This window comes from Micromonospora sp. SL1-18 (genome assembly GCF_047921505.1).
Taxonomy (GTDB): domain Bacteria; phylum Actinomycetota; class Actinomycetes; order Mycobacteriales; family Micromonosporaceae; genus Micromonospora.
This window is the reverse complement of the sequence record NZ_JBLROA010000046.1, coordinates 1-48,780: the sequence shown is the minus strand read 5'-3', so window position 1 is coordinate 48,780 and position 48,780 is coordinate 1. Positions and strand designations below refer to the sequence as shown.

Below are 48,780 nucleotides of genomic sequence, written 5' to 3'. Positions count from 1 at the left end.
ACCGCTCGACAACGACGGCCCCCAGGAGCAACCAGCCCACCAAGAGCGAGCACTCACCGACGACGGAAACGCAGCGCCAGTGCCGCGACACTCCCCCAGATCCCCCGCCGGAACAGCAGCACGACCAGCACGAAGATTCCGCCGGTGACCAGCCCGATCGCCTCGAACCCGGAAAACGACAGCAGGTCCTCCAGGCGGACCACCAGCGCCGCCCCGAGCACGCCGCCCCAGAGGGTGCCGATGCCGCCGAGCACCACCACAATGACCGCCTTGCCGGAAGTGGTCCAGTGCAGCACGTCGAGCGAGACGAACCGGTGGCCGACGGCGAAGAGGCCACCACCGAGCCCGGCGAGGAAGCCGGAGAGGACGAACGCGGTCAGCTTGTACCGGTGCACCGGGTAGCCGAGGGCGCGGGCCCGGGCCGGGTTGTCCCGGATGCCGACCAGCGCCCGGCCGAAGGGCGAGTGGACGATCCGCCAGGCGGCGAGCAGGCCGAGCAGCACGATCGGCAGGACCGTGTAGTAGAAGTAGTAGTCGTCGGAGAGGTCGACCTCGAAGAAGGAACGGGGCACGTCCTGGAGGCCGTTCTCGCCCCCGGTGATCGATCGTCGATCGTTGGCCACGTAGTAGACCATCTGCGCGAAGGCCAGGGTGACCATCGCGAAGTAGATGCCGGTGCGCTTGACCGCGAGGTAGCCGATCGGCAGGGCGAGCAGCGCCGCGGCCAGGGCTCCGGCAAGCACGGCGGCCGGGAACGGCAGCTTGGCGTGGACCGCCACCAGGCCGGTGACGTACGCGGAGGTGCCCCAGAAGGCGGCGTGCCCGAAGGACAGCAGTCCGGTGAAGCCGAGCAGCAGGTCCACTGAGACGGCGAGTAGCGCCCAGCACAGGATGTCCACCGCGACCGCCGGGTACAGCCCGTTGGGCAGCCAGAGCGCCACGACCAGGCCGATCGCGAGCAGCGCGTACCGGACCCAGCCGGGTGCCCGGGCGACGGTGAGCAGCCCGGACGGGGACGCCGGGCGGGCCGCCTCGGGGGGCGTGTCGACGGCGCTGCTCATGCGGGTGCCTCCTCGCGGCCGAACAGGCCGGCCGGGCGCCAGAGCAGCACCGCGGCCATCACCACGAAGACGACGGTCTGCGACACGATCAGGAAGTCCGACAGATAAGCCTCCGTCCAGGCCTGGATCAGGCCGATGCCGAACCCGGCGGCGACCGAGCCGAAGATCGAGCCAAGGCCGCCGATCACCACCACCGCGAAGACCACGATGATCAGGTCGGCCCCCATCAGCGGGTTCACCGCGCGCATCGGGGCGGCGAGCACCCCGGCCAGCCCGGCCAGAGCGATCCCGAAGCCGAAGACCGGGGTGACCCACTTTCCCACGTCGATGCCGAAGGCCCGGGTCAGCTCGGGTCGCTCGGTGGCCGCCCGGACCACCATGCCGACCCGGGTACGGCTCAACACCCACCACACCGCGAGGCAGAGCAGGACGGTGAAGCCGAGGATGAACACCCGGTAGGCGGGGAACTTGAAGAGCCCGAAGTCGACCGTCCCGCTCAGTTCGGCCGGTCTGGTGTACGGGCTGGACTGCACCCCGTACCGGGACTTGACCAGGTCCTGGAGGATCAGCGTCAGGCCGAAGGTGAGCAGGAAGTTGTAGAGCGGGTCGAGTCGGGTCAGCCGGTGGATCACCGTCCGCTCCAGGGCCATGCCGAGCAGCCCGAGCGCGACCGGTACGACCACCAGCGCCGCCCAGAACGGCACGCCCGCCTCGCTGAGCAGCACGTACGCCCCGAACGCGCCGAGCATGTAGAAGGCCCCGTGGGCGAAGTTCACCACCCGGAGCATGCCGAAGATGACCGCGAGCCCGAGGGCGAGCAGGGCGTAGAACGCCCCGCTCACCAGCCCGTTGAACGTGTTCTGCAGGAAGCCGGTCACAGCTTGCAGTCCGGCGACGGGGCGCGGAACGCCTCCGCGGCCGGGATGGTCTTGACGACCTTGACGTAGTCCCACGGCTCGGTCACCTCGGCCTGCGGCTTCACCTGGGCCAGGTACGCGTCGTGGAGCACCCGGTGGTCCTCGGCGCGGATCTTGCCGTTGCGCAGGAAGAGGTCGTTGACCTCCTTGCCCTCCAACTGCTTGACCACGGCGTCCGCGTCGTCGGTGCCGGCAGCCTGCACCGCCTCCAGGTACTGCATGGCGGCGGAGTAGTTGGCCGCGTGCGCGAAGGACGGCCGGGTACTGGTCTCCTTCTGGAACTTGTCGGCCCACTCCCGGTTCTGCTGGTCGAAGTTCCAGTACCAGGCGTCGGTGTAGGTGGTGCCGGCGAGCGCGTCCGGGGTGAGCGAGTGGATGTCGGTGATGAACATCAGGCCCACGGCCAGCCCGACGCCCTTGTCCCGCAGCTTGAACTCGTTGTACTGCTTGACCACGTTGACCAGTTCGGCGCCGGCCTGCATGGTGCCGAGCACCTGCGGCTTCGGGTTCAACGTCGGGGCCTTCAGCAGGAAGGACGAGTAGTCGCCGCTGGTGTTCGGGAACGGCGCGCCGTCCTTGCCGACCACCTGCCCGCCGGCGGCGGTGATGGCGGCGGAGAAGCTCTTCTCCATGTCCTGCCCGAAGGCGTAGTTCGGGTAGAGGATGTACCAGTTCTTGCCGACCTGCTCGGTGGTCACCGTGCCGGTGCCGTGGGCCAGCATGTACGTGTCGTACGCGTAATGGAACGTGTACCTGTTGCAGCTCTTGCCGGTCAGATCGGTGGTGGCCGCACCGATGTTGAAGTAGAGCTTCTTCTTCTCCTTGGCCACGTCGGCGACCTTCAACGCGGCCGAGGAGGTCGGCACGTCGAGGATGGCGTCGACGTCCTTGCGGTCGTACATCTCCTGAGCCTTGCTGTTGGCCACGTCCGGCTTGTTCTGGTGGTCGGCGGTCTCCACCGAGATGTTCTTGGTGACGGCCTTGTCGCCGTACTTGGCCTTGAAGTCGGCGACGGCCATCTCCACGGCCTTGACCGAGTTCTTTCCGGACAGCTCCGAGTAGGCGCCGGACTGGTCGTTGAGGACGCCCAGCACGATCTTGTCGCCGGTCAGCTTCTGGTCGCCACTGGACTGCGGACCACCGCCACCGCAGCCGGTGACCAGCGCCGCCACCGCCGCCGAGGCGGCAGCCACACCCACGCTCCTGCGCATCTCGATCCCTTCCGTACCGCGCGGTCCGCGCGGGTCAGCCGTCGTTTCAGATGCCGAGGTACGCCAGCAGCTCGCGCTCCCGCGAGCGCACCTCGGAGTTGTCCATCGCCTCCGCGATCCGTCCCTCGGCCAGCAGGTAGTGCCGGTCGGCGACACCGGTCGCGAAGTGCAGGTTCTGTTCGACCAGCAGCACGGTCACGCCGTGCTGCTTGGCCTCCCGCAGCAGATCGCCGACCTGCTGCACGAGCAGCGGCGACAGCCCTTCGGTGGGCTCGTCGCAGAGCAGCAGCCGGGCGCCCATCCGCAGCACCCGGGCCAGCGCGAGCATCTGCTGCTCGCCGCCGGAGAGCATGGTGGCCGCCGAGTCGCGCCGGGCGTAGAGGGCGGGGAACGCCTCGTACACCCGCTCCAGCGGCCACGGGTCGGGGCCGACCCGGGGCGGCAGGGTCAGATTCTCGGTGACGGTGAGGGTGGCGTACGCGCCGCGGTCGTCGGGAACCCAGCCGAGCCCGATCCGCGCCCGCCGGTACGCCGGCAGCCGGGTGAGGTCGGTGCCGTCCAGGGTGACCGTGCCGCGCCGGCCGGGGTGCAGTCCCATCACGCAGCGCAGCAGGGTGGACTTGCCGGCGCCGTTGCGACCGACCAGGGTGACCACCTCGCCGGCGGCCACGTCCAGGCTCACCTCCCGCAGCACCTGCGCCTCGCCGTACCAGGCGGAGAGGTTCTCAACGCGCAGCATCGGCGGCTCCCAGGTAGGCGGTGATGACCCGCTCGTCGGCGCGGACCTGCTCGTACGGCCCCTCGACCAGGACCTTGCCGGCCTGCAGGACGGTGACGGTGTCGGCGAGCCGGCCGACGACGCTCATGTTGTGCTCGACCATGACCACGGTCCGGCCCTGCCGGACCCGAGCGATCAGGTCCACGGTGCGGTCGACGTCCTCCAGCCCCATGCCGGCGGTGGGTTCGTCGAGCAGCAGCACCTTCGGGTCGAGGGCGAGGGCGATGGCCAGCTCCAGAGCCCGCTTGCGCCCGTACGCGAGGGCCTCGGCCGGCGCCTCGGCCAGCTCGGCGAGGCCGACCATGCCCAGCAGCTCGTCGGCCCGGTCGCGGTAGCGGTGCATCAGCTTCGCCGAGCGCCAGAACCGCCAGCCCAGCCCGCTGGGCGACTGGAGGGCCAGCGTCACGTGCTCCCGGGCGGAGAGCTGGGGGAAGAGGCTGGTGATCTGGAAGGAGCGGGCCACGCCGAGCCGGGCGACCCGCTCCGGGGGCAGCCCGGTCACGTCCCGCCCGGCCAGCTCGATCCGCCCGGCGGTCGGCGGCAGGAAGCCGGTGAGCAGGTTGAACAGGGTGGTCTTGCCGGCGCCGTTGGGCCCCACGAGGGCGTGCACGGTCTCCGGCGCCACGTCGAGGTCGACGCGGTCGACCGCCCGGAAGCCCCGGAAATCCCGGGTCAGTCCGCGGGCCGACAGGAGCGCTTGCCCGGCCATCGCCACCCCCTCCGTAGCTCCTCCAGTCGACGACCAGGGCGGTGACCGGGGTCACAAGGCCGCCGCGTGCAGGAAACCTACGGTGCATCGGCAGAGCCGAACCATGTCGATGCACCACACATTCCGGCCGGGTCGTACGGGCACGATCCCCATAGGACGGGGCCCGTCCGGCCCCGCTCGTCGGACGCGGAGGGAATTGGCGAGCGCCTACATGTGGTGCGCCACCGTCACCGGCTGACGGCGTACTCCGGCAGGGTCAGGCCGTCGGCCTTGCTGAAGAACAGCCGGGTGGCGAGCCCCCGCAGCGGACGGGAGGTCATCATCCGCATGGAGGCGTCGCGCAGCCGGATCGCCAGGCGGCTGGCCGGCAGGAAGCCGGAGATTCCACCCCCGGGCAGTTCCTGCCCCCGCGCCACGTGCGCCCGCAGCGCCTCGTCGTAGCGGCGGTACGCGACCGCGTGGTCGCCGTCGGCGGCGGCCAGTTCGCCGGCGAGCAGGTACGCCCCGATCAGGGCCAGGCTGGTGCCCTGCCCGGTCAGCGGGGACGGGCACCAGGCGGCGTCGCCCAGCAGGGCCACCCGCCCGGCGCTCCAGGCGTCCATCCGCACCTGCCCGTACCGGTCGAAGTAGAAGTCCGGGGCGTCGGGCATGGCGGCCAGCAACTCGGCCGCCCGCCAACCGACGTCGGCGAAGCGCTCGGCGAGCAGGCGCTGCTGGGCGGCCGGGTCCCGGCGGTCCACGTCCAGAGGCGACGAGGCGAAGCTGAAGAACGCGCTGGTCCCGCCGTGCCGGGTCGGGCGGGTGCCCACCACCCGGCCGCCCGGGGCGTTGTGCAGCTGGAACCAGCCGGTCCGGTCCGGGTACGGGGTGGTGAAGTACGCCAGGTACGCGCCGAGCGGCCGGACGTACGCCGACTCGGGGCCGAAGGCGAGGGCCCGGGTCCGGGAGTGCGAGCCGTCGGCTCCGACCACCAGGTCGACGGTGCGCGGGGCGGAGCGGGCGAAGGTGAGTCGTACCCCGTCGTCGGTCTGGGTCAGTGTCTCGATCGAGTCGTCGAAGACGTACTCCACGTCGGCGCGGGTCTCCTCGTAGAGCAGCCGGGCCAGGTCGCCGCGCTCGATCTCGAGGTCGGCGACGATGCCCTCGCCGTCGAACGCGTGCACCGGCAACCGGCAGCACACCGCGCCGCGCGCGTCGACGTACGCCATGCCCTGCTCGTGGACGCCCTCCGCGCGTACCCGGTCGGTCAGCCCCATCCGGTCGAGCACCTCGCGAGCGGTCCCCCGCACGTCGACCGCCTGCCCGCCGGGGCGCAGCCCGGGCGCCCGCTCCACCACGGTCACGGCGAAGCCGTACCGGCGCAGCCAGAAGGCCAGCGCGGGACCGGCTACGCCGGCGCCGGAGATGAGCACGGTCCTGTTGTCCATCGCAGCGCTCCCGAGATCATGCGTACACCGTCGATCCCGGCCGCTGCCGGGTGCTGCCCGGGACGGTAGGTCCACGGTGTTACGCCGGCGCGTAGCGACCTAGTACGCTGCCCCGGCGAGGGCTTTCCGGAGCGCCTCGTCCTAGTACACCGCCGGAGGTAGCGCGATGACCGGGTCGGAGGCGCCGTACCGGCGAATCGCCGGAGAGATCCGCCGCCGGATCGCCCTCGGGGAGCTACGCCCGGGCGACCCGGTGCCGTCGGCCCGGCAGCTCACCCGCGAGCACGGGGTGGCCATCGCCACCGCCACCAGGGTCCTCGCCCTGCTGCGTGACGAGGGGCTGGTGCTGACCCGGCCGGGGGCCGGCACCGTGGTCGCCCCGCCCGCGGCGGCGCCCGGGGCCCGCCGGAGCCCGGACGGGCCGGAGCTCAGCCGGGAGCGGCTGGTGCGTACCGCGATCGCCGTCGCCGACGCGGGCGGCCTGGCCGCGGTCTCGATGCGACAGCTCGCCGCCGACCTGGGCGTGGCCACCATGTCGCTGTACCGGCACGTGCGGGGCCGGGACGACCTGGTGCTGGCGATGGCCGACACGGCGCTGACCGAGGCGCCGCTGCCCGCCGCGCCGCCGGCCGGCTGGCGGGCCCGGCTCGAACTGCTCGCCCACGTCCAGTGGGCGGTCTACCGACGGCACCGCTGGCTGCCGCACGTCATCTCGATGTCCCGCCCGCAGCCGTTGCCGAACGGCATGGCGCACACCGAGTGGGCGCTGCGTGCCACGGCCGAGCTCGGCCTGGACACCCAGCTGCGCTGGTACGCCGCGGTGACGCTGATGGCGTACGTGCGGGGCATCGCCACCAACCTGGAGGCGCAGGCGCACGCCGAGCAGGACACCGGGCTCACCGACCACCAGTGGGTCGAGACCCACGAGGCGACGTTCCACCGGATGATGGCCGGCGGCCGGTACCCGACCCTGGCGGCGCTGGACGAGACGGTCGACCTGGACCTGGACAGCGTCTTCGAGTTCGGCCTGCACCGGCTGCTGGACGGTTTCGCCACGCTGATCGAGGGCACCCTCACCGCTGGATCGCCTTGACCTCGGTGAACTCCTCGATGCCGAACCGGCCCAGCTCCCGGCCGAGGCCGGACTGCCGATAGCCGCCGAACGGGGCGAGCGGGTTGAAGGCAGCGCCGTTGACGTCCACCTGGCCGGTACGCAGCCGGCGCGCGACGGCGAGGGCCTGCTCTTCGTCGGCGGACCAGACCGCGCCGGCCAGCCCGTACCGCGAGTTGTTGGCGATGGCGACCGCCTCGTCGGTGTCGTCGAACGGGATGACGGCGAGCACGGGGCCGAAGACCTCCTCCTGGGCGAGCGCGCTGTCCGGGTGCACGTCGGCGAAAACGGTGGGCGCGACGTAGTGCCCGCGCGGGGGCAGCGGTGCGGCCAGGCCGCCGGCGACCAGCCGTGCCTCGTCGGCGAGAGCCCGCTCGACGTGGCCGCGCACCCGCTCGGCCTGGGCGGCGGAGACCAGCGGGCCGAGCCGGGTCGCCGGATCGAACGGGTCGCCCAACCGGTACGCCCCGACGGCCGCGGCGACCAGGTCGAGCGCCTCGTCGTAGCGGCTGCGGTGGACCAGCATCCGGGTCCAGGCGGTGCAGGTCTGCCCGGAGTTGAGCAGCGCGTTGCCGACGCCGACCTTGACCGCGGTGGGCAGGTCCGCGTCGGCGAGGATCAGGTTGGCGGACTTGCCGCCGAGTTCCAGGGCGACCCGGGCGATCCGGTCGGCGGCGAGGCGGGCGATCCGGCGGCCGGTGGCGGTGGAGCCGGTGAACGAGAGCAGGTCGACGTCGGGGTGGCCGGCCAGTGCCTCGCCGACGACCGGCCCGCTGCCCGGCACCAGGTTGACCAGGCCCGGCGGCAGCCCGGCCTCGGTGACCGCGTCGAAGAGCAGGTACGCGGTGAGCGGGGTCAGCTCGCTGGGCTTGAGCACCACGGTGCAGCCGGCCGCCAGGGCCGGGGCCACCTTGGCGACGACCTGGTGCAGGGGGTAGTTCCACGGGGTGATCGCACCGACCACGCCGACGGGTTCGCGGACCACCAGCGAATTACCGACGGTCTCCTCGGCCGGCGGCCGGGCGGCGAGCTCGACCATGCCACGCAGCACGGTGAGCGGAAGGCCGGCCTGCACCCGGGTGGCGAGCTTGAGCGGGGCGCCCAACTCCAGGGCGACGGTGTGCGCGATCGCGTCGGCGCGGGCCGCGAGCGCGGCGTGCAGCCGGTCGAGGTGGGCGGCCCGTTCGGCGGGCGTGGTCGCCGCCCAGCCGGGGAAGGCGGCGCGGGCGGCGGCGACGGCCCGGTCGACGTCGGCCGGGGTGCCGGCCGGAACCTGCCCGACGATCTCCCCGGTGGCCGGGTTCTCGACCGGAATCGTCTCGCCGTCGGCGGGGTCGACCCACGCGCCGGCGACGTACAGGTGGCGGCGGACCAGGAGGGCGGGTGGCGCGGCGGCGAGACCCATGTCGTCGTCCTCTTCCGGGAAACCAGCGCGGCGAGTTCGGACGCTACTCCGGGCCGGCGGAGTTCATCCAGACCATGGGCGACGATGTCCTCCGTCCGGGCCGCCCCCTCAGCTCGTCAGCGCGTCCAGCGCCCGGTCGACATCCTCCTGGGTGGTGTAGAGGTGGAACGAGGCTCGGACCCGGCCGGCGCGTACCGCCGCGCGTACTCCGGCCCGGGCCAGCTTCTCCGCCGCGCCGGGCACCTCCACCGTCACGATCGCGCTGTCGCCGGGCGGCCGGCCCAGCCCGGCGAGGAACCGGTTGGCCAGCGCCACGTCGTGCTCGCGCACGGCGGGCAGCCCGACCTCGGCGAGCAGTTCCAGGGCGGGCGCCGCCCCGACGTAGCTGAACCACGCCGGGGAGACGTCGAAGCGCCGCGCGTCGTCGGCCAGCCGCAGCGGCTCGCCGTAGTACGAGGCGTGCGGGTCCTGGCCCGCGTACCAGCCGGCGGCGTCGGGGCGCAGTCGCTCGCGCAGCGCCGGGGCCAGGTAGGCGAAGGCCGCGCCGCGCGGCGCCATCAGCCACTTGTACGCTGACACCACCACCACGTCCGCCCGGCCGGCGGCGAAGGGCAGCCAGCCGCACGCCTGGGTGGCGTCCACTGCGACGAGGGCGCCGTGCGCCCGGGCCGCCGCGACGATCTCGTCGTACGGGGCGACCGTGCCGTCGGACGACTGCACCAGGCTGAACGCGACCAGGTCGGTGTCGGCGTCGATCGCGTCGACCAGCCCGGCGAGCGGGACGGTACGCACCCGCACTCCCCGCTCCCGCTGCACCAGCCAGGGGAACAGGTTCGAGGTGAACTCGATCTCCGGGACGACCACCGTGGCCCGCGAGGGCAGCCCGGCCGCGACCGGGGCGAGCAACTGCGACGCCGTGCTGCCGATCGCCACGTCCGCCGGGGCCACCCCGACCAGCCGGGCAAACCCGGCGCGGGCCCGCTCGGCGGCCTCGCCCCAGCCCTCCCAGGAGGTCCGTCCCACCCGCCAGTCGGCGAGGGCGTCCTGCAACGCCACCCAGCCCGGTTCCGGCGGCAGCCCGTAGCTGGCAGTGTTCAGCCAGCCGGGCTCCGGCTGCCACAGCTTCCGTGCCTGTTCGAGTTCCACGCCGCGACGCTACAGCGTGTCTCATAAGTCCGTTGGGTCATGAGACACCGCCCTTCTCGGGCGTCCCTGCCGTCACGGGTGTTCGTGGCGGCAGGGTTCCTCCGTCATCGGGGCTGGTTTCACCGGCGCGTGGGCGCTGGCCAGAGCCGTCCCCTCGGGAGGCGTTGGTGACCGGGCCTCGTACTTCGGGGTCCCGGGTCCGGGCATGGTGCTGCTCGACCCAGCCAGCGAGGTTGACCGCCGCGTTGACATCCCGATCCGCCTCATGCCCACACGTCTGGCAGCGGAAGATCCGCACCGAGAGAGGTAGGGCTGGGCCGACGGTGCGGCAGGCACTGCACATCTTGGTGGACGGATACCACCGAGGTGCCGCAGTGGCCTGCCCGCCGCGCCAGCGTTGTTTGTAGCCGATGATGCGGGCCAGGTCGGCCCAGCCAGCATCGGAAATCGCGGCGGCCAGACGCCGGTTACGCAGCAGGCCGGCGGTGTGCAGGGTTTCCAGAGCCAGCCGGTCGTGAGTCTTGACCAGCCAGTTGGCGACCTCGTGCAGAAAGTGGCGACGTATGTTGGCGACACGCAGGTGGGCGCGGCCCAGCCGGGCGACGGCCTCGGCCCGGTGACGTGAGCCTCTCTGTCGACGGCTGACCTGGCGGGACAGACGCCGTAGCCGGGGCAGGGCGGTCCGCAGCGGGCGCGGCACATCATCGACACGCGCCACCTCCCGGCCGGTGATGTCGGCGGCCACGACGAGAGCGGCAAGACCTCGATCGACACCTACCCAACCACCACTGCTGTCGGCGTCGGGGCGGGCCGGGTGCTGGCGGGCGGGGTGCAGGTCCGCCGCCTCCACGGTTAGGGTGACGGTCCATCGGCCCGCCCGGCAGGAGACGGTGGCATACCGGATGTGGGCACGGCCGGTGCGGATCATCCGCCGGAGTCGGCGGGTGTCCTCCCGCACTGCCAGGACCCCGACCACCGGCAGGCAGACACTACGAAGCCCTGCCATCGGGTCCCCGACCCGAATACTCGGCCGCCCGGCCTTGGTTCTGCAGCGGATCCGAAACGACGGCCGCTCCCCACAGCCCCACAGCATGCCTGCCACCTACGACACTTCCGAAACACGTCGTAGGCCGCCACCGGACGGGCGGACACGGCCAATCTCCGGATCGTGGTCGCCGCTACGGCACGCCCGGGCCGCCGGGCGCCTTGTCCCGGGCGGCTACCTTGATGATCGACTCAGCAAGCCTCGCCCTGAAGGACCTGAAGGAAAGGTGCCGCGCACATGCCGTCCGGCTTCACCCTCGCGATCGTCGCCGTCCTCGCCGCGGCCGTCGCCGCCGCCATCGCACTGTTGAGCCCGCGCCGCGGCCTACGGCGGCAGGGCATGCTGGCGGCGGCCGGTGCCCTGGTCGCCGCGCTCCTTCTCGCCGTCGGGTCGAGCGCCCACTCGGTACCGATCCGCTCGGTCGGCATCGTCACCAGCTTCGGCAAGCCGACCGGTGAGGTCACCGGCTCCGGCCTGAAGTGGGTCGCGCCGTGGCAGCGGGTCGGCGAGTGGGACGCCGGGCGGCAGAAGTACGACCACATCGGTAACAACAACTGCGTCCGGGTGCGTACCGGCACCCTCGCCGACGCGTGCGTCGAGGTGCTGGTCGAGTGGCAGGTCCGGCCCGAGAACGCCCCGCGGCAGTTCATGGACTACAAGGGCGACTTCGACAGCTTCCGCGGGCAGCGGGTCGGCGTCCAGCTCGACAGCGCCGTGAACGACGCCTTCTCCAGCTACAACCCGCTGGAGCGGATCGACGCGAAGACCGGCAGCCTGAACGTCGACCTCAAGCCGTTCTCGCAGAGCATCAAGACCAACGCCGAGGGCCGGCTGGCCGAGGACGTCGACATCCTGTCGGTCACCATCACCCGGGTCAACCACGACGAGAAGACCGAGGGCAACATCAAGGCGTTCCAGGACAAGCTCGCCCAGACCCGCAACCTCGAGCAGGATCGCCGCAACGCCGAGATCCAGAAGCAGATCACCGAGACCAACGCCAAGGTGGACAAGGTGACCCGCTGCCTGGAGATCGCCGAGAAGAACGACAGCTCGCCGGGCCTCTGCATCAACCCGGGCATCGTCATGGGCACGACCAAGTGAGATCCGCGCTCGCCGGCTGATCGGCGTCCCTGTGCACCGTCAGGTGGTTCGGCCGGTTCTGAGCCCACAACCGGCTCAGGCGGGAGCGGGCGACAGCGCCCGTTCCCGCTCGGTCGGAGCGCCGCCCTGCTGGCCGTCTCCGCCCTCTCCGGGGTCACCTCGACCGAGCGGCGCGACGTACGGCTAGGCCGCCGCCGGCGCCAGCAGCCTGCGTACGGCGGCGGTGATGATCGCGATCAACGCGGCGCTGATGACGTTCACCGCGACGGCGACGAGAACCTGGCTCATCTTCTTCTCCTCGGATTGCCTCTTCCGAACGCGCGCACCGGGCGGCACGCCGTCGGGGAAGCGTAGGGAACCGAGATGACGAGCAGGTTTACTCAGAGTGATGTTCCCTGGTCAGGCAGGGCGCCTGGCGGTGGGTCAGCTCACGTTGGCCGGGCCGAGGACACTCTTCAGGTCGCCCATCAGCGCGGTGGTGGCGGCCACCCGGAACGGGCCGAGCCGCAGCGTGGTGACCTTGCCGCCGTTGAGCAGCTTGACGTGCACCTCGGTGTCGCCGGGATGCAGCACCAGGGTCTCCTTGAGCTTCTCCACCAGTGGCGGCGTGCAGCGGTGCACCGGGATGGTCAGGGTGATCGGCTTGTTCGCCGGGTTGCTGCTGATGTCCGGCATGGACATGTCCATCGCCATGATCCGCGGCGTGTCGTCGCGACGGTCCACCCGCCCCTTGACCACCACGATCGCGTCCTCGGCGATGTACTGGCCGATCACCTCGTACGTGTTGGGGAAGAACAGGGTCTCGACGCCACCGGCGAGGTCCTCCAGCGCGGCCGAGGCCCAGGCCCGGCCCTGCTTGGTGACCCGGCGCTGGACGCCGGAGAGGATGCCGGCCAGGGTGACCACCGCGCCGTCGGGCACGGTCCCCTCCTCGGAGAGGGCGGCGATGGTCGTGTCGGCCGCCGCGCCGAGCACGTGCTCCAGGCCGAACAGCGGGTGGTCGGAGACGTACAGGCCGAGCATCTCGCGCTCGAAGGCGAGCTTGTCCCGTTTGTCCCACTCCCCCTCGCCGATGGTCGGCATCACCGTGGTGCTGCCGGCGGTGTCGGCGTCGCCGAAGCCGGCGCCGAAGAGGTCGTACTGGCCGACGGCCTCCTTGCGCTTGACGTCGGCGTACGCGTCGATGGCGTCGGCGTGCACGGCGAGCAGGCCCTTGCGCGGGTGGCGGAGCGAGTCGAACGCCCCGGCCTTGATCAGGGATTCGATGGTCTTCTTGTTGCAGACCACCGAGTCCACCTTGGACAGGAAGTCGTAGAAGTCGGCGTACGCGCCCTTCTCCTCGCGGCACCGCATGATCGAGGTGACCACGTTCGCGCCGACGTTGCGGATGGCGGCGAGGCCGAAGCGGATGTCCTTCCCGACCGGGGTGAACGGCCCGGCCGAGGTGTTCACGTCGGGCGGCAGCACCTGGATGCCCATCCGCCGGCACTCCGACAGGTAGAGCGCCATCTTGTCCTTGTCGTCGCCGACGGAGGTGAGCAGCGCGGCCATGTACTCGGCCGGATAGTGCGCCTTGAGGTACGCCGTCCAGTACGACACCAGGCCGTACGCGGCGGAGTGGGCCTTGTTGAACGCGTAGCCGGCGAACGGGACGAGGACGTCCCACACCGCCTGGATCGCCTCGTCGGAGTAGCCGCGCTCGCGGCAGCCGTCCCGGAACGGCACGAACTCCTTGTCGAGGATCTCCTTCTTCTTCTTGCCCATCGCCCGGCGCAGCAGGTCGGCCTGGCCGAGGCTGTAGCCGGCGAGGATCTGCGCGGCGCGCTGCACCTGCTCCTGGTAGACGATGAGGCCGTAGGTCGGGGCAAGGATCTCCCGCAGCGGCTCCTCCAGCTCCGGGTGGATCGGCGTGATCTCCTGGAGGTTGTTCTTGCGCAGCGCGTAGTTGGTGTGCGAGTCGACGCCCATCGGGCCGGGCCGGTAGAGCGCGAGGACGGCGGAGATGTCCTCGAAGTTGTCCGGCTTCATCAGCCGCAGCAGCGAGCGCATCGGCCCGCCGTCGAGCTGGAAGACGCCGAGCGTGTCGCCCCGGGCCAGCAGCTCGTAGGCGGCCTTGTCGTCCAGCGGCAGGGCCAGCAGGTCCAGCTCCTTGCCGTGGTTGAGCTGGATGTTCTTGACCGCGTCGTCGATGATCGTCAGGTTGCGCAGGCCGAGGAAGTCCATCTTCAACAGCCCGAGCGACTCGCACGTCGGGTAGTCGAACTGGGTGATGATCACCCCGTCGGAGTCCCGGCGCATCAGCGGGATGTGGTCGATGATCGGCTCGGCGGACATGATGACGCCGGCGGCGTGCACGCCGGTCTGCCGGATCAGCCCCTCGATGCCCTTCGCGGTCTCGATGACCTTCTTGACGTCCGGGTCGGACTCGTAGAGGCCGCGGATCTCGCCGGCCTCGGCGTAGCGCGGGTGTTTCGGGTCGAAGATGCCCGACAGCGGGATGTCCTTGCCCATCACCGCCGGCGGCATCGCCTTGGTGATCCGGTCACCCACCGCGTACGGGTAGCCGAGCACCCGGGCCGAGTCCTTGATCGCGGCCTTCGCCTTGATCGTGCCGAAGGTGGCGATCTGCGCGACCTTGTCCTCACCCCACTTGTCGGTGACGTACTTGATCACCTCGCCGCGCCGGCGCTCGTCGAAGTCGATGTCGACGTCGGGCATCGAGACGCGCTCGGGGTTGAGGAACCGCTCGAAGATCAGGCCGTGCGGCAACGGGTCCAGGTCGGTGATGCCCAGGGCGTACGCGACCAGCGAGCCGGCGGCCGAGCCACGGCCCGGGCCGACCGCGATGCCCTGGCTCTTCGCCCACTGGATGAAGTCGGCGACCACGAGGAAGTACGACGGGAAGCCCATCTGGATGATGACGCCCAACTCGTACTCGGCCTGCTTGACGTGGGTCTCCGGGACCCCGTTCGGGAAGCGGCGGGCGAGCCCCTTGAAGGCCTCTTTGCGGAACCAGGACTCCTCCGTCTCCCCCTCGGGGATGGGGAAGCGCGGCATCAGGTTGTGGAACTCGAACATCCCCGTCGGGTCGACCTTCTCGGCGACCAGCAGGGTGTTGCGGCAGCCCTGAAGCCACAACTCGGAGGAGTCGACCGCGCGCATCTGCTCGGCCGACTTGATGAAGTAGCCCCCGCCCTCGAGCCGGAACCGGTTCGGGTCGGAGATGTTGCTGGCGGTCTGCACGCAGAGCAGCACGTCGTGCGCCTCGGCCTGGTCCTCGCGGGTGTAGTGCGAGTCGTTGGTGATCACCGGTGGGAGGTCGAGCTTCCGGCCGATCTCGATCAGCCCGTCCCGGACCCGCTTCTCGATGTCCAGGCCGTGGTCCATGACCTCCAGGAAGTAGTTCTCCTTGCCGAAGATCTCCTGGTAGCTCGCGGCGACCTTGAGCGCCTCGTCGAACTGGCCCAGCCGTAGCCGGGTCTGCACCGCCCCGGACGGGCAGCCGGTGGTGGCCATGATCCCGTCGGCGTACTCGGCGATCAACTCCATGTCCATTCGGGGCCACTTGATGTAGTGGCCCTCGATGGAGGCGCGCGAGTTGAGCTTGAAGAGGTTGTGCAACCCGGTCTTGTTCGCCGCCCACATGGTCATGTGGGTGATCGCGCCGTTGCCGGAGACGTCGTCGCTCTTCTGCTCCGGGCGCCCCCACTTGACGCGCTGCTTGTGGAAGCGCGACTCCGGCGCCACATACGCCTCGACGCCGAGGATCGGGGTCACCCCGGCGGCCATCGCCTGCTTGTAGAAGTCGTTCGCGCCGTGCATGTTGCCGTGGTCGGTCATCGCGACCGCCGGCATCCCCTGCCGGTCGACCTCGGCGAACAGGTCCTTCAACCGGGCCGCCCCGTCGAGCATCGAGTACTCGGTGTGCACGTGCAGATGCGCGAACGAGTCAGCCATGCGTGGCGCCCCCCGGCGGTATGGATCTTGATGGTCGGAGCCGACCGGCACCTACCCTACCGAGGTCATCTGGCCGCCTCCACCGTCCGCGCCGGGGGTGGCCTCCGTCTCCCCCGGGTCCTCGTCGAGCGCCGGAACGGTCCCCTTTTCGACCACCCACGCCACCCAGTATCGCCCGCCGCACGATGTAGCGCCGCTCGACAATAGTGTGTGTGACACAGTATGGTGTGAGGCATGGCAAGCGAGGAGATCCTGCGGACCCATCTCCAGGAGCTGCGGCGCGGCACGGTCGTGGTGGCCAGCCTGCTGGCCCTGCGCCACCCCGACTACGGCTACGCGCTGCTGCAACGACTGAACGGGCACGGCTTCCCGGTCGACGCGAACACGCTCTATCCCCTGCTCCGGCGGCTGGAGGAGCAGGGCCTGCTGACCAGCGAGTGGAACACCGAAGAGAGCCGGCCGCGCAAGTTCTACCGCACCAGCGCCGAGGGCGAGGCCGTGCTGGACCGCCTCCTCGACGACCTCACCGCCATCCAGGCCTCCGTAAAGGGGCTGATCAAGGGAGTGGACCGATGAGTACGCTGACCGACCGCTACGTCGCGGCCACCCTCCGGGCCGTCCCGGCGCAGCGCCGCACCGAGATCGCGACCGAGCTGCGCGCCTCCATCGAGGACATGATCGACGGACGCAGCGACGCCGGGCAGGACCGCGGCAGCGCGGAGCGCGAGGTGCTCACCGAGCTGGGCAACCCCGAGCAGCTCGCCGCCCGCTACACCGACCGCCGGTTGCAGCTCATCGGTCCGCGCTACTTCCTGGTCTGGTGGCGGCTGCTGCGGACGCTGCTCACCTTCATTCCCGCCATCGTGGGCGTCGCGGCCGGCGTGGTGAAGGCGACGATCGACGGCGAGCCCGGCGCGGCGATCGGCGCCGGGGTGGTCGGTGCGATGCAGACGGCGGTGCAGATCGCGTTCTGGGTCACCCTCGTCTTCGCCGTGCTCGAGCGCACCAACACGCCGCTGAACCTGCCCGAATGGAGCGTCGACCAGCTGCCTGAGGCGCCGAAGGAGCGGCAGGTGACGCTGGTCGACACCTGCGCCACGATCGTGTTCCTGGTGCTCGCCATCGCGTTCCTGCCCTGGCAGCACTTCCAGTCCTGGGTGTCGAGCGACGGTCGACGGCTGCCGATGATCGACCCGGCGCTGTGGACCTCCTGGCTGCCGCTGCTGGCCGCGGTGCTGGTCGCCAGCATCGGGCTGGAGATCGCGAAGTACCGGGCCCGCCGGTGGACCTGGCCGCTGGTCGCGGTCAAGACGGTGCTCGATCTCGCGTTCGCCGTGCCACTCGCCTGGCTGCTGCTCACCGACCGGCTGCTCAACCCGGAGCTGGTCCAGCGATTCGAGTGGCTGCGCGAGGGCGGCACGCAGGACCTGGCCCGGGCGATCGTCCTGCTCACCGCCGTCCTCGTCGTCCTGGGCTTCATCGACAGCGCCGTCAAGGCGCGGCGGCACGCCGCCTGAAGCGGTCTCGGCCCGGCGCGCACGTGGGCGCCGGGCCGAGACATCTTCCCGGTCAGGCGGCGATCGGACGGGCCTGCCACTCCCGGCCCAGCAGGGCGTACACCACCTCGTCGGTCCACTCACCCTTGACGAACTCGCTCTCCCGCAGGTAGGCCTCGCGGCGCATGCCGAGCCGCTCCAGCACCCGAGCCGAGGCGGTGTTGCGGGCGTCCAGACGACCGACGATCCGGTGCAGCCCGAGGCCGTCGAAGCCGAGCCGCAGCAGCTCCCGGGCCGCCTCGGTGGCGTACCCCCGGCCGATGTGCGCGGGGTCAGCACGTACCCGATCTCGCCCTGCCGGTGCTCGGCGCTGGTCCAGATCAACAGCACGTCACCGACCAGCTCACCGGTCTCCGGCCTGACGATCGCCAGGTTCAGCGCATCACCCGGTTCGCGCAGCGCGGTACGCCCGCGCAGGCGCTCCAGCGCCGTCCGGGCGGCGGCCTCGTCGTACGGGTCGTGATAGAGGAATCGGGTGACGTCCGGCCGGGAGCGGTAGGCGTACAGGTCGGCGAGGTCGTCGGCGGTGAACGGGCGCAGCAGCAGCCGGTCGGTCCGCAGCGGCAGGTCGGGAACGAGCATTCCGGCAGGGTACGGACCGGCCCGTCGACCGGTCAGCCGAGTTTCGCGGCGATGCCGTCGAGCACGATCTCCAGGCCGGCGTCGAACGCCTCGGTCGCGTCGAGCTGCCGCCCCTCGACGAAGAGCCGGGCCAGGGCCGCGGGCTGAATCGCCTGCGACATCAACTCCAAAGCGAGTGAAAAGCCATCGCGCCGGACGACGACGTCGCCCGGCGCGAACCGCCCACGGTCACCGCCGCCTCAGCCGACCGCGGCCATGATCTCGTCGGAGACGTCGAAGTTCGCGAAGACGTTCTGCACGTCGTCGCAGTCCTCGAGCACGTCGATCAGCTTGAAGATCTTGCGCGCGCCCTCCTCGTCCAGCGGCACGTTGACGCTGGGGATGAGGGAGGACTCGGCGGACTCGTACTCGATGCCGGCATCCTGCAGGGCGGTCCGCACCGCGATCAGGTCGCCCGGCTCGGAGACCACCTCGTACGCCTCGCCGAGGTCGTTGACCTCCTCGGCACCGGCGTCGAGGACCGCCATCATCACGTCGTCCTCGGTGGTGCCCGCCTTGGGGACGATCACCACGCCCTTGCGGGAGAACATGTACGACACCGAGCCGGCGTCGGCGAACGAGCCGCCGTTGCGGGTCAGCGCGGTGCGCACCTCGGTGGCGGCGCGGTTACGGTTGTCCGTGAGGCACTCGATGAGCAGCGCGACGCCGTTCGGGCCGTAGCCCTCGTACATGATCGTCTGGTAGTCGGCGCCGCCGGCCTCCAGGCCGGAGCCGCGCTTGACCGCGCGGTCGATGTTGTCGTTCGGGACGGAGTTCTTCTTCGCCTTCTGGATGGCGTCGAAGAGGGTCGGGTTGCCGGCCGGGTCGCCGCCGCCGGTCCGGGCCGCCACCTCGACGTTCTTGATCAGCTTGGCGAACATCTTGCCACGCTTGGCGTCGATGACGGCCTTCTTGTGCTTGGTGGTCGCCCACTTTGAGTGGCCAGACATCTCATACCTCCGTAAATGATCCACGCCTGCGTCGACTGCCCGCGCCGAATCCACGGTCAACCGGTACGGATGGAGCTGGCCGGTCGGCTCCGCGTGGACGGCTGCGGCGAGCGATGGCCCTGCCGAACCGCGGCAATCCTACCGAGAGCGCGTCCCCGCATGTCACACCCGCCACCCGTGCCGGGGCACGGCGGCGGGCTTCGCGCTCAGGCAGCGGCCCGGACCAACTCCACGAAGTACCGGTGTAGCCGCAGGTCGCCGGTGAGTTCCGGGTGGAAAGAGGTGGCCAGCAGGTTGCCCTGCCGGACCGCCACGATCCGGTCGGCGACTGGCCCGTCGGTGACCCGGCCGAGCACCTCGACGCCCGTGCCGACCCGCTCGACCCAGGGAGCGCGGATGAAGACGGCGTGGAACGGCTCGCCCTCGACCCCGGAGATCTCCACGGGAGCCTCGAACGAGTCGACCTGCCGGCCGAACGCGTTGCGCCGGACGGTCATCTCGATGCCCTGGAAGCCTCGCTGGTCGGGGCGGCCGTCGAGCACCTCGGAAGCCAGCATGATCATGCCGGCGCAGGAACCGTAGACCGGCATGCCGGCGACGATCCGCTTGTCGATCGGCTCGCGCATCTCGAAGATGTCGGCGAGCTTGCTGATGGTGGTGGACTCCCCGCCGGGGATGACCAGCCCGTGGACCGTGTCCAGCTCGGCCGGACGGCGTACCGGACGAGCGTCCGCGCCCGCGCCGGCCAGGGCGGCGACGTGCTCACGCACGTCCCCCTGAAGCGCGAGCACACCGATGACGGGTGCGGTCACGTTCGCTCCTCTCGTGGAGTGTGCGGAGGGGCCCTGCCATGCCTGAGGCGTTGGCAAGGGCCCCTCCCCGCACGTCACCAGCCGCGCTCGGCCAGCCGGTGCGGCTGCGGGATCTCGTCGACGTTGATGCCGACCATGGCCTCGCCCAGGCCCCGGGAGACCTTGGCCAGCACGTCGGGGTCGTCGTGGAAGGTGGTGGCCTTCACGATCGCGGCGGCGCGCTGGGCCGGGTTGCCGGACTTGAAGATGCCCGAGCCGACGAAGACGCCCTCGGCGCCGAGCTGCATCATCATGGCGGCGTCGGCCGGGGTGGCGATGCCGCCCGCGGTGAACAGCACCACCGGCAGCTTGCCGGTCTCGGCGATCTCCTTGACCAGCTCGTACGGCGCCTGCAGCTCCTTGGCGGCGACGAACAGCTCGTCGGCCGGCAGGGACTGGAGCCGACGGATCTCCTTACGGATCTTGCGCATGTGGGTGGTGGCGTTGGAGACGTCACCGGTGCCGGCCTCGCCCTTCGAGCGGATCATGGCGGCGCCCTCGGTGATCCGGCGCAGCGCCTCGCCCAGGTTGGTCGCGCCGCAGACGAAGGGGACGGTGAACGCCCACTTGTCGATGTGGTTCTCGTAGTCGGCCGGGGTCAGCACCTCGGACTCGTCGATGTAGTCGACGCCGAGGGACTGCAGGACCTGCGCCTCGACGAAGTGGCCGATCCGGGCCTTGGCCATCACCGGGATCGAGACGGCGCTGATGATGCCGTCGATCATGTCCGGGTCACTCATCCGGGACACGCCGCCCTGCGCGCGAATGTCGGCGGGCACCCGCTCCAGCGCCATGACGGCGACCGCGCCGGCGTCCTCGGCGATCTTGGCCTGCTCAGGGGTGACCACGTCCATGATCACGCCGCCCTTGAGCATCTCGGCCATGCCCCGCTTGACGCGGGCCGTGCCGACGACGGGGGTGGCGTTGGTGTTCGGGGAGGTGGATTCGGACACGGGTCATCGCTCCTCTGGCATGCTCGGGGGGTCGCTGCGAAAAATGCTACGCCGGGGCCAACGCCGAGCCGACAGCCAATCAGACCCACGGTGGCCTGCTCTGTGGCTGGCGTCACGCCTGGTCCGGCCGGTTGGGCGGGCCGGCGCGGGTCAGCCGGCGGAGACGTCCGCCGGGGCGGCCAGGGTGGGGTCGTCGATGTCGAAGTAGCGGGGCGACTCGTGCCGGCGCCCCATCCGGAACAGCCGCACCACACGGCGGCGGCGGACCGCACGGGCGTCCCGAACCAGGTCGGTGTGCACCTGCCGGGCCAGCGCCAGCCGCCGGCTGGCCGCGATCACCGCCTCACAGGCCGGATCGTCCGGATCCAGCTCCACGGTGCGCAGCTGGCGGGTGAGGTCGTTCTCGGCGGCCTCCCGCTCCTCTGGGACGGCGTCGAGCGCGATCCGGGCGGCCGCGTACAACTCCACGCCGTACCGCCGTTCGGCCAGCACGGCGGCGGCCGCCGCGCGACGCAGCAGGTGTGCGTCGAGCGCTCGGGCCGCCGACTCCGCCCGGATCTGCAGCCGTTCGACCCGGTTGGCCGTCCATAGCAGGTACGCCGTGACGAGCCCGACGACCGCGACCGCGCCCACCACCCACCACATGCCCGGCATCGTAGTGCTGCTCCGTTCCCGCCCGATCCGGCGCGTCACCGGTCGACGGGCCGGTCACACCGGCCCCACCGGCCACCCGGTTCAGCCCAGCTCCACCCATTCCTGGTCCATGACCCGGCCGTCGGTGGCCTCGATCGCCGCCGCGTACACCTCCAGCACCCGGCGGGCCACCACCGGCCAGTCGAAACCGGCGACCGCCAGGTCACCGCAGGCCGTCAGCGCCGCCCGCCGGTCCGCGTCGTCGAGCAGTTCGGCCAGGGCGGTACGCAGGGCCGCCGCGTCGCCGGTCGGGAACAGCCGGCCGGCCCGGCCGCCGTCCAGCACCCGGCGGAAGGCGTCCAGGTCGCTGGCCACCACGGTGGTGCCGGCGGCGAGCGCCTCGGTGAGGATCATCCCGAAGGACTCTCCGCCGGTGTTCGGTGCCACGTACAGGTGCAGGCTGCGCAGCATGCGAGGTTTGTCCGCCTCGGCGACCATGCCGAGAAAGGTGACCCGGTCCCGTAGCCCAGCCGGGAACTGCCCGTACAGGTCGTCCCGGTCGCCCGGCCCGGCCACCAGCAGGCGCAACCCCGGCCGGTCCGGGGCGAGCGCGACGAAGGCGTCCCGCAGGATCGGGAAGCCCTTGCGGGGCTCGGTGAATCGGCCCAGGAAGCCCACCGTCCCACCGGTGCCCGGCCCGCACTCCCCCGGCCAGCCGGGCAGCGGCTCGACGCCGGCGAACTTCGCCACCGCCACCCCGTTAGGGATCTCCACCGCGCCGCCGTCCAGGTGCTCGACCTGCACCTTGCGCGCCAGCGCGCTGACCGCGATCCGGGCGGTGATCCGCTCCAGCACGATCTGCAGCATCCCCTGCACCGCGGAGAGCACCCGGGAGCGGGTCATCGCGGTGTGGAAGGTGGCCACCACCGGGCCGCGCGCGCAGAGCACGGCCAGCATCGACAGGCTCGGCGTGATCGGCTCGTGCACGTGCAGCACGTCGAAGTCGCCCCGGGTGATCCAGCGCCGCACCCGGGCGGTGGAGACCGGGCCGAAGGCGATCCGGGCCACCGAGCCGTTGTACGGCAGCGGCACCGCCCGCCCGGCGGCCACCACGTACGGCGGCAGCGGCGAGTCCTCGTCGGCCGGGGCGAGCACGCTCACCTGGTGGCCCAGCCCGATCAGCGCCTCGGCCAGGTCCATGACATGGTTCTGCACCCCGCCCGGGACGTCGAAGGAGTACGGGCACACGATGCCGATCCGCATTTGCGCCCGCTCCCTCAGATCGTCTGGGTGCTGGTCGGCGGCTGGGCCGGAGCACCCGAAGTGTCGGCCCGCTGGTCCAGCCACATCCGCTGCAACATGTGCCAGTCTTCCGGATGGCGGGCGATGCCTGCCGCCAGGCCGTCGGCGATCCGCTGGGTGAGCACGCGGACCCGGGCGTCCAGCGGACCGCTGTCCGGATCGGGCACCTCCACCGGCACCAGCGCGCCGCGAGCGAGGTCCGGCTCGTACCACATCGTGGTGACGTAGAGGGGCGCTCCGGTCCGGATCGCCAGCAGCGCCGGACCGGCGGGCATCCGGGTCCGGCCGCCGAAGAAGTCCACCTCCACGCCACGGACGGAGAGGTCCCGGTCGGCGAGCAGCGGCACCACCGCACCGCCCCGGAGCCGGTCGACCAGCACGTCGAACGCCGGTCGCTCGCCACCGTGGGTGGGCACGATCTCCATGCCCAGGGCCTGCCGGAAGGCGAGGAAACGCTCGTAGACGCCCTCCGGCTTGAGCCGCTCGGCGACCGTGGTGATCGGCCAGCCGGTGGCCGCCACCCAAGCGCCGGCGGCGTCCCAGTTGCCGCCGTGCGGCAGCGCGATCACCGCGCCCCGGCCGGATGCCACGTCGGCGGCGAGCATCTCCGCGCCGTCGAGGTGGAACCCGGCGAGGATCTCCTGGCGGCTCAGCGACGGCAGCCGGAACGCCTCCATCCAGTACCGGGCGTACGACCGCAGCCCGGCCCGGACCAGTTCGTCCAGCTCCGCCTCGGGCAGTTCCGGGCCGACCACCCGGCGCAGGTTGGCCCGGAGCCGGGCCGTACCCCGGCCACCCCTGCGGTGAGCGCGGTCGGCGCCCGCCCGGAAGGCCGCGGCGACCACCGGCCCGGGCAGCGCGCGGACCAGCCGCCAGCCGGCGACGTAGCCCAGCTCGGTGAGGTTCACTCCTGGCCGACCAGTTGCGCCTGCCGGTAAACGTGGACCATGCGCTGCCCGACCGTGAAGATCGAGACGGCGGCGAGCAGCCAGAGCGCGACCTGCAGGGCAAGCTCGACGCCGAGGCCGGTGAGCAGGCCACCCACCCCGACGATCAGCAGCCGCTCGGTGCGCTCGGCGATGCCCACGTTGCAGGTCATCCCGAGCCCCTCGGCCCGGGCCTTGACGTAGGAGACCAGGCCCCCGGCGGCCAGGCAGAGCAGCGCGGCGGCCACCCCCGCGTACTGGTGCTGGGTGGCCAGCCAGTACGCGACCGCGCCGAAGACCGCGCTGTCGGCGACCCGGTCCATGCTCGAGTCGAGGAAGGCCCCGAACCTGGTGGAGCCGCCGCTCATCCGGGCCATCGTGCCGTCGAGCAGGTCGGTGAGCGCGAAGACCGTGACGATCAGCGCGGCGGCGACCAGGTGGCCGCGGGCGCCGAGGCCGATCGCGCCGCCGAGTACGCCGAGAGTGCCGGTCACGGTGACCGCGTTGGGGGATACGCCCGCGCGGAGCAGAGCACGCGCGACCGGCTCCACGATGCGGGTCATGCCCGCCCGGGCCGTTACTTGGAAGATCTTCGCCATGGCGGTCCCACGATAACGGCCGGCCGTGGTCGGCGACACCGCCGGTCGTCCCGACCTGCCACGCGGGCTTGTGCCCGATCGGCTACGGGTGTGAGATCGAACGTGGGAGGTGAGCCACCTCACCCAACCACCCGTCCGAGAACCCGCCGTCCACAAGACCACCGGAGGATATCGCCGCGGTACCCGCCCGGGCCCGCTTCCCCGTCGCGCGCGGCGGTTGCCACCACCATCGGCTGAGGGAGGTGCGCCGCGATGGCGCAGAAAAATCAGGAGAAGGGTGTCACCGGCGGCGCGCCGGTGGTGACCGAGCCCGGCAGGGTTCGCAACGTGGTGCTGGTCGGGCACTCCGGGGCTGGCAAGACGACCCTGGTCGAGGCGTTGCTCGCGGCCAGCGGCACGATCAGCCGCGCCGGCATCGTCACCGAGGGCACCACGGTCTGCGACCACGACCCCGCCGCCGTACGCCAGCAGCGTTCGGTGAGCGTGTCCTGCGCCCCGCTGCTGCACCGGGACGTCAAGGTCAACCTCCTGGACACGCCGGGCTACGGCGACTTCGTCGGCGAGCTACGCGCCGGCCTGCGGGCCGCCGACGCGGCGCTGTTCGTGGTCTCCGCCGTCGACGGGATGGACGCGGCCACCGCCGCCCTCTGGGAGGAGTGCGCCGCGGTCGACATGCCGCGCGCGGTCGCGGTGGCCCGGCTGGACCACCCGCGCGCCGACTTCGACGAGGCGGTGGCGCTCTGCCAGCGCGTCTTCGGCGACAACGTGCTCCCGCTCCACCTGCCGATGCTCGGCGACGACGGCGTGTCCGTCGTCGGCCTGATGGGGCTGATCACCCGACGCGTCTTCGACTACTCGGACGGGCTGCCGGCCGCGGTCCGCGAGCCGGACCCCGAGCACCTGCCCGCCATCGTCGAGGCGCGCAACGAGCTCATCGAGGGGATCATCGCGGAGAGCGAGGACGAGTCCCTGATGGACCGCTACCTCGGCGGCGAGGAGATCGACACCGAGGTGCTCGTCACCGACCTGGAGAAGGCGGTGGCCCGGGGTCACTTCTACCCGGTGGTGCCGGTCTGCTCGGAGACCGGGGTCGGCCTGGACGTGCTGCTCGACGGCCTGGTGTCGGCGTTCCCCTCGCCGCTGGAACACGAGCTTCCGGCGGTCACCGGGGTGGACGGCTCGCCCCGGCCACCGCTGGTCTGCGATCCGGACGGTCCGCTGGTCGCGGAGGTGGTCAAGACGACGGTCGACCGGCACGTCGGGCGGGTGTCCCTGGTCCGGGTCTTCTCCGGCACCCTCCGCCCCGACCAGGTGATCCACGTGTCCGGGCACGGCATGGCCGAGCGGGGCCACCCCGACCACGACGCCGACGAGCGGGTCGGCCACCTCTACAGCCCGCTCGGCGCGGCGCTGCGCGAGGTACCCGCGGTGGTCGCCGGGGACCTCTGCGCGATCACCAAGTCGGGCAGCGCGGAGACCGGTGACACCATCTCCGCCAAGGAGGAGCCGCTGCTCATCGCCCCGTGGGAGATGCCGCAGCCGCTGCTGCCGGTGGCGATCGTGGCGAAGAGCCGAGCCGACGAGGACGCCCTCGCGCGCAACCTCGCCCGGCTGGTGACCGGCGACCCGACGCTGCGGCTGGAGCGCAACGCCGAAACCCACCAACTGGTGCTCTGGTGCATGGGCGAGGCGCACGCCGACGTCGTGCTCGAGCGGCTGCGCGCGGGCGGGGTGGAGCTGGAGACCGAGCCGGTCCGGGTGGCGCTGCGCGAGACGTTCACCGTCGGCGCGAAGGGCCACGGCCGGCACGTCAAGCAGTCCGGCGGCCACGGCCAGTACGCGGTCTGCGACATCGAGGTGGAGCCGCTGCCCCGCGGCGCGGGCTTCGAGTTCGTGGACAAGGTGGTCGGCGGCGCGGTGCCGCACAACTACATCCCGTCGGTGGAGAAGGGCGTCCGGACCCAGATGGAACGGGGCCTGGTCGCCGGCTGCCCGGTGGTGGACCTGCGGGTGACCCTCTTCGACGGCAAGGCGCACAGCGTCGACTCCTCCGACGCGGCGTTCCAGACCGCAGGTGCCCTCGCGCTGCGGGACGCCGCCGAGAAGGGCCAGCCGACGCTGCTGGAGCCCGTCGACGAGGTGGCCATCCGGGTGCCCGACTCGTCGGTGGGCGCGGTGATGGGCGATCTCTCCGGCCGGCGCGGGCGGGTGCTCGGCACCGAACCCGACCCGGACGCCGAGGGGTGCACCCTGGTCCGCGCCGAGGTGCCCGCCACCGAGTTGCTCCGGTACGCGATCGAGCTGCGCTCGATGACCGCCGGCACCGGTGCCTTCCGCCGCGAGTTCGCCCGCTACGAACCCATGCCCGCCCACCTGGCCGACCAGGCCCGCAAGGAACACACCGCCCGCTCCTGACCCGCCCGTTCCCCCCGTCCCGTTCCCCGGCGGCGTGGATCATGGAGTTGTGGTTCCCGGTCCACCCCACTTTCGGAGGGCCGAAACTCCATGACCGCCGCGGGCGGAAACGGGCGGGGCGTCAGCGGGGGACGGCGTAGGCCAGGGCGAGCGGGGTTGTCTGTCCCGGCCAGGTGCCGGTCAGGCAGGCGTCGGAGGAGGGCTGGCCGAGGGCCGGCCGACGGACGACGGCCAGCTCGACGTGGTCGGCCCGGATCAGCGTGGGGTCGCCGTCGACCACCTCCCGGGGCGCGCCGACAGCCGGCGGCTCGACCGCGCCGGCGTGGCCGCCGGTCACGGTCATGTTCCGCGGGCGGACCTCCCGCCGCCCGTCCACCTCGAAGTACTCCTCCGCCTGCCCGGCTCCGGCGAGCACGGCGGCGGCCAACACCGGCGGGTAGACCGGGTCGGCGCAGGCGTCGTACACCCAGCGCGGGCCCAGCACCGAGTGCTCGGTGGTGCCGACCAGCCACTGGTCGGCGCCGGCCAGCGGGGCGCCCCGGTAGGTGAGCGGCACCTGCAGGATCGGGCCGTCCCCGGCGCGGACGAGCAGGGTCTCGATCCCGACCTCGCCGGCCGGGTCGTCGAAGCGGTACGCCGCCACCCGGGTCACGTCGGCGCCCGCCGTCCCGGCGAACCAGGGACGAGTGGGCAACCAGGCGGTGAGCAGGTCGAGCTTGGAGGGGCGCAGTTCCGCGCGGTACAGCAGAGCCATGCGGAGGATCGTACTGTCGAAGGAGAGCGCGCCGGGGTTCGCCGATCTTGGCAAGAGACACTACCGCGGCCTGGAGGAACGGGTGGGCACAGCGGCGGACGGGATCGAGCGGACGACGGAGTTGCGACCAGCGCCCCGCTGGGTGGCGCCCACCTTCGGCGTGCTGGCGCTACTCACCCTGCCCTGGGTCTGTTACCTGGCGCTGACGCTGCCCCGACACGTGATGAGCGTGCACTACCGGGCCGCCTGGGTGGGCTTCGACCTGGGGCTGGTGGCCACGCTGGCGTTGACCGCGGTGCAGGCGTACCGGGGGCACCGTCAGGTGGGGCTGGCGGCCAGCGCCACCGCGACCATGCTGGTGGTGGACGCCTGGTTCGACGTCGTCACCACCCCCGTCGGGCCGGACCTGGCGCTGTCGGTGCTGCTGGCCGCCCTGGTCGAACTGCCGCTGGCCGCGGTCTGCGTCTGGATCGCCCGGCACGGCGACCGGATGGTCGAGCGGCGGCTGCGTCAGCTCGCCGTCCGGGCCGAACCCGCCACCGATCAGGCCGAGACGACCCGGCGGACCGCCACCAACAGGCGCCGCCGGCCGGCTCGCGTCCGCAACCGGCTGCGCTGAGCGCCCGCCGGTCGCGCCCACGCGCGCCCACCCGCCGCGCGGTCAGGCCGGCCAGGCCTTGGCGAGCAGGTCCCGGGTGTCGGCGAGCAGCTGCGGCAGCACCTTCGTCCGGCCGATGACCGGCATGAAGTTGGCGTCCCCGCCCCACCGTGGCACCACGTGCTGGTGCAGGTGGGCGGCGATGCCGGCGCCGGCCACGCCGCCCTGGTTCATGCCCAGGTTGAAGCCGTGCGCGTTGGAGACCTGGCGGACCACCCGCATGGCGTCCTGGGTGAACGCCGCCAGCTCGGCGGTCTCCGCTGCGTCCAGCCCGGTGTAGTCGGCGACGTGCCGGTACGGGCAGACCAGCAGGTGTCCCGGGTTGTACGGGTAGAGGTTGAGCACCGCGAAGACGTGCTCGCCCCGGGCGACGACCAGGCTCTCGTCCGGAGGCAGGTCGGGGGCCAGGCAGAACGGGCAGCCGGTGGGCTTCTCGTAGCCGCCCGCGGGCCGTTCCTCGCCTGAGACGTAGGTCATCCGATGCGGCGTCCAGAGCCGTTCCAGGCTGTCCGACAGGCCGTTGTCGGTGCCGCTGTCGAAGTGTCGTTCCGCCCCAGTCACACGCCGATCCTACGGTCGCGGCGCCGGGCGCCATCCGTCCGCACCGGCCGGGCGGGGGCCCGGTCGCCCGGAGATCCCCCGCCGGCCCGGGTCGGTCAGCTCTGCGCCGAGGGCCCCGAGTTGGTCCGCGATCCGACCACGTCGAGCACGTGGGCGACCGCCTCGACCATCGGCACGCCGTTGCGCTGCGACCCGTCGCGGTAGCGGAAGGACACCGTGCCGGCTGCCACGTCGTCGTCGCCGGCGATCACCATGAACGGGATCTTCTGCTGCTGGGCGTTGCGGATCTTCTTCTGCATCCGGTCGTCGCCCGCGTCGACCTCGGCCCGGATCCCCTCGGCCCGCAGCGTCGTGACGAAGTCCTGGAGGTAGTCGGTGTGCTCCTCGCGGATCGGGATGCCCACCACCTGCACCGGGGCGAGCCACGCCGGGAACGCCCCGGCGTAGTGCTCCGTGAGCACGCCGATGAAGCGCTCGATCGACCCGAACTTGGCGCAGTGGATCATCACCGGCTGCTGTCGGGTTCCATCGGCCGCCTGGTACTCCAGCCCGAAGCCCTTCGGCTGGTTGAAGTCGTACTGGATCGTCGACAACTGCCAGGTCCGGCCGATGGCGTCCTTCGCCTGCACCGAGATCTTCGGGCCGTAGAACGCCGCGCCGCCCGGGTCGGGCACCAGGTCGAGCCCGGTCTCCCGCGCGCACTGCTCCAGCACCGCGGTCGCGGTCGCCCAGTCCTCGTCCGAGCCGACGAACTTGTCCGGCCGGGACTCGTCGCGGGTCGACAGCTCCAGGTAGAAGTCGTCGATGCCGAAGTCCCGCAGCAGGCTGAGCACGAAGCCGAGCAGGTGCTTGATCTCGGCCGGCGCCTGCTCCCGCGTGCAGTACGAATGCGAGTCGTCCTGGGTCAGGCCGCGCACCCGGGTCAACCCGTGGACCACGCCGGACTTCTCGTAGCGGTAGACCGACCCGAACTCGAAGAGCCGCATCGGCAGCTCACGGTAGGAGCGCCCGCGCGACCGGTAGATCAGGTTGTGCATCGGGCAGTTCATCGCCTTGAGGTAGTAGTCCGCGCCCTCGAGCTCCATGGGCGGGTACATCCCGTCGGCGTAGTACGGCAGGTGACCTGAGGTGTGGAAGAGGCCTTCCTTCGAGATGTGCGGGGTCCCGACGTACTGGAAGCCCTCCTCGATGTGCCGGGTGCGGACGTAGTCCTCCATCACCCGCTTGAGCACACCCCCCTTGGGGTGGAAGACCACGAGGCCCGAGCCGATCTCGTCGGGGAAGCTGAACAGGTCCAGGTCCGCACCGAGCTTGCGGTGGTCGCGCCGGGCGGCCTCCTCCAGCAGCTTCAGGTACGCCTTCAGCTCGTCCCGGGTCGGCCACGCGGTCCCGTACACCCGCTGCAGCTGCGGGTTCTTCTCCGACCCCCGCCAGTACGCGGCGGCCGAGCGCATCAGCTTGAACGCGCCGATCAGCCGGGTGCTCGGCAGGTGCGGACCGCGGCACAGGTCCGACCAGCAGACCTTGTCCTCGTTCGCGGCGAGGTTGTCGTAGATGGTCAGCTCGCCGCCGCCCACCTCCATCACCTCGGAGGAGTCCAGCCCCTCCCCCTTGACCTCGATCAGCTCCAGCTTGAACGGCTCGGCGGCCAGCTCGCCCCGCGCCTCGTCCAGGCTGCTGAACCGCCGCCGGCGGAACCGCTGGCCGGACTTGACGATCTCCTGCATCCGCTTCTCGAGCTTCGCCAGGTCGTCCGGCTGGAACGGCTTGTCGACCTGGAAGTCGTAGTAGAAGCCGTTCTCGATCGGCGGGCCGATGCCGAGCTTCGCCTCGGGGAAGATGTCCTGCACGGCCTGGGCCAGTACGTGCGCGGTGGAGTGGCGCAGCACGTTCAGTCCGTCCGGCGAGTCGAGGGCGACCGGCTCGACCGTGGTCTCCTCGGCCGGCTTCCAGTCCAGGTCGCGCAGCACGCCCTGCGGGTCGCGGACCACCACGACTGCCTTCGGGCCGCTGGTGGGCAGCCCGGCCGCGGCCACCGCGTCGGCCGCCGTCGTCCCGGCGGCGACGACGACGGGGTCGGCCACGACGGGGGTACGGGGTGCGGACACGGTGACTCCTGTCGTCGATGGGAATCGGATCTGCCGGTTACCGGCCCCTGCGATGCTATCGGCCCCCTTTTCCGCACCGTCATCGACGCCGCGCTGTCCCGAAACGCACCCCGCCTGCCGCGGAGGCATATCGCAGAGTGCGGGTGGGCTTCGCCGAGCAGGGAGAGTCCACGCCGGCTTGTCCTGTAGCACCTCGTAGCACACAGGGTTAGACTGTCGTCGTGGCTGAGCACGCTCCTCGGGAGATCACGCAGCGCGAGCTGCGCAACGACTCTGGCAGCATCATGCGCGGCGTAGAGCGCGGAGAGTCGTTCACGATCACTCGCAACGGCACCCCGATCGGTCGGCTGATCCCGATCCGGCGGCGCACCTTTGTTCCCCGAGCCGAGGTCATGGCGGCCTTCGCGACAGCGCCCGTGCTCGACGAGGCCAGGTTCCGTCGGGACCTCGACGCAGCGATCGGACAGGACCTTCTCGACCGTGAGTGGTGAACTCCCCCTTCGCGGCCTGATCGACACCAATATCGTCATCCACCTCGCCGGCCTGAATTCGGCAGAGCTACCCGACGAGATGGTGATCAGCGCCGTCACGCTCGCGGAACTGTCCGCCGGGCCCCACCACACCGACGACGCTCGGGAAAGAGCGCGCCGGATGAGCGTGCTTCAACACGTCGAAGCGACCTTCGAGCCGCTGCCGTTCGACGCCGAGGCAGCACGAGCATTCGGCCTGATCTCCGCCGCCGTGCTGGCGGCCGGGCGCGGCACCCGCCGCAGGATCGCCGACCTCATGATCGCTTCGGTGGCCCACACGAACGGCCTGCCGCTCTACACCACCAACCCTGCCGACTTTGAGGGGCTGAACGGCCTCGTCACGGTACGCGCGGTGAACCGCCCGGCATAGCCCCCGGTACCGCAGCGTATCGCTCTCAGGATGACTGCCGCCCATCCGGCAGTTTCTCGGCGACGAACACGCCGACGCCGCGTACTCCCTCTACCCGGCCCTGCATCTGCTCTCCCCGGTCGGCACCGATGCGAAGCGGGACGGCTTCCGTCCACTCGTACATCCGATGATCGCGATGGAACCGCAACAGGTCGACATGGTCGAGCACGACCGGAACGGGCTCGGTTTGGACGTTGTTGAGCGCCTCGGCTATTGGTCCCACGTCCTGCCTCGCGTTCGAGTACGCGATGCTGACGTGTGGCCGGTACGCGGCGGCATCTCGGGGAAGTTGCTCGACTCGATCGTCGCCCAGCACTTCAGCGATGACCCCGTGTACGACGGAGCGCAGGGCTCTGATGGGCTCGGGCGGGTCGGCCGGCAGATAGACCGCTTCGGGTCGGACAATCGGCCGGTGGAATGCCACCACCGATGGAGTCAGCGTGACAAGGCGATCACGGAGTCTGTCCGTCAACTCGACGACCTGGCTGTCCCCAATTTCGTCCACGAAGCCGATCCCCTGCATGGTCAGGTGAAGCCAACCAGGCGGGATCAGGTCGAGCGTCGAGAGGCCGCGGAGGCTGGCCTGGTACCCCTCGACCAGCCGAACCAGTGAGGCATGGCGCACCATGCTGAAGTGACAGGCGTAGAAGTGCCGGCCCGACCGCCACCCAGGACGCCACCACCAGTGATCACGCATCCGGTGGACGTGCTCGCCCCTGTTCATCCCACCCCCCGGCCAGGCATCCGAGAGTTGCTCTCAGGATGGGTCCCGCCTATCCGGCAGTTGCTCGGCAACGAACACGCCGACGACCGTGCACGCCCTCCACCCAGCCCTGCGTCTGCAGGACGAGAATCGCCTGTCGCACGACGGTTTGCGATACACGGTGCTCTTCCTTGAGCTGCGCGGTCGACGGCAACTTCTCCCCCGGCACGAGCTCACCCGACTCGATCCACTCACGGAGGTGGTCGGCAAGCTGCGCCCACTTGGCTTTGGCAGGCATGAGGGGCACCCTCCGTACGCGGAAGCGGGCAGATTAGGTCTGCTCGCTTGGCGCTTCCTTGACGAAGACGCCGAGACCATGCACACCTTCGACCAATCCCTCGGTCTTCAGCACGATCATGGCGTGGTTGACCACCCCTGCCGACACACGGTGCTGGCTGCAGAGCTGTGCGGTGGACGGCAACTTGTCGCCTGGGGCGAGTTCTCCGGACGCGATCTGCTCACGGATAAGGTCCGCGAGCTGCGCCCACTTGGGCTTGGCGGGCATCTGCTCTCCCTGGTCTGCACCGCCATTTGATCACGCCTTGCTTCTACCGACAAGTAAGAGGTACTCGGTGGTTGACCTATGAGCAGTACTAAGTATAAGTTCGTGCCGACCCGCTCACCTGGTCTGCAAACCGCGAGCTGGTCACCCCGTAGGAACACCCGGCCGGCCACTCCCCCGGTAGTCGGCCGGGTGCCACCCCCTGCCCGCCACAGGTCATGGCGGGCTCGTGAGCAGGCCCGGGGCGGGTGCCGGGCTCCGGCAGATCATGCGCGCGCACGGCCGACCCCGCCCGTCTCGGCGCCGCACCCAGACCAGAGAGGTGGAACAGCGTGCAGGCAGTGGTCGACCAATCAGTGGATGCGATGGAGAAGGTGCTCGGCGAGCTGCCGATGCCGTGGGTCGTCACGGCGGAGGACGTCCGGCGCGCTATCCGGGCGGTGCTGATGCACGCACCCGAGGAGTGGCCCGCCGGCCCGCTGTGCCGCAGCGACCGGACCCCGTACCCCTGTCTGCTGCACCGGTGGGGACGGCGGGTGCTGCGGTCGCGCGGCCTGCCCGACGACGTGATCGACGAGCTGACGACCCGCGGCGATGCGCTGGTCCGCGTACCCGATGGGGCGTGTTGAGGATGTGGCCGCGACGCGACGCGGCACCGGTGCCGCTCGCACCCCGGCACCGGCGGACCTGGCGGCGCGGACGGCGCTGGTGCTCGTGCGGCCTGCGCTGGACCGCCTGCCCGGACCGGCACGCGCCGGTCCCCACCGAGCCGCCCACGCCGCCGCCGAACAGCCGGTGGTGGAACGAGGCGACCCGGGCGAACCCGCAGGTCGGGCGGGTCGGTCGACTGACCCCGGCGCAGACCTGGCGGGCCAACGGCGGCCGGTGGTGAGCGGAGCGCACACGCCGATCCGGCCGCTCTGGCTCTGCCGGGCCTGCGCCGCCCCCTGGCCCTGCGCCAACGCCCGGCTCACCCTGCTCCGCGAGTACGCCGACGACCGGGTGGCGCTGCTGGTCTACCTCGGCGGGATGCTGCACGACGCGGCCAGCGAGCTGCACACCCTGCACCTGGACGACGGGCCGGCGCCGGGGCAACTCTTCACCCGCTTCTTCGGCTGGGCGCGACCCGGCGGGCGGATCTTGCGGAGGGTGGAGACGGGACGGTCAGGCGGGGAGCCAGTCGGGTAGGGGCTCACGAGCGGCCAGCCAGCCGTCGGGCACCCCGCCCGGCGTGCCGACGCCGGTGTACGCGGCCACCACTCCGCCGGCGATGGCCGCCGTGGTGTCCACGTCCCCGCCCACCTCGACGCAGACACGGATCGCGGCCGGGTAGTCGTCGAGGTGGGTGGCGGCCACCCAGAGGGTGAACGGGACGGTGTCCTGCGCGGTCACCCGCGAGCCGTTGCCGAGCGCGTCGGCGGCCACCCCTGCGGAGTGGCCGAGCAGCGCGGCGGCCCGGCGTACGCCCCGGTGCAGCTCGCCGGCCGGATCCAGGGCGCCGGCCACCGCGCCGAGCAGCCGGGCCGGTTCGGGCCGGTCCCCGTCCAGCCGGGCCCGGGCGGCGAGCGAGGCGGCCACCGCCACCGCGACCGCCCCGGCGATCCCCTCCGAGTGGGCGTGGGTCACCTCGGCCGAGGCGCGGGCCTGGTCGGCGGCACGCCGGGTCGAGTCGGCGTACCAGGCGCCGAGCGGGGCGACCCGCATGGCGGCGCCGTTGCCGCAGGAGCCCTGCCCGTCGAACGCGGACGCGGCGGCCACCGGCCACGGCGTGCCGGCGCGGATCAACCGCAGGATGGTCACCGCGCCCGGGCCGTAGCCGCGGTACGGCTCGCAGCGCTCGGCGAAGGCGAGCGCCAGCGCGTCCCGGTCGATCCGTCCCGCCTCGCCCAGCGTGGCCACCACGGAACAGGCCATCTCGGTGTCGTCGGTCCACGACCACGGCGGGGCCGGCAGCCGGCCGGCGGCGAGGTCGCCCGGGTGCCGGCCGGGGACGAAGAACTGGGAACCGAGGGCGTCACCGACCGACAGCCCGGCGAGGCTGTCGCGGGCGAGCGTGAGACGGGTGTCGGGGAAGAGGGTGAACGCCATCGTCGTCCCAGCTTGCCCGGTTCATCGGACTGCCGCAACGCGATCAACTTGCCACGCCGAGTACGGTCTTGACGTGGCAACCGTCCTCCTGGTCGAAGACGATCACGTCGTACGCGGTGCGATGCTGCGGGCCCTCACCGACCGGGGCCACGCCGTGCATGCCGTCGGCACGGCGCTGGACGCGTTGCGCCGGGTCGCCGCCGAGACCCCCGACCTGGTCGTGCTCGACCTCGGCCTGCCTGATCTGGACGGCTCGGACGCGCTGCGGATGCTGCGCGGGATCACCGACGTGCCGATCATCATCGCCACCGCGCGTGACGACGAGCAGTCCGTGGTACGGCTGCTGCGGGCAGGCGCCGACGACTACATGGTCAAGCCCTTCACCGGGGCCCATCTCGACGCCCGGATCACCACCGTGCTGCGCCGGGCGGGCCGGGCCAGCCGCACCGCGCAGCCGGCGGTGCACACCGTCAGCGGGTTGCGGGTTGACGTGGGCGAACGCAGTGCGGTGCTGGACGGGCAGTCGCTGGCGCTGACCCGCAAGGAATTCGACCTGCTGGCGTATCTCGCCGCGCGTCCCGGCCGGGTAGTGTCCCGGCGGGAACTCTTGGAGGAGGTATGGCGGCAGCCGTCGGTCGGCGAGGACCAGACAATCGACGTTCACCTATATTGGCTGCGCCGCAAAATGGGCGAGTCCGCGGCGAAACCGCGCTACCTGCGCACCGTGCGGGGGGTCGGCTTCCGGCTGGTGGCGCCGGACTGAGGACCACGCTGGCCTGGCTCACGGCCGGCATGTGCAGCCTCGTCGCGCTCGCCTTCCTCATCCCGCTCGGGCTCACGCTCGGCGCCGAGTCGCGGCAAGGGCAGATGGCCGAGGCGGCCCGGCGCAGCGCGCTGGTCACCGGCGCGCTCGCGGCCAGCACCGACCCGGTGGTCGTACGGCGCGCGGTCGCGGCCAGCGACGACGACCCGGAGCTGCGGCCGGTCGTACACGGCCTCGGCGGTGACGAGTCCGGTGGCCGCGCCGACACCGCGGCGCTGGCCCGCGCCGGTGCCGAACGGCGCCCGCTGGTCACCGACGTGCCCGGCGGGGTGCTCCGGCTGGACCCGGTGGTGCTCGGCGACAAGGTCGCCGTGGTGGAGGTGTTCGTTCCCGACCGGTTGCTCGACGAGGGCTCCGGCCGGCGCTGGCTGCTGCTGTTCGCGGTGGCGGCGGCGCTGGTGGGGGCCACGGTGATTGTGGTCGACCGGATCGCCGCGCGCGCGGTGGCCCCCACCGGCGAGCTGGTCAAGGCGGCCCTCGCCGTCGGCGACGGCGACCTCGGCGTACGGGTCGAGCCGGCCGGACCGCGGGAGCTGGCCGAGGCCGGGCACGCGTTCAACCGGATGGTGGAGCGGCTGGTCGCGCTCCGCGCCGACGAGCGGGAACTCGTCGCGGACCTGTCCCACCGGCTGCGCACCCCGCTGACCGCGCTGCGGCTGGACGCCGAGGCGCTGGAATCCGACGACACCAGCATCGGAACGTTCAGCGCGGCGGAACTGGACCGCCGGCGCGGCATCCGGCGGATCCGTCAGGCCATCGCCACGCTGGAGGGCGAGGTCGACCAGTTGATCAAGACGACCCGCAAGGCGGTCAGCCAGGAGACCGGCCCGGCCACCTGCGACGCCAGCGAGGTGGTCCGGGAGCGAATGGTCTTCTGGTCGGCCCTCGCGGGGGACCAGAACCGGCCGCACCGGGTGGTCGGGGCGCAGCTGCGTATCCCGGTCCCGGTGCCCCGGGCCGAGCTGGCCGCCGCGCTCGACGCGGTGATGGGCAACGTCTTCCGCTACACCCCGCAGGGCACCGCCTTCGAGGTGGCGGTCAACCGGCGGGACGGCTGGGTGGCGATCCGCATCGACGACGCCGGCCCGGGCATCGCCAACCCGGACCGGGCGCTCCGCCGGGGCGCCAGCGACCAGGGCTCCACCGGGCTCGGGCTGGACATCGCCCGGCGGGTCGCGCTGCAGGCGAACGGTTCGGTCAGCATCGACCGGGCCCGGCTCGGCGGGGCCAGCGTGGTGATGCTGCTGACCGACCCGGAGGCGACGCCCCGGCAGGTCAACCGGTTCGGACTGGTCGGCCGCAGGGCGCGGGACGCCCGGGAGCAGAAGACCCGCCGCCTGCCCCGCCCGCGCTGACCGTCGCCCCGGCCGGTGGCTGTTGCCCGGTGCAAGTCTTCCTTAGATCCGGATTAACGACGGCCGAGGCACCCCCGTCGGGTGCCAGGATTCAGACCGAACCCATCAGTTCCGTCAGCCGGAACGCCCCGGTAACACCCTCGGCTGACGGAGCCGTGCGCGCGGCGGGAGTTTCGGTCCCCCCACAACCTCGCTCCCGCCGCGCGCCACTCCCCCCGTTCGAGCCGCATCCGGGCCGCATTCGGCGGCCGGTGCGGGTCCGCCCCGGTCAGCGGGCCGCAGTCGCCAGATACGCGTCGATCTCGCCGCTGATCCGGACCTTCTCCGCCGGCTCCAGGAACGAGGCGGTGACCGCGGCGCGGGCCAGCGCGGCGATCCCGTCCGGACCGAGACCCAGCAGCCGGGCGGCGACGCCGTACTCGTCGTTCAGGGTGGTGCCGAACATCGGCGGGTCGTCGGAGTTGATGGTGACCAGCAGCCCGGCCTCGACCAGCTGCGGCAGCGGGTGCTCGTCGAGGGTCGCCACCGCCCGGGTCCGGACGTTGGAGGTGGGGCAGACCTCCAGCGCGATCTGCCGCTCGGCCAGGAAGGTGAGCAGTTCCGGATCGAGCGCGGCGGAGACGCCGTGGCCGATCCGCTCCGCGCCCAGCTCGCGCAGCGCGTCCCAGATCGTCTCCGGGCCGGTGGTCTCGCCGGCGTGCGGCACCGAGCGCAGCCCGGCCGCCCGGGCCTGGTCGAAGTAGGGCTTGAACTGCGGTCGCGGCACCCCGATCTCCGGGCCGCCGAGGCCGAAACTGATCAGCCCGTCCGGCCGCTCCTGCAGCGCGATCCGCAGGGTCTCCTCGGCGGCCGGCAGCCCGGCCTCGCCGGGAATGTCGAAGCACCAGCGCAGCGCGATGCCGAAGTCCACCTCGGCCCGCTTGCGGGCGTCCTCGATCGCCTCGCAGAACGCCGGCGCCGGGATCCCCCGGTGCACGTGCGAGTACGGCGTCACCGTCAGCTCGGCGTACCGGACCTGCTGGCGGGCCAGCTCCCGGGCCACCTCGTGGGTGAGGATCCAGACGTCCTCCTGGTCGCGGATCAGGTCCACGACGCTGAGGTAGACCTCGATGAAGTGGGCGAAGTCACGAAACGCGAAGTAGTCGGCGAGCTGCCCCGGGTCGGCCGGGACGGGGCTGTGCCCCTCGTGCCGGGCGGCCAGCTCGGCGACGATCCGGGGCGAGGCGGAGCCCACGTGGTGCACGTGCAGCTCCGCCTTGGGCAGTCCGGCGATGAAGGCGGACAGGTCGGTCACATCGTCTCCTCTGCGCGGGCGCCGGTGCGGGCCACCGCGAAGATCCGGCGGAACGGGAAGTACACCTGACCCTGCCGCACCGGGTACGCCTGCGCGAGCCGGGCCCCCAGCTCCGCACGGAAGTCGGCCCAGCCGGCGGGATCCAGCGCGGCCCGGACCGGGCGCAGCGCCGTCCCCTCCATCCAGGACAACACCGGGTGGTCCGCGCCGGCGGCCGGGAGCAGGTGCACGTAGGTAGTCTCCCAGGCGTCGACCGCGCAGCCGGCACCGACCAGCAGCGCGGCGTAGTCGACCGGGTCGTCGACGGGCGCCTCGCGTAGCAGCGGGGCGAGCGTGTCCCGCCACCGGTCGCGCCCGGCCACCTCGCGCAGTGCGCGGTGCGACGGGGCGGCGAAATTGCCGGGGACCTGGCAGGCCAGCCACGCGCCGGCCGGCAGCGCGGCGGCCCAGCGGGTGAGCAGCTCCTGGTGGCCGGGCACCCACTGGAGCACCGCGTTGCAGACCACCACGTCCACGTCCGGCTCCGGCCGCCAGGAGCGTACGTCGCCGACGGCGAAGGCGGCCGGGACGTCCAGCGCTCTCGCCTTCGCGACCATCTCCGGGGACGAGTCGAGCCCGCTCAGCCGGGCCCGCGGCCACCGTTCGGCCAGGGTGGCGGTGAGCGTGCCGGGGCCGCAGCCGAGGTCCACCACGGCCCGCGGGCGCTCGGCCGGGACCCGGGCGACCAGGTCGTGGAAGGGCCGGGAGCGCTCGTCGCCATAGCGCAGGTAGGTGGTCGGGTCCCACATGACAGCCTCCAAACCGTACGTACGTCTTGCTAGACGGTACGGCCCGACGGGTGCGCCGGCAAGCGGATCACTAGGCTGCCGGGATGGAACAGCGCAGCTTCGACCGGCTCGGCCGGCACGTGGGCGTCGTCGGACTCGGCGCCTGGCAGCTCGGCGCCGACTGGGGTGAGGTCAGCGAGAGCACGGCGATGGACGTGCTCGCCGCCGCCGTCGACGCCGGCGTCACCTTCCTGGACACCGCCGACGTGTACGGCGACGGCCGCAGCGAGCGGCTGATCGGCCGGTTCCTGCGCGAGTACCCCGGGCACGGGCTGACCGTGGCCACCAAGATGGGCCGGCGGGTGCCGCAGACGCCGGAGGCGTACACCCTGGACAACTTCCGCGCCTGGACGGACCGCTCCCGGGCCACCCTCGACGTGGACACCCTCGACCTGGTGCAGTTGCACTGCCCGCCGACCGCGGTCTTCGCCGACGACCGGGTCTTCGACGCCCTGGACACCCTGGTCGCCGAGCGGCGGATCGCCGGGTACGGGGTCAGCGTCGAGACCTGCGACCAGGCGCTCACCGCCATCGCCCGCCCCGGCGTGGCCAGCGTGCAGATCATCCTCAACGCGGTCCGGCTCAAGCCGCTCGAGCGGGTGCTGCCCGCGGCGTCGGCGGCCGGGGTGGGCATCATCGCCCGGGTGCCGCTGGCCAGCGGCCTGCTCTCCGGCCGGTACGACGAGCACACCGCGTTCCCGGCGAACGACCACCGCAACTTCAACCGGCACGGGGAGTCCTTCGACGTCGGCGAGACGTTCTCCGGAGTCGACTACGACCTCGGCCTGGCCGCCGTACGCCGGCTCGCGCCGCTGGTCGCCGGCGGCCGGACGATGGCGCAGTTCGCGCTCCGCTGGATCCTCGACCAGCCCGGCGTCACCGTGGTCATCCCCGGCGCGCGCGACGCCGACCAGGCACGGCGCAACGCGGAGGCGGCCGACCTGCCGCCGCTGACCGAGGCGGAGCTGACCGCCGTCCGCCAGACGTACGACGAGCTGATCCGGCCGCAGGTGCACGACCGGTGGTGACCCGCGCGGGCGGGTGGAGTCGGCGCGGCGCCGCCACCGGCCGACCGCGGGGGGCATGCTGGAGGGGGTGCCCGTCGGCGGAGGTGAAGCGATGAGGGGCTGGTTCCGGCTCACCCTGGGGCTGTTGGCCGTCGTGCTGGGCGCGCTCTGGACCGTGCAGGGGCTGGGCTACGCGAGCGGAAGCCTGATGACCGGGCAGCGGATCTGGGCGGCCGTCGGCCCGGTCGTCGTCCTGATCGGACTCGTCATGCTCTATTACGGCCTGAGGGCCCGAGGCCGGCGTGGCTGACGCCGGGAGATGCCCAGGAACGCGAAAGCCCCGCCTCCCGGAACGGGACGCGGGGCTGCGCGGAATCCGGCGTGTGCCGGCACCGTGCTCAGATGGGGCGGACCTGCTCGGCCTGCGGACCCTTCTGACCCTGGGCGATCTCGAACTCCACCCGCTGGTTCTCCTCCAGCGTGCGGTAGCCGCTGGTCTGGATGGCCGAGAAGTGGACGAACACGTCAGCACCCCCGCCATCGACGGTGATGAAGCCGAAGCCCTTGTCAGCGTTGAACCACTTCACGGTTCCCTGCGCCATGTGTATCTCCTTCTAAAACTGGCGGCCGAGCACGCCGTGCGGCCGATTGGCCGTTTTCGAGCAGCGGTGCCTGAGGCGGCCCCCAACGAAGGAGACTTCTCTCAACCCACGCGTCTCTCAACAGCGTGAGACAGCAAACCACGTACGCAAAAACTCTGCACAGCCTACCGGACGAAATTCTCCGACATGTGACCTGACGGTCGCGACGGGTCCACTGCCCGGGCCGGGCGGGCCATGCGAAAGGCCCCTTCCCTCATCGGGAAGAGGCCGCCTCGCGGGCGGTTCAGTCGGGCCAGTGCCCGGTGAGTTTGCGTACGCTGATCGCCCCGCCCCGGTCCACGGCGGCCCGGACGACCGCGAAGATCGCGCCCTGCAACGCCGCGGCGGCCAGGATCTCGGCCCAACGCCGGTTCTCGTCGGTGGCGCTGGGCGCCTCCCCGTCGCCGGCGGCAAGCCGCCAGACCTGCCGGAAGACGACCCCGGCGAACGCACCGGCGGCCAGGCCGAGCAGCACCCCGACCGGCTTGTACGCGGTCCTGCCGATCTTGTTGCTCACCGGTGCCTCCCACGGACGATCAGCAGCACCACCGCGGCCGCCACCGCGCCGACCGCGACGACCGCCCACGGCATCGGGCCGCGCCTGACCGCCGTACCCTGCGCCCGCGCGAGCCGGGCCTTCCCGGCCGCCTGCTCCCGGGCGAGCCGGGCCTTCCCGGTCGCCTGCCCGCGCACCCGGGCCATGGTCTGGGCGGCGTGCTCGAGCATCCGCCCCTTCGCCTGCTCGGCGGACTCCCGCAGCCGGGCCTTGACGTCGGCCCGGGCGGCCAGCAGCTCCATCGTCTCACCCAGCTCGACCCGGGTCCGGCGGATCTCCTCGCGGAGCGCCTCCACGTTCCCGGTCCCGTTGCCGGTCATCCCCGCCTCCCGTCCTTCACCGCGGCGGCTACGGTGTCGACGTCAGCCCGAACGCTGCGGACCGTCGCCTCCGGCAGCGGCCTGCCGGCACGGCTGACCTGCTGCCTGCCGGCCAGCGCGAGGATCCCGGCGAGCAGGAAGAGCGCCACCGACACGATCAGCGCGGCCGCCCACGCCGGCAGCACCAGCGCCAGCGCCAGGATCACCGTGGCGACCATCGCGCCGGCACCGAAGAAAGCCATCACCCCGCCGCCGCCGAACAGACCGATTCCGATCCCCGCGTGTTTGCTCTTACGGGTCAGTTCCGCCCGGGCCAGCGCCAGCTCGTCCCGCACCAGCCGGGAGACCTGCTCGGTGGCCCGCTGCACCAGTTCGGCGGTGGACGCGTCGCTCCCGGTCCGGGACGTGCTGCGACTCGCGACATCAGCCATGCTGTCCTCCTTTCCTCATCCCCGCGCGATATGACCGGATTCACCGCCCGCCAATCCCGCGGGAAGCGGTCGGCCCGGCCGCGCGCCGGACACCCGGCCGCCGGAGACGGACCGGAACCGGGGCGTGCCCAGCACGCAGGTCCCCCGAAACCGGCGGAACAAACGCACCCGGCGCGAATGCCCCGCGACCCGGCGAGGACGAGGGGGGTGACCGGGGTCAGCGGCGCGGCTCGGCCGCCTGGTCGTCCCGGCCACCGAAGACCTCGCTACGGGCCTCGCCATCGTCGCTGCCGCCGAAGACCTCGCTACGGGCCTCGCCGTCGTCGCTGCCACCGAAGACCCGTGCGTCGTCGGGCACCTCGGTGTCGGGTCGCCGGCGGGCCGGACGGCGAGGCTGCACCACCTGCCACGGCAGCGGGCCCGAGGCGTCGCCCACCTCGGCGCGCATCCGGGGCAGCGCGGTTGGCCGCTGGTCGCGTACCCAGGCCACCAGGTGCTCGCGGACCAGGCAGCGCAGGTCCCAGAGGCTGCCCGCGTCGGCGGCGCTGACCACGGCCCGCGCCTTGATCATGCCGCCGGTCGCGTCGGTCACCTGCAGCACGCAGACCCGGCCGTCCCACAGCTCGGTGCTCTCGCACAGCCGGCGCAGCTCCTCCCGCATCGCCTGCACCGGGACCGCCCAGTCCAGGTCGAACTCGGCGGTACCGAGGACCGCCGCCTCGGTGCGGGTCCAGTTCTGGAACGGGGTGCTGGTGAAATACGAGGTGGGCAGGATCAGCCGCCGGTCGTCCCAGAGCTGCACCACCACGTAGCTGAGGGTCAGCTCCTCGATCCGGCCCCACTCCCCCTCGACCACGACCACGTCGTCGAGGCGTACCGCGTCGCTGAAGGCCAGCTGGAGGCCGGCGAAGACGTTGCCCAGCAGGCTCTGCGCGGCGAGGGCGGCGACCACACCGACCACGCCGGCGCTGGTCAGCACGCCGGCACCGATGCCGCGTACGGCGGGGAACGTCATCAGCAGCACGCCGACGGCGAGCATCACGATCACCGCGATGGTCAGTCGGCGCAGCAGCACCACCTGGGTACGCACCCGGCGGGCATGCCGGTTGTTCGGCACGTCCACCCGGAACCGGGCCAACGCGGTGTCCTCCACCACCACCAGCAGCGCGGCGAGCAGCCAGGCGGCCGCGACGATCACCGCCAGCACCAGGCCGTGCAGGGCGGCCTGCCGCCAGACGCTGCCGATCGCGTACAGGGTGGTGAACCGGACGGCGAACTGCACGGCGAGCACGGTCGCGGCCACCTGGATCGGGCGGTGCGTGTGCTCGGTGAGTTCGGTCAACAGCTGCGAGCGCCGGCCGAGTCGTCGGCTCGCCCGGTACCCCACCTCCACCAGCAGCAGGGCGACCGCCGCCGCGGCCAGCGCGGCGACGGCCGTACCCAGGTAGCTCTGCACAGGTTCGCTCTCCCTCCGGCCCGGCGGATCGAACGTGGGCCCGATGCTGCCCGGCCCATGTCGGTCAGGATCAGACGCGGCGGTGCCGCCACAATCTCCCGCCGCGAGGACTTCCAAACGTCGGCCGACGGGCTGGACCATGGGCCTGCGGAACAGCGGCGGCGCGGTCCGGGCCAGCGTGTACCACTACACCAGCGTCGAAGAGGTGGACCGGCTGCTGGGCGAACTTGACCGGATGGCCGGCGCCGGGGAGACAATGGCCCGGTGAGCTACCTGGTCGAGGACGCCCCCGCCAAGCGCCGCTTCGAGATCCTGGTCGACGACGCGCTGGCCGGATTCACCGCGTACCAGCTGCACGACGCGGTGCTGGTCTTGACGCACACCGAGGTGGACGAGCGCTACCGGGGCATGGGCGTGGGCCAGGCGCTGGTCCGGGGCACCCTGGACCAGCTCCGCGAGCGCGGCGACCGCCTGGTGCCGAAGTGCCCCTTCGTGGCCGCGTTCATCCGACGCCACCCCGAGTACGCCGACCTGGTGGTCGCCGAGTCGTGAGCCGCCGCCGGGCCGGCCGGACCGCGGATCAGCGCGTGCCGGTGAGGAGTTCGGCGGCGGCGTAACCGGCCGCCCGGGTGGCGCCGTGGGTGGCCAGGTGGACCGCGCCGGTGACCAGCTCGGGGACGCCCAACTCGACCACCACGGCGTCCGGGCGGGCCGCGAGCGCGCGGGCCACCGCGTCCCGCATCCAGTCGTGCCGGTGCAGGTCCCGTACCACGAGCACGAGGGGACGGCCGGCCGCCCCGACGGCCGGGTCGGCGGCGGAGTCGCTCTCGGCGTACCGGGCGGTGGTGGTGCCGGGGACGAGTTCGGCCAGCGGGGCGGCGATCCCCCACGGGGTTTCCGCGCCGATCGCGATGTTGCGTGGCGGGACGAACTCCACCACGTGCGCCGGCCCGGTCAGCGGCAGCCGCCCGGCCCGGCCGGTGATCACCCGCACCGCCCGGCGGGCGGCGGCCAGCCCGATCGCCGAGCCGTCGCCACCGCGGCGGGTCGCCGGCCGGCCGGCCCGGGCGGCGATGCTCCAGGCGGCGAACTGACCGACCCGCTTCGCCGCCTCGGCCAGTCGCTCCTCCGGCAGTTGGCCGGCGACCACCGCCGCGACGATGGCGTCGCGCAGCTGCACCGCGTCCGCCTCGGTGGCCCGCTCCCCGCCCACGCAGATGGCGTCCGCCCCGGCCGCGAGGGCGCGGACTGCCGCCCCGGCGAAGCCGTACCGGTCGGTGACCGCCCGCATCTCCACCGCGTCGGTCACCACCGCGCCCTCGAAGCCCAGCTCGTCACGGAGCAGGCCGCCGAGGATGCGCGGGCTGAGCGTGGCCGGCAGCCGCGGGTCGAGCGCCGGCACCAGCAGGTGCCCGGTCATCACCGCCTGCGCCCCGGCAGCCACCGCGGCCCGGAACGGGGCCAGCTCGACCGCGTCCAGCCGGGCCCGGTCGCCGTCGATGCGGGGCAGGTCGTGGTGGGAGTCGACGTGGGTGTCGCCGTGGCCGGGGAAGTGCTTGGCGCAGGCGGCCACCCCGCCGGCCTGGAGTCCGCGTACCCAGGCGGCGGTGTGCCGGGCCACCAGGGCCGGGTCGGCGCCGAACGAGCGGACCCCGATGACCGGATTGGCCGGGTTGGAGTTGACGTCGGCGTCCGGGGCGTAGTCGAGGGTGACGCCCAGGGCGGCCAGCTCGACGCCCAGGTCGCGGGCGACCTCCTCGGTCAGGCCTTCGTCGTCGACGGCGCCCAGGGCGAAGTTGCCGGGCCGCGAGCTGCCCCGGGCGCACTCGATCCGGGTGACGTCGCCGGCCTCCTCGTCGATCGCGACGATCACGTCGGGCCGCTCGGCCCGCAGCGCCGCGGTGAGCGCGGCGACCTGGTCGTGGTCGACGATGTTGCGGGCGAAGAGGACCACCGAGCCGAGCCCCTCGCCGAGCCACCGGCGCACCCAGGACGGCGGGGTGGTACCGACGAACCCGGGTTGCAGGACGGCCGCGGCGAGGGCCGCCAGCTCTCCGGTCGCTCCCACAGTCCGCTCGCTCATGCGCTGTCGTACCCCCGTCTTTTCCTCACGGCCCGGCTGCCTGAGGCGGTGCTTGCCCATGTTCACACCACGCCCAGTAATAGTCAACAATCCTTACTGTTAGCGGCTGGCGTACCGGGACGGGCCGTGCCAGAGTGCGAGCATGTCCCCCACGCTGCTCGCCGACGCCACCTCCGCCGCGGACATCCCCGGCGTACGCCTGCTCGGCCTGGTGGTCGGCGGCCTGTTCCTGCTGATCGCGATCCGCGCGATGTTCCGCCGCTGATCGCGGGCCGCGCGGCGTTCGGGCCGGCACCTTCCCGGGTACGGCTGTCGTCCGGGTGGGCGCCCGACCACGGACGCGGCGAGGGGGAACGATGAAGATCGGGTACTTTCTGTCCAGCGAGGAGTACGGCCCGGCGGAGCTGCTGGCGCAGGCGCGCGGTGCCGAGCGGGCCGGCTTCGCCGCGCTGTGGATCTCCGACCACTACCACCCCTGGAACGACGCCCAGGGGCAGAGCGCCTTCGTGTGGTCCACGATCGGCGCGCTGAGCCAGGTCTGCTCCCTGCCGGTGACCACGGCGGTCACCTGCCCCACGGTGCGCCTCCACCCGGCGCTGGTCGCCCAGGCCGCGGCCACCAGCGCGGTCCTGCACTCCGGTCGGTTCGTCCTCGGCGTCGGCACCGGCGAGGCGCTCAACGAACACATCCTCGGTGGCCCCTGGCCGCCGCTCGACGTCCGGCTGGAGATGCTGGCGGAGGCGGTGGAGGTGATGCGCAAGCTGTGGCGGGGTCATTTCGTCAACCACCACGGGCAGCACTACACCGTCCAGCAGGCCCGGATCTACACCCTCCCGGACACACCCCCGCCGATCTACGTCTCCGGCTTCGGCGCGAAGTCCATCGACCTGGCGGCCCGGATCGGCGACGGCTACATCAGCACCAGACCCGACCCGGAGATGGTCCACCGGTTCCGGGACAACGGCGGCGACGACAAGCCGTGCCAGGCCGCCTTCAAGGCGGCGTACGCCGACAGCGAGGACGAGGGCATGCGGCTCGCGTACGAGAAGTGGCCGAACGAGGGCCTGCCGGGCGAACTGTCCCAGGTGCTGGCGTCGCCGCGTCACTTCGAGCAGGCCTCGCAACTCGTGCGGCCGGAGATGATGAAGGAGGCGTTCGTCTGCGGCAACAACCCGGACGCCCACCTGGAGATGATCGACAAGTACGCCAAGGCCGGCTTCGACGAACTCTACGTGACCAACACCGGCCCCAACTGGCAGGGCCTGTTCGACCTCTATCAGCGCGAGGTGCTGCCGCGGCTGCGTTGAGCCCGGGCGGCTCAGCCGTCCCCGGGTTCGGCGACGCCGTGCAGCAGGGTGGCGACCAGGGCCTCCACCAGCTCCGGCGACGGCTCCGGCGGTCCGGACGGGTCGATCAGCCGACCGAGGACCAGGTCGTGGCAGACGCCGACGACCAGCGTGGCGACCGCCTCGGGGCTGGCCGACGCGGCTACCCGGCCGAGCCGCCGCTCCTCGCGGACGTAACCGGCGAGTTCCGTCCGCAGGTCGTGGCCGCCGCCGAGCGGGGCTGGCAGTTCACCGAGGCGGGCCAGCAGCTTCGGCTGGGTGGTCAGCCCGGCGAAGGCGGGCAGGATGGCCGCGTGCAACGCCAGCGCCCGACGCAGGTACGCCCTGAGGTTCGCCTCGACGGTCCCCTCTCCCGGCCGCGGCGGCGTCCCCTCCTGCTCCGCCTCGACCGCGCGGGCGTGCGCGTGCAGCGCGTACGCCAGCAGTTCTTCCTTGTCGACGAAGTGGTTGTAGAGCACCCCGTCGGCGACCTTCGCCTCCCGGGCGATGTCCCGGACGGTCAGCCCGGCGGTGCCGCGCCGGGCGACGAGACGGCCGGCGGCGGCGATCAGGTGCTCCCGCAGGCTCTGCTCGCCGCCCCGCAGCGCGGCCGCTCGTCTCGGTGCCATGACCCCGCATCGTAGGCCGGGCGGTCAGCCGGGACGCCGGGCGGTGACCAGCCACGCCGCGCCGCGCAGCCGTACGCCGTCGGGCCCCTCGTACGGGCGCATGGCCTCGACAAGCGCGGCCCGGACTCCCTCGGTGACCGCCGGGTCGAGGGGGTCGAGCTGGTGCTGGATCGGCGCCCAGCCCGCGAGGAAGGCGCCCGCGTCCGCCGCGTCCCGCCCCCAGGTCCCCGCCGCCTGCCGGGCGACGCAGGCCACGTCGACGAATCCGGCGTCGGCGAGCACGCCCCGGACGACGGCCGGGTCGGCGAAGGAGAGCGGCTCACCGACGGCGGTGCCGTCGGTGACGGTCGGCGGCAGGTGCACGGCGAGCGAGGCGAGGACCGCGCCGAGGTCGCCCCGGCGGACGTCGTCGAGGCTGACGAAGGCGAGCCGCCCGCCCGGGCTCAGCGCCCGGCCGACGTTGGCGAACGCGGCGACCGGATCGCCGAAGAACATCACGCCGAACCGGCTGAGGGCGACATCGAACCCGCCGGGCGGGAAGGGATGGACCTGGGCGTCGCCCCGGACGAACTCGACGTTGCCCACGCCCTCCTCGGCCGCCGACGCCCGGGCCCGGTCCAGCATCGGCGCGGAGAGGTCGACGCCGACGGCGTGACCGGTGCCGGACCGCCGGGCGGCGAGGCGGGTGAGCTGACCGTTGCCGCAGCCGAGGTCGAGCACCCGGTCGCCGGGCCGGACCGTGGCGAGCAGCAGCTCGTTGAAGCCGCTGTTGATGGCGTCGTAGCGGGCGTGGTGCGTGGCCCAGTGCCGCCCCTCGGAGCCGTTCCAGGCCTGTTCCTGGTTCCCGTTCGCTCTCGTCTCCACCCCGGACCTCCTTATGAACGATAGTTCATGAACGTCCATTCATAATGGATCGCACGAGGGGTTGGCAACAGATTCGGGTTTTATGGGTAAGCATAGTCGGACATTTGCATGTACTGTGGGGG

At 72.1% G+C, this 48,780-nt stretch carries 54 protein-coding genes and 2 pseudogenes; 19 read left to right on the top strand and 37 right to left on the bottom strand.

Going from position 1 to position 48,780, the window contains the following annotated elements:
• Window positions 1-53 precede the first annotated feature (53 nt).
• From ACNAW0_RS21095 to ACNAW0_RS21070, 6 genes are all read right to left on the bottom strand, one after another.
• Window positions 54-1,061 (bottom strand): branched-chain amino acid ABC transporter permease, encoded by a 1,008-nt coding sequence (locus ACNAW0_RS21095; protein ID WP_416289663.1) that lies wholly within the window; start codon window positions 1,059-1,061, stop codon window positions 54-56.
• Window positions 1,058-1,939 (bottom strand): branched-chain amino acid ABC transporter permease, encoded by an 882-nt coding sequence (locus ACNAW0_RS21090; RefSeq protein WP_416289662.1) that lies wholly within the window; start codon window positions 1,937-1,939, stop codon window positions 1,058-1,060. The genes ACNAW0_RS21095 and ACNAW0_RS21090 overlap by 4 nt, the downstream gene beginning before the upstream one ends.
• Window positions 1,936-3,189 carry an ABC transporter substrate-binding protein gene (locus ACNAW0_RS21085; RefSeq protein ID WP_416289661.1) on the bottom strand — a complete coding sequence of 418 codons (1,254 nt, stop codon included), beginning with the start codon at window positions 3,187-3,189 and terminating at the stop codon, window positions 1,936-1,938. Before ACNAW0_RS21085 ends, ACNAW0_RS21090 begins: the two co-directional genes overlap by 4 nt.
• Window positions 3,190-3,235: 46 nt before the next feature.
• Window positions 3,236-3,928, bottom strand: coding sequence for an ABC transporter ATP-binding protein (locus ACNAW0_RS21080; RefSeq protein ID WP_416289660.1), 693 nt, complete (start codon window positions 3,926-3,928; stop codon window positions 3,236-3,238).
• Window positions 3,915-4,676: an ABC transporter ATP-binding protein gene (locus ACNAW0_RS21075; RefSeq protein ID WP_416289659.1), complete on the bottom strand. Its 762-nt coding sequence runs from the start codon at window positions 4,674-4,676 to the stop codon at window positions 3,915-3,917. The genes ACNAW0_RS21080 and ACNAW0_RS21075 overlap by 14 nt, the downstream gene beginning before the upstream one ends.
• A 227-nt stretch (window positions 4,677-4,903) precedes the next feature.
• Window positions 4,904-6,103 (bottom strand): FAD-dependent monooxygenase, encoded by a 1,200-nt coding sequence (locus ACNAW0_RS21070; RefSeq protein WP_416289658.1) that lies wholly within the window; start codon window positions 6,101-6,103, stop codon window positions 4,904-4,906.
• A gap of 166 nt (window positions 6,104-6,269) precedes the next feature.
• Between ACNAW0_RS21070 and ACNAW0_RS21065 the strand changes: the two genes are divergently transcribed.
• Window positions 6,270-7,196 (top strand): TetR/AcrR family transcriptional regulator C-terminal domain-containing protein, encoded by a 927-nt coding sequence (locus ACNAW0_RS21065; RefSeq protein ID WP_416289656.1) that lies wholly within the window; start codon window positions 6,270-6,272, stop codon window positions 7,194-7,196.
• Here ACNAW0_RS21065 and ACNAW0_RS21060 read toward each other — a convergent pair.
• The 3 genes from ACNAW0_RS21060 to ACNAW0_RS21050 all read right to left on the bottom strand — a co-directional run bounded on the left by ACNAW0_RS21060 (window position 7,177) and on the right by ACNAW0_RS21050 (window position 10,771).
• On the bottom strand, window positions 7,177-8,619 hold the full coding sequence (locus tag ACNAW0_RS21060) for an aldehyde dehydrogenase family protein (protein ID WP_416289655.1): 1,443 nt from the start codon (window positions 8,617-8,619) through the stop codon (window positions 7,177-7,179). The genes ACNAW0_RS21065 and ACNAW0_RS21060 overlap by 20 nt on opposite strands.
• Window positions 8,620-8,727: 108 nt before the next feature.
• Window positions 8,728-9,765 (bottom strand): aminotransferase class V-fold PLP-dependent enzyme, encoded by a 1,038-nt coding sequence (locus tag ACNAW0_RS21055; RefSeq protein ID WP_416289654.1) that lies wholly within the window; start codon window positions 9,763-9,765, stop codon window positions 8,728-8,730.
• Between the two features lie 37 nt (window positions 9,766-9,802).
• Window positions 9,803-10,771, bottom strand: a complete 969-nt coding sequence (locus tag ACNAW0_RS21050) for an RNA-guided endonuclease InsQ/TnpB family protein (protein ID WP_416289653.1) — start codon at window positions 10,769-10,771, stop codon at window positions 9,803-9,805.
• 276 nt (window positions 10,772-11,047) lie between these two features.
• Between ACNAW0_RS21050 and ACNAW0_RS21045 the strand changes: the two genes are divergently transcribed.
• On the top strand, window positions 11,048-11,911 hold the full coding sequence (locus ACNAW0_RS21045; protein ID WP_416289652.1) for an SPFH domain-containing protein: 864 nt from the start codon (window positions 11,048-11,050) through the stop codon (window positions 11,909-11,911).
• Window positions 11,912-12,334: 423 nt separating this feature from the next.
• Here the strand turns inward: ACNAW0_RS21045 and dnaE are convergent, their stop codons facing one another.
• Window positions 12,335-15,868, bottom strand: coding sequence for a DNA polymerase III subunit alpha (gene dnaE / locus ACNAW0_RS21040; protein WP_416289651.1), 3,534 nt, complete (start codon window positions 15,866-15,868; stop codon window positions 12,335-12,337).
• A 234-nt stretch (window positions 15,869-16,102) separates the two neighbouring features.
• Here dnaE and ACNAW0_RS21035 point away from each other — a divergent pair, with 234 nt between their 5' ends.
• Window positions 16,103-16,444, top strand: a complete 342-nt coding sequence (locus ACNAW0_RS21035; protein ID WP_416289650.1) for a PadR family transcriptional regulator — start codon at window positions 16,103-16,105, stop codon at window positions 16,442-16,444.
• On the top strand, window positions 16,441-17,385 hold the full coding sequence (locus ACNAW0_RS21030) for a permease prefix domain 1-containing protein (RefSeq protein WP_416289649.1): 945 nt from the start codon (window positions 16,441-16,443) through the stop codon (window positions 17,383-17,385). Before ACNAW0_RS21035 ends, ACNAW0_RS21030 begins: the two co-directional genes overlap by 4 nt.
• Window positions 17,386-17,437: 52 nt before the next feature.
• Here the strand turns inward: ACNAW0_RS21030 and ACNAW0_RS21025 are convergent, their stop codons facing one another.
• From ACNAW0_RS21025 to pgsA, 10 genes and pseudogenes are all read right to left on the bottom strand, one after another.
• Complete coding sequence (locus ACNAW0_RS21025; protein WP_416289666.1) at window positions 17,438-17,569, bottom strand: hypothetical protein; 132 nt, start codon at window positions 17,567-17,569, stop codon at window positions 17,438-17,440.
• Window positions 17,570-17,605: 36 nt separating this feature from the next.
• A pseudogene (locus ACNAW0_RS21020) lies at window positions 17,606-18,006 on the bottom strand (GNAT family N-acetyltransferase); the annotation flags it as partial.
• Window positions 18,007-18,038: 32 nt separating this feature from the next.
• Window positions 18,039-18,167 (bottom strand): hypothetical protein, encoded by a 129-nt coding sequence (locus tag ACNAW0_RS21015; protein ID WP_416289648.1) that lies wholly within the window; start codon window positions 18,165-18,167, stop codon window positions 18,039-18,041.
• A 78-nt stretch (window positions 18,168-18,245) separates the two neighbouring features.
• Window positions 18,246-18,995: a YebC/PmpR family DNA-binding transcriptional regulator gene (locus ACNAW0_RS21010; RefSeq protein ID WP_416289647.1), complete on the bottom strand. Its 750-nt coding sequence runs from the start codon at window positions 18,993-18,995 to the stop codon at window positions 18,246-18,248.
• Between the two features lie 206 nt (window positions 18,996-19,201).
• Window positions 19,202-19,807 carry a pyridoxal 5'-phosphate synthase glutaminase subunit PdxT gene (gene pdxT, locus ACNAW0_RS21005; protein WP_416289646.1) on the bottom strand — a complete coding sequence of 202 codons (606 nt, stop codon included), beginning with the start codon at window positions 19,805-19,807 and terminating at the stop codon, window positions 19,202-19,204.
• A gap of 74 nt (window positions 19,808-19,881) precedes the next feature.
• Window positions 19,882-20,799, bottom strand: coding sequence for a pyridoxal 5'-phosphate synthase lyase subunit PdxS (gene pdxS / locus ACNAW0_RS21000; protein WP_416289645.1), 918 nt, complete (start codon window positions 20,797-20,799; stop codon window positions 19,882-19,884).
• Window positions 20,800-20,949: 150 nt separating this feature from the next.
• Window positions 20,950-21,453, bottom strand: coding sequence for a hypothetical protein (locus ACNAW0_RS20995; RefSeq protein ID WP_416289644.1), 504 nt, complete (start codon window positions 21,451-21,453; stop codon window positions 20,950-20,952).
• A gap of 81 nt (window positions 21,454-21,534) precedes the next feature.
• Entirely contained in the window at window positions 21,535-22,695 is a 1,161-nt protein-coding gene (locus tag ACNAW0_RS20990; protein ID WP_416289643.1) for a glycosyltransferase family 4 protein, read from the bottom strand.
• A gap of 14 nt (window positions 22,696-22,709) precedes the next feature.
• The gene (locus ACNAW0_RS20985; RefSeq protein WP_416289642.1) at window positions 22,710-23,642 is read right to left on the bottom strand and encodes a phosphatidylinositol mannoside acyltransferase; all 933 of its coding nucleotides are present in this window, start codon (window positions 23,640-23,642) and stop codon (window positions 22,710-22,712) included.
• Window positions 23,639-24,259 carry a phosphatidylinositol phosphate synthase gene (pgsA, locus tag ACNAW0_RS20980; RefSeq protein WP_416289641.1) on the bottom strand — a complete coding sequence of 207 codons (621 nt, stop codon included), beginning with the start codon at window positions 24,257-24,259 and terminating at the stop codon, window positions 23,639-23,641. The genes ACNAW0_RS20985 and pgsA overlap by 4 nt, the downstream gene beginning before the upstream one ends.
• Before the next feature lie 252 nt (window positions 24,260-24,511).
• On the opposite strand from pgsA, the gene ACNAW0_RS20975 reads away from it, so the two are divergent.
• Complete coding sequence (locus tag ACNAW0_RS20975; protein WP_416289640.1) at window positions 24,512-26,674, top strand: elongation factor G-like protein EF-G2; 2,163 nt, start codon at window positions 24,512-24,514, stop codon at window positions 26,672-26,674.
• Between the two features lie 121 nt (window positions 26,675-26,795).
• Here the strand turns inward: ACNAW0_RS20975 and ACNAW0_RS20970 are convergent, their stop codons facing one another.
• Window positions 26,796-27,428, bottom strand: coding sequence for a CG0192-related protein (locus ACNAW0_RS20970; protein ID WP_416289639.1), 633 nt, complete (start codon window positions 27,426-27,428; stop codon window positions 26,796-26,798).
• On the opposite strand from ACNAW0_RS20970, the gene ACNAW0_RS20965 reads away from it, so the two are divergent.
• The gene (locus ACNAW0_RS20965; protein WP_416289638.1) at window positions 27,427-28,047 is read left to right on the top strand and encodes a hypothetical protein; all 621 of its coding nucleotides are present in this window, start codon (window positions 27,427-27,429) and stop codon (window positions 28,045-28,047) included. The two genes, ACNAW0_RS20970 and ACNAW0_RS20965, sit on opposite strands and share 2 nt — an antisense overlap.
• A 42-nt stretch (window positions 28,048-28,089) precedes the next feature.
• Here ACNAW0_RS20965 and ACNAW0_RS20960 read toward each other — a convergent pair whose 3' ends face one another.
• Complete coding sequence (locus ACNAW0_RS20960) at window positions 28,090-28,647, bottom strand: HIT family protein (protein ID WP_416289637.1); 558 nt, start codon at window positions 28,645-28,647, stop codon at window positions 28,090-28,092.
• A 95-nt stretch (window positions 28,648-28,742) separates the two neighbouring features.
• Window positions 28,743-30,755: a threonine--tRNA ligase gene (thrS, locus tag ACNAW0_RS20955; protein ID WP_416289636.1), complete on the bottom strand. Its 2,013-nt coding sequence runs from the start codon at window positions 30,753-30,755 to the stop codon at window positions 28,743-28,745.
• A 221-nt stretch (window positions 30,756-30,976) separates the two neighbouring features.
• Here thrS and ACNAW0_RS20950 point away from each other — a divergent pair, with 221 nt between their 5' ends.
• Complete coding sequence (locus ACNAW0_RS20950) at window positions 30,977-31,246, top strand: type II toxin-antitoxin system Phd/YefM family antitoxin (RefSeq protein ID WP_416289635.1); 270 nt, start codon at window positions 30,977-30,979, stop codon at window positions 31,244-31,246.
• The gene (locus ACNAW0_RS20945) at window positions 31,236-31,655 is read left to right on the top strand and encodes a type II toxin-antitoxin system VapC family toxin (protein ID WP_416289634.1); all 420 of its coding nucleotides are present in this window, start codon (window positions 31,236-31,238) and stop codon (window positions 31,653-31,655) included. The genes ACNAW0_RS20950 and ACNAW0_RS20945 overlap by 11 nt, the downstream gene beginning before the upstream one ends.
• Before the next feature lie 25 nt (window positions 31,656-31,680).
• Here the strand turns inward: ACNAW0_RS20945 and ACNAW0_RS20940 are convergent, their stop codons facing one another.
• From ACNAW0_RS20940 to ACNAW0_RS20930, 3 genes are all read right to left on the bottom strand, one after another.
• Window positions 31,681-32,322: a 2'-5' RNA ligase family protein gene (locus tag ACNAW0_RS20940; RefSeq protein ID WP_416289633.1), complete on the bottom strand. Its 642-nt coding sequence runs from the start codon at window positions 32,320-32,322 to the stop codon at window positions 31,681-31,683.
• A 145-nt stretch (window positions 32,323-32,467) separates the two neighbouring features.
• Complete coding sequence (locus ACNAW0_RS20935) at window positions 32,468-32,695, bottom strand: winged helix-turn-helix domain-containing protein (protein WP_416289632.1); 228 nt, start codon at window positions 32,693-32,695, stop codon at window positions 32,468-32,470.
• A 33-nt stretch (window positions 32,696-32,728) separates the two neighbouring features.
• Window positions 32,729-32,962: a winged helix-turn-helix domain-containing protein gene (locus tag ACNAW0_RS20930; protein WP_416289631.1), complete on the bottom strand. Its 234-nt coding sequence runs from the start codon at window positions 32,960-32,962 to the stop codon at window positions 32,729-32,731.
• 329 nt (window positions 32,963-33,291) lie between these two features.
• Between ACNAW0_RS20930 and ACNAW0_RS20925 the strand changes: the two genes are divergently transcribed.
• The 3 genes from ACNAW0_RS20925 to ACNAW0_RS20915 are packed head-to-tail and all read left to right on the top strand — an operon-like array spanning window position 33,292 to window position 34,147.
• Entirely contained in the window at window positions 33,292-33,588 is a 297-nt protein-coding gene (locus tag ACNAW0_RS20925; RefSeq protein ID WP_416289630.1) for a hypothetical protein, read from the top strand.
• A 2-nt stretch (window positions 33,589-33,590) separates the two neighbouring features.
• On the top strand, window positions 33,591-33,851 hold the full coding sequence (locus tag ACNAW0_RS20920) for a hypothetical protein (protein ID WP_416289665.1): 261 nt from the start codon (window positions 33,591-33,593) through the stop codon (window positions 33,849-33,851).
• Window positions 33,848-34,147, top strand: coding sequence for a hypothetical protein (locus ACNAW0_RS20915; protein WP_416289629.1), 300 nt, complete (start codon window positions 33,848-33,850; stop codon window positions 34,145-34,147). Before ACNAW0_RS20920 ends, ACNAW0_RS20915 begins: the two co-directional genes overlap by 4 nt.
• Here the strand turns inward: ACNAW0_RS20915 and ACNAW0_RS20910 are convergent.
• The gene (locus ACNAW0_RS20910; RefSeq protein WP_416289628.1) at window positions 34,124-35,047 is read right to left on the bottom strand and encodes an ADP-ribosylglycohydrolase family protein; all 924 of its coding nucleotides are present in this window, start codon (window positions 35,045-35,047) and stop codon (window positions 34,124-34,126) included. The genes ACNAW0_RS20915 and ACNAW0_RS20910 overlap by 24 nt on opposite strands.
• A gap of 73 nt (window positions 35,048-35,120) precedes the next feature.
• Between ACNAW0_RS20910 and ACNAW0_RS20905 the strand changes: the two genes are divergently transcribed.
• Both ACNAW0_RS20905 and ACNAW0_RS20900 read left to right on the top strand, forming a co-directional pair.
• The gene (locus ACNAW0_RS20905; RefSeq protein WP_416289627.1) at window positions 35,121-35,810 is read left to right on the top strand and encodes a response regulator transcription factor; all 690 of its coding nucleotides are present in this window, start codon (window positions 35,121-35,123) and stop codon (window positions 35,808-35,810) included.
• A 29-nt stretch (window positions 35,811-35,839) separates the two neighbouring features.
• Window positions 35,840-37,225, top strand: coding sequence for a HAMP domain-containing protein (locus tag ACNAW0_RS20900; protein WP_416289626.1), 1,386 nt, complete (start codon window positions 35,840-35,842; stop codon window positions 37,223-37,225).
• 268 nt (window positions 37,226-37,493) lie between these two features.
• On the opposite strand, the gene ACNAW0_RS20895 is transcribed toward ACNAW0_RS20900, so the two are convergent.
• Window positions 37,494-38,519 (bottom strand): adenosine deaminase, encoded by a 1,026-nt coding sequence (locus ACNAW0_RS20895; protein ID WP_416289625.1) that lies wholly within the window; start codon window positions 38,517-38,519, stop codon window positions 37,494-37,496.
• A complete protein-coding gene (locus ACNAW0_RS20890; RefSeq protein WP_416289624.1) occupies window positions 38,516-39,307 on the bottom strand; it encodes a trans-aconitate 2-methyltransferase in 792 nt (263 codons plus the stop codon). Before ACNAW0_RS20890 ends, ACNAW0_RS20895 begins: the two co-directional genes overlap by 4 nt.
• Before the next feature lie 83 nt (window positions 39,308-39,390).
• Here ACNAW0_RS20890 and ACNAW0_RS20885 point away from each other — a divergent pair, with 83 nt between their 5' ends.
• Together ACNAW0_RS20885 and ACNAW0_RS20880 are read left to right on the top strand one after the other, a co-directional pair.
• Entirely contained in the window at window positions 39,391-40,374 is a 984-nt protein-coding gene (locus tag ACNAW0_RS20885) for an aldo/keto reductase (protein ID WP_416289623.1), read from the top strand.
• Between the two features lie 91 nt (window positions 40,375-40,465).
• On the top strand, window positions 40,466-40,663 hold the full coding sequence (locus tag ACNAW0_RS20880) for a hypothetical protein (protein ID WP_416289622.1): 198 nt from the start codon (window positions 40,466-40,468) through the stop codon (window positions 40,661-40,663).
• An 88-nt stretch (window positions 40,664-40,751) separates the two neighbouring features.
• On the opposite strand, the gene ACNAW0_RS20875 is transcribed toward ACNAW0_RS20880, so the two are convergent.
• The 5 genes from ACNAW0_RS20875 to ACNAW0_RS20855 form a co-directional block, all read right to left on the bottom strand.
• Window positions 40,752-40,955: a cold-shock protein gene (locus tag ACNAW0_RS20875; protein WP_007075740.1), complete on the bottom strand. Its 204-nt coding sequence runs from the start codon at window positions 40,953-40,955 to the stop codon at window positions 40,752-40,754.
• Between the two features lie 283 nt (window positions 40,956-41,238).
• Window positions 41,239-41,499 (bottom strand): DUF4235 domain-containing protein, encoded by a 261-nt coding sequence (locus tag ACNAW0_RS20870; protein ID WP_416289664.1) that lies wholly within the window; start codon window positions 41,497-41,499, stop codon window positions 41,239-41,241.
• A gap of 8 nt (window positions 41,500-41,507) precedes the next feature.
• A complete protein-coding gene (locus tag ACNAW0_RS20865) occupies window positions 41,508-41,870 on the bottom strand; it encodes a DUF3618 domain-containing protein (RefSeq protein ID WP_416289621.1) in 363 nt (120 codons plus the stop codon).
• Window positions 41,867-42,301 (bottom strand): phage holin family protein, encoded by a 435-nt coding sequence (locus tag ACNAW0_RS20860; protein WP_416289620.1) that lies wholly within the window; start codon window positions 42,299-42,301, stop codon window positions 41,867-41,869. Before ACNAW0_RS20860 ends, ACNAW0_RS20865 begins: the two co-directional genes overlap by 4 nt.
• A 217-nt stretch (window positions 42,302-42,518) precedes the next feature.
• Window positions 42,519-43,757, bottom strand: coding sequence for a mechanosensitive ion channel family protein (locus ACNAW0_RS20855; protein ID WP_416289619.1), 1,239 nt, complete (start codon window positions 43,755-43,757; stop codon window positions 42,519-42,521).
• 136 nt (window positions 43,758-43,893) lie between these two features.
• Here ACNAW0_RS20855 and ACNAW0_RS20850 point away from each other — a divergent pair.
• Both ACNAW0_RS20850 and ACNAW0_RS20845 read left to right on the top strand, forming a co-directional pair.
• A pseudogene (locus ACNAW0_RS20850) lies at window positions 43,894-44,025 on the top strand (cysteine desulfurase-like protein); the annotation flags it as partial.
• A complete protein-coding gene (locus ACNAW0_RS20845) occupies window positions 44,022-44,309 on the top strand; it encodes a GNAT family N-acetyltransferase (RefSeq protein ID WP_416289618.1) in 288 nt (95 codons plus the stop codon). The pseudogene ACNAW0_RS20850 and the gene ACNAW0_RS20845, both read left to right, overlap by 4 nt.
• Before the next feature lie 28 nt (window positions 44,310-44,337).
• Here ACNAW0_RS20845 and ACNAW0_RS20840 read toward each other — a convergent pair whose 3' ends face one another.
• The gene (locus tag ACNAW0_RS20840; protein WP_416289617.1) at window positions 44,338-45,840 is read right to left on the bottom strand and encodes a glycoside hydrolase family 3 protein; all 1,503 of its coding nucleotides are present in this window, start codon (window positions 45,838-45,840) and stop codon (window positions 44,338-44,340) included.
• Between the two features lie 142 nt (window positions 45,841-45,982).
• On the opposite strand from ACNAW0_RS20840, the gene ACNAW0_RS20835 reads away from it, so the two are divergent.
• Window positions 45,983-46,105: a hypothetical protein gene (locus ACNAW0_RS20835; RefSeq protein ID WP_402857452.1), complete on the top strand. Its 123-nt coding sequence runs from the start codon at window positions 45,983-45,985 to the stop codon at window positions 46,103-46,105.
• A gap of 91 nt (window positions 46,106-46,196) precedes the next feature.
• Window positions 46,197-47,147: a TIGR03557 family F420-dependent LLM class oxidoreductase gene (locus tag ACNAW0_RS20830; protein WP_416289616.1), complete on the top strand. Its 951-nt coding sequence runs from the start codon at window positions 46,197-46,199 to the stop codon at window positions 47,145-47,147.
• Window positions 47,148-47,158: 11 nt separating this feature from the next.
• On the opposite strand, the gene ACNAW0_RS20825 is transcribed toward ACNAW0_RS20830, so the two are convergent.
• The gene (locus ACNAW0_RS20825; RefSeq protein ID WP_416289615.1) at window positions 47,159-47,794 is read right to left on the bottom strand and encodes a TetR/AcrR family transcriptional regulator; all 636 of its coding nucleotides are present in this window, start codon (window positions 47,792-47,794) and stop codon (window positions 47,159-47,161) included.
• 24 nt (window positions 47,795-47,818) lie between these two features.
• Window positions 47,819-48,658, bottom strand: a complete 840-nt coding sequence (locus ACNAW0_RS20820) for a class I SAM-dependent methyltransferase (RefSeq protein ID WP_416289614.1) — start codon at window positions 48,656-48,658, stop codon at window positions 47,819-47,821.
• Window positions 48,659-48,780 lie beyond the last annotated feature (122 nt).

Coding starts and splice junctions, on each gene's coding strand:
- ACNAW0_RS21095 (WP_416289663.1), bottom strand. CDS start 1,061: ATGAGCAGCGCCGTCGACACGCCCCCCGAGGCGGCCCGCCCGGCGTCC.
- ACNAW0_RS21085 (WP_416289661.1), bottom strand. CDS start 3,189: ATGCGCAGGAGCGTGGGTGTGGCTGCCGCCTCGGCGGCGGTGGCGGCG.
- ACNAW0_RS21080 (WP_416289660.1), bottom strand. CDS start 3,928: ATGCTGCGCGTTGAGAACCTCTCCGCCTGGTACGGCGAGGCGCAGGTG.
- ACNAW0_RS21075 (WP_416289659.1), bottom strand. CDS start 4,676: ATGGCCGGGCAAGCGCTCCTGTCGGCCCGCGGACTGACCCGGGATTTC.
- ACNAW0_RS21070 (WP_416289658.1), bottom strand. CDS start 6,103: ATGGACAACAGGACCGTGCTCATCTCCGGCGCCGGCGTAGCCGGTCCC.
- ACNAW0_RS21065 (WP_416289656.1), top strand. CDS start 6,270: ATGACCGGGTCGGAGGCGCCGTACCGGCGAATCGCCGGAGAGATCCGC.
- ACNAW0_RS21060 (WP_416289655.1), bottom strand. CDS start 8,619: ATGGGTCTCGCCGCCGCGCCACCCGCCCTCCTGGTCCGCCGCCACCTG.
- ACNAW0_RS21050 (WP_416289653.1), bottom strand. CDS start 10,771: ATGGCAGGGCTTCGTAGTGTCTGCCTGCCGGTGGTCGGGGTCCTGGCA.
- ACNAW0_RS21045 (WP_416289652.1), top strand. CDS start 11,048: ATGCCGTCCGGCTTCACCCTCGCGATCGTCGCCGTCCTCGCCGCGGCC.
- dnaE (WP_416289651.1), bottom strand. CDS start 15,868: ATGGCTGACTCGTTCGCGCATCTGCACGTGCACACCGAGTACTCGATG.
- ACNAW0_RS21035 (WP_416289650.1), top strand. CDS start 16,103: ATGGCAAGCGAGGAGATCCTGCGGACCCATCTCCAGGAGCTGCGGCGC.
- ACNAW0_RS21030 (WP_416289649.1), top strand. CDS start 16,441: ATGAGTACGCTGACCGACCGCTACGTCGCGGCCACCCTCCGGGCCGTC.
- ACNAW0_RS21015 (WP_416289648.1), bottom strand. CDS start 18,167: ATGTCGCAGGCGATTCAGCCCGCGGCCCTGGCCCGGCTCTTCGTCGAG.
- ACNAW0_RS21010 (WP_416289647.1), bottom strand. CDS start 18,995: ATGTCTGGCCACTCAAAGTGGGCGACCACCAAGCACAAGAAGGCCGTC.
- ACNAW0_RS20995 (WP_416289644.1), bottom strand. CDS start 21,453: ATGCCGGGCATGTGGTGGGTGGTGGGCGCGGTCGCGGTCGTCGGGCTC.
- ACNAW0_RS20990 (WP_416289643.1), bottom strand. CDS start 22,695: ATGCGGATCGGCATCGTGTGCCCGTACTCCTTCGACGTCCCGGGCGGG.
- pgsA (WP_416289641.1), bottom strand. CDS start 24,259: ATGGCGAAGATCTTCCAAGTAACGGCCCGGGCGGGCATGACCCGCATC.
- ACNAW0_RS20975 (WP_416289640.1), top strand. CDS start 24,512: ATGGCGCAGAAAAATCAGGAGAAGGGTGTCACCGGCGGCGCGCCGGTG.
- ACNAW0_RS20965 (WP_416289638.1), top strand. CDS start 27,427: ATGCGGAGGATCGTACTGTCGAAGGAGAGCGCGCCGGGGTTCGCCGAT.
- ACNAW0_RS20970 (WP_416289639.1), bottom strand. CDS start 27,428: ATGGCTCTGCTGTACCGCGCGGAACTGCGCCCCTCCAAGCTCGACCTG.
- ACNAW0_RS20940 (WP_416289633.1), bottom strand. CDS start 32,322: ATGGTGCGCCATGCCTCACTGGTTCGGCTGGTCGAGGGGTACCAGGCC.
- ACNAW0_RS20935 (WP_416289632.1), bottom strand. CDS start 32,695: ATGCCTGCCAAAGCCAAGTGGGCGCAGCTTGCCGACCACCTCCGTGAG.
- ACNAW0_RS20930 (WP_416289631.1), bottom strand. CDS start 32,962: ATGCCCGCCAAGCCCAAGTGGGCGCAGCTCGCGGACCTTATCCGTGAG.
- ACNAW0_RS20920 (WP_416289665.1), top strand. CDS start 33,591: ATGTGGCCGCGACGCGACGCGGCACCGGTGCCGCTCGCACCCCGGCAC.
- ACNAW0_RS20910 (WP_416289628.1), bottom strand. CDS start 35,047: ATGGCGTTCACCCTCTTCCCCGACACCCGTCTCACGCTCGCCCGCGAC.
- ACNAW0_RS20900 (WP_416289626.1), top strand. CDS start 35,840: ATGTGCAGCCTCGTCGCGCTCGCCTTCCTCATCCCGCTCGGGCTCACG.
- ACNAW0_RS20890 (WP_416289624.1), bottom strand. CDS start 39,307: ATGTGGGACCCGACCACCTACCTGCGCTATGGCGACGAGCGCTCCCGG.
- ACNAW0_RS20885 (WP_416289623.1), top strand. CDS start 39,391: ATGGAACAGCGCAGCTTCGACCGGCTCGGCCGGCACGTGGGCGTCGTC.
- ACNAW0_RS20880 (WP_416289622.1), top strand. CDS start 40,466: ATGAGGGGCTGGTTCCGGCTCACCCTGGGGCTGTTGGCCGTCGTGCTG.
- ACNAW0_RS20875 (WP_007075740.1), bottom strand. CDS start 40,955: ATGGCGCAGGGAACCGTGAAGTGGTTCAACGCTGACAAGGGCTTCGGC.
- ACNAW0_RS20865 (WP_416289621.1), bottom strand. CDS start 41,870: ATGACCGGCAACGGGACCGGGAACGTGGAGGCGCTCCGCGAGGAGATC.
- ACNAW0_RS20860 (WP_416289620.1), bottom strand. CDS start 42,301: ATGGCTGATGTCGCGAGTCGCAGCACGTCCCGGACCGGGAGCGACGCG.
- ACNAW0_RS20840 (WP_416289617.1), bottom strand. CDS start 45,840: ATGAGCGAGCGGACTGTGGGAGCGACCGGAGAGCTGGCGGCCCTCGCC.
- ACNAW0_RS20835 (WP_402857452.1), top strand. CDS start 45,983: ATGTCCCCCACGCTGCTCGCCGACGCCACCTCCGCCGCGGACATCCCC.
- ACNAW0_RS20830 (WP_416289616.1), top strand. CDS start 46,197: ATGAAGATCGGGTACTTTCTGTCCAGCGAGGAGTACGGCCCGGCGGAG.
- ACNAW0_RS20825 (WP_416289615.1), bottom strand. CDS start 47,794: ATGGCACCGAGACGAGCGGCCGCGCTGCGGGGCGGCGAGCAGAGCCTG.